General features: G+C 59.9%; 60 protein-coding genes and 1 pseudogene (1 of these 61 cut by a window edge). 38 read left to right on the top strand and 23 right to left on the bottom strand.

Annotated features, from left to right (window positions below; genetic code table 11):
* The 6 genes from LPA37_RS20985 to LPA37_RS20960 all read left to right on the top strand — a co-directional run.
* On the top strand, positions 1-401 hold the 3' portion of the coding sequence (locus tag LPA37_RS20985) for a hypothetical protein (RefSeq protein WP_229013629.1). The gene continues 169 nt to the left of window position 1, outside the view; 401 of the gene's 570 nt are visible here — the last part of the coding sequence; its start codon lies off the left edge, out of view; its stop codon occupies positions 399-401.
* Between the two features lies 1 nt (position 402).
* On the top strand, positions 403-2,613 hold the full coding sequence (locus tag LPA37_RS20980; RefSeq protein ID WP_229013628.1) for an ATPase, T2SS/T4P/T4SS family: 2,211 nt from the start codon (positions 403-405) through the stop codon (positions 2,611-2,613).
* The gene (locus LPA37_RS20975) at positions 2,610-3,749 is read left to right on the top strand and encodes a type II secretion system F family protein (RefSeq protein ID WP_229013627.1); all 1,140 of its coding nucleotides are present in this window, start codon (positions 2,610-2,612) and stop codon (positions 3,747-3,749) included. The genes LPA37_RS20980 and LPA37_RS20975 overlap by 4 nt, the downstream gene beginning before the upstream one ends.
* Positions 3,750-3,758: 9 nt before the next feature.
* Positions 3,759-4,346 (top strand): type 4 pilus major pilin, encoded by a 588-nt coding sequence (locus tag LPA37_RS20970; RefSeq protein WP_229013626.1) that lies wholly within the window; start codon positions 3,759-3,761, stop codon positions 4,344-4,346.
* Between the two features lie 12 nt (positions 4,347-4,358).
* Positions 4,359-5,585, top strand: a complete 1,227-nt coding sequence (locus LPA37_RS20965) for a hypothetical protein (protein ID WP_229013625.1) — start codon at positions 4,359-4,361, stop codon at positions 5,583-5,585.
* Between the two features lie 447 nt (positions 5,586-6,032).
* Complete coding sequence (locus LPA37_RS20960; protein ID WP_229013624.1) at positions 6,033-6,386, top strand: hypothetical protein; 354 nt, start codon at positions 6,033-6,035, stop codon at positions 6,384-6,386.
* 73 nt (positions 6,387-6,459) lie between these two features.
* Here LPA37_RS20960 and LPA37_RS20955 read toward each other — a convergent pair whose 3' ends face one another.
* The 6 genes from LPA37_RS20955 to LPA37_RS20930 form a co-directional block, all read right to left on the bottom strand.
* Positions 6,460-7,524, bottom strand: a complete 1,065-nt coding sequence (locus LPA37_RS20955; protein ID WP_229013623.1) for a CAP domain-containing protein — start codon at positions 7,522-7,524, stop codon at positions 6,460-6,462.
* A gap of 269 nt (positions 7,525-7,793) precedes the next feature.
* Positions 7,794-8,156, bottom strand: coding sequence for a hypothetical protein (locus LPA37_RS20950; RefSeq protein ID WP_229013622.1), 363 nt, complete (start codon positions 8,154-8,156; stop codon positions 7,794-7,796).
* Positions 8,157-8,167: 11 nt separating this feature from the next.
* Positions 8,168-8,344 carry a hypothetical protein gene (locus LPA37_RS20945; protein WP_229013621.1) on the bottom strand — a complete coding sequence of 59 codons (177 nt, stop codon included), beginning with the start codon at positions 8,342-8,344 and terminating at the stop codon, positions 8,168-8,170.
* Positions 8,331-9,527 (bottom strand): FlhC family transcriptional regulator, encoded by a 1,197-nt coding sequence (locus tag LPA37_RS20940; protein WP_229013620.1) that lies wholly within the window; start codon positions 9,525-9,527, stop codon positions 8,331-8,333. Before LPA37_RS20940 ends, LPA37_RS20945 begins: the two co-directional genes overlap by 14 nt.
* A gap of 44 nt (positions 9,528-9,571) precedes the next feature.
* The gene (locus tag LPA37_RS20935; protein WP_229013619.1) at positions 9,572-10,837 is read right to left on the bottom strand and encodes a hypothetical protein; all 1,266 of its coding nucleotides are present in this window, start codon (positions 10,835-10,837) and stop codon (positions 9,572-9,574) included.
* Positions 10,838-11,072: 235 nt separating this feature from the next.
* Positions 11,073-11,789, bottom strand: a complete 717-nt coding sequence (locus LPA37_RS20930) for a nuclease-related domain-containing protein (RefSeq protein WP_229013618.1) — start codon at positions 11,787-11,789, stop codon at positions 11,073-11,075.
* 506 nt (positions 11,790-12,295) lie between these two features.
* On the opposite strand from LPA37_RS20930, the gene LPA37_RS20925 reads away from it, so the two are divergent.
* The 6 genes from LPA37_RS20925 to LPA37_RS20900 all read left to right on the top strand — a co-directional run bounded on the left by LPA37_RS20925 (position 12,296) and on the right by LPA37_RS20900 (position 16,259).
* Complete coding sequence (locus LPA37_RS20925; protein ID WP_229013617.1) at positions 12,296-12,661, top strand: hypothetical protein; 366 nt, start codon at positions 12,296-12,298, stop codon at positions 12,659-12,661.
* Between the two features lie 119 nt (positions 12,662-12,780).
* Positions 12,781-13,209 (top strand): hypothetical protein, encoded by a 429-nt coding sequence (locus LPA37_RS20920; RefSeq protein ID WP_229013616.1) that lies wholly within the window; start codon positions 12,781-12,783, stop codon positions 13,207-13,209.
* A 200-nt stretch (positions 13,210-13,409) separates the two neighbouring features.
* Positions 13,410-14,066 (top strand): hypothetical protein, encoded by a 657-nt coding sequence (locus tag LPA37_RS20915; protein WP_229013615.1) that lies wholly within the window; start codon positions 13,410-13,412, stop codon positions 14,064-14,066.
* A gap of 11 nt (positions 14,067-14,077) precedes the next feature.
* A complete protein-coding gene (locus tag LPA37_RS20910) occupies positions 14,078-14,569 on the top strand; it encodes a single-stranded DNA-binding protein (RefSeq protein WP_229013614.1) in 492 nt (163 codons plus the stop codon).
* A 266-nt stretch (positions 14,570-14,835) separates the two neighbouring features.
* Positions 14,836-15,936 (top strand): primase-helicase zinc-binding domain-containing protein, encoded by a 1,101-nt coding sequence (locus LPA37_RS20905; RefSeq protein ID WP_229013613.1) that lies wholly within the window; start codon positions 14,836-14,838, stop codon positions 15,934-15,936.
* Between the two features lie 98 nt (positions 15,937-16,034).
* A complete protein-coding gene (locus LPA37_RS20900) occupies positions 16,035-16,259 on the top strand; it encodes a hypothetical protein (protein ID WP_229013612.1) in 225 nt (74 codons plus the stop codon).
* A 70-nt stretch (positions 16,260-16,329) separates the two neighbouring features.
* Here LPA37_RS20900 and LPA37_RS20895 read toward each other — a convergent pair whose 3' ends face one another.
* The 4 genes from LPA37_RS20895 to LPA37_RS20880 all read right to left on the bottom strand — a co-directional run bounded on the left by LPA37_RS20895 (position 16,330) and on the right by LPA37_RS20880 (position 18,232).
* Positions 16,330-16,584 (bottom strand): hypothetical protein, encoded by a 255-nt coding sequence (locus LPA37_RS20895; protein ID WP_229013611.1) that lies wholly within the window; start codon positions 16,582-16,584, stop codon positions 16,330-16,332.
* A complete protein-coding gene (locus tag LPA37_RS20890) occupies positions 16,584-16,757 on the bottom strand; it encodes a hypothetical protein (protein WP_229013610.1) in 174 nt (57 codons plus the stop codon). The genes LPA37_RS20895 and LPA37_RS20890 overlap by 1 nt, the downstream gene beginning before the upstream one ends.
* A 96-nt stretch (positions 16,758-16,853) precedes the next feature.
* The gene (locus LPA37_RS20885; RefSeq protein ID WP_229013609.1) at positions 16,854-17,219 is read right to left on the bottom strand and encodes a hypothetical protein; all 366 of its coding nucleotides are present in this window, start codon (positions 17,217-17,219) and stop codon (positions 16,854-16,856) included.
* A complete protein-coding gene (locus tag LPA37_RS20880) occupies positions 17,216-18,232 on the bottom strand; it encodes a PRTRC system protein D (RefSeq protein WP_229013608.1) in 1,017 nt (338 codons plus the stop codon). The genes LPA37_RS20885 and LPA37_RS20880 overlap by 4 nt, the downstream gene beginning before the upstream one ends.
* A gap of 1,105 nt (positions 18,233-19,337) precedes the next feature.
* On the opposite strand from LPA37_RS20880, the gene LPA37_RS20875 reads away from it, so the two are divergent.
* On the top strand, positions 19,338-20,471 hold the full coding sequence (locus LPA37_RS20875) for an integrase domain-containing protein (protein WP_229013607.1): 1,134 nt from the start codon (positions 19,338-19,340) through the stop codon (positions 20,469-20,471).
* Between the two features lie 198 nt (positions 20,472-20,669).
* Here LPA37_RS20875 and LPA37_RS20870 read toward each other — a convergent pair whose 3' ends face one another.
* The 3 genes from LPA37_RS20870 to LPA37_RS20860 all read right to left on the bottom strand — a co-directional run bounded on the left by LPA37_RS20870 (position 20,670) and on the right by LPA37_RS20860 (position 22,832).
* Positions 20,670-21,152, bottom strand: coding sequence for a DUF1294 domain-containing protein (locus LPA37_RS20870; RefSeq protein WP_229013606.1), 483 nt, complete (start codon positions 21,150-21,152; stop codon positions 20,670-20,672).
* Positions 21,139-21,810, bottom strand: a complete 672-nt coding sequence (locus tag LPA37_RS20865; RefSeq protein WP_229013605.1) for a Lar family restriction alleviation protein — start codon at positions 21,808-21,810, stop codon at positions 21,139-21,141. Before LPA37_RS20865 ends, LPA37_RS20870 begins: the two co-directional genes overlap by 14 nt.
* 116 nt (positions 21,811-21,926) lie before the next feature.
* Positions 21,927-22,832 carry a phage Gp37/Gp68 family protein gene (locus LPA37_RS20860; protein WP_229013604.1) on the bottom strand — a complete coding sequence of 302 codons (906 nt, stop codon included), beginning with the start codon at positions 22,830-22,832 and terminating at the stop codon, positions 21,927-21,929.
* A gap of 32 nt (positions 22,833-22,864) precedes the next feature.
* Here LPA37_RS20860 and LPA37_RS20855 point away from each other — a divergent pair, with 32 nt between their 5' ends.
* Positions 22,865-23,134 (top strand): hypothetical protein, encoded by a 270-nt coding sequence (locus LPA37_RS20855; RefSeq protein WP_229013603.1) that lies wholly within the window; start codon positions 22,865-22,867, stop codon positions 23,132-23,134.
* 70 nt (positions 23,135-23,204) lie between these two features.
* Here LPA37_RS20855 and LPA37_RS20850 read toward each other — a convergent pair whose 3' ends face one another.
* From LPA37_RS20850 to LPA37_RS20835, 4 genes are all read right to left on the bottom strand, one after another.
* Positions 23,205-24,167: an IS5 family transposase gene (locus LPA37_RS20850; RefSeq protein ID WP_229013602.1), complete on the bottom strand. Its 963-nt coding sequence runs from the start codon at positions 24,165-24,167 to the stop codon at positions 23,205-23,207.
* A 35-nt stretch (positions 24,168-24,202) separates the two neighbouring features.
* Entirely contained in the window at positions 24,203-24,520 is a 318-nt protein-coding gene (locus LPA37_RS20845; protein WP_229013601.1) for a hypothetical protein, read from the bottom strand.
* 173 nt (positions 24,521-24,693) lie between these two features.
* Positions 24,694-25,128: a PaaI family thioesterase gene (locus LPA37_RS20840; protein WP_229013600.1), complete on the bottom strand. Its 435-nt coding sequence runs from the start codon at positions 25,126-25,128 to the stop codon at positions 24,694-24,696.
* Between the two features lie 2 nt (positions 25,129-25,130).
* The gene (locus LPA37_RS20835) at positions 25,131-25,934 is read right to left on the bottom strand and encodes an IclR family transcriptional regulator (RefSeq protein ID WP_229013599.1); all 804 of its coding nucleotides are present in this window, start codon (positions 25,932-25,934) and stop codon (positions 25,131-25,133) included.
* 110 nt (positions 25,935-26,044) lie between these two features.
* Between LPA37_RS20835 and LPA37_RS20830 the strand changes: the two genes are divergently transcribed.
* The 7 genes and pseudogenes from LPA37_RS20830 to LPA37_RS20800 all read left to right on the top strand — a co-directional run bounded on the left by LPA37_RS20830 (position 26,045) and on the right by LPA37_RS20800 (position 35,434).
* On the top strand, positions 26,045-27,604 hold the full coding sequence (locus tag LPA37_RS20830) for an acyl-CoA synthetase (protein ID WP_229013598.1): 1,560 nt from the start codon (positions 26,045-26,047) through the stop codon (positions 27,602-27,604).
* 33 nt (positions 27,605-27,637) lie between these two features.
* Entirely contained in the window at positions 27,638-28,756 is a 1,119-nt protein-coding gene (locus LPA37_RS20825) for an FAS1-like dehydratase domain-containing protein (protein WP_229013597.1), read from the top strand.
* Positions 28,757-28,822: 66 nt separating this feature from the next.
* Entirely contained in the window at positions 28,823-30,061 is a 1,239-nt protein-coding gene (locus LPA37_RS20820) for a CaiB/BaiF CoA transferase family protein (protein WP_229013596.1), read from the top strand.
* Positions 30,062-30,136: 75 nt separating this feature from the next.
* Positions 30,137-31,774 (top strand): annotated as a pseudogene (locus tag LPA37_RS20815) (MFS transporter); the annotation flags it as partial.
* Positions 31,775-32,036: 262 nt separating this feature from the next.
* Positions 32,037-33,266 carry a porin gene (locus tag LPA37_RS20810; protein WP_229013594.1) on the top strand — a complete coding sequence of 410 codons (1,230 nt, stop codon included), beginning with the start codon at positions 32,037-32,039 and terminating at the stop codon, positions 33,264-33,266.
* A 641-nt stretch (positions 33,267-33,907) separates the two neighbouring features.
* Positions 33,908-34,834 carry a hydroxymethylglutaryl-CoA lyase gene (locus LPA37_RS20805; RefSeq protein WP_229013593.1) on the top strand — a complete coding sequence of 309 codons (927 nt, stop codon included), beginning with the start codon at positions 33,908-33,910 and terminating at the stop codon, positions 34,832-34,834.
* 279 nt (positions 34,835-35,113) lie between these two features.
* Complete coding sequence (locus tag LPA37_RS20800; protein ID WP_229013592.1) at positions 35,114-35,434, top strand: hypothetical protein; 321 nt, start codon at positions 35,114-35,116, stop codon at positions 35,432-35,434.
* A gap of 413 nt (positions 35,435-35,847) precedes the next feature.
* Here the strand turns inward: LPA37_RS20800 and LPA37_RS20795 are convergent, their stop codons facing one another.
* A complete protein-coding gene (locus LPA37_RS20795; protein WP_229013591.1) occupies positions 35,848-36,081 on the bottom strand; it encodes a hypothetical protein in 234 nt (77 codons plus the stop codon).
* A gap of 70 nt (positions 36,082-36,151) precedes the next feature.
* A complete protein-coding gene (locus tag LPA37_RS20790; protein WP_229013590.1) occupies positions 36,152-37,216 on the bottom strand; it encodes a DUF1173 family protein in 1,065 nt (354 codons plus the stop codon).
* Between the two features lie 109 nt (positions 37,217-37,325).
* Between LPA37_RS20790 and istA the strand changes: the two genes are divergently transcribed.
* Positions 37,326-38,849 carry an IS21 family transposase gene (gene istA, locus LPA37_RS20785; RefSeq protein WP_229013589.1) on the top strand — a complete coding sequence of 508 codons (1,524 nt, stop codon included), beginning with the start codon at positions 37,326-37,328 and terminating at the stop codon, positions 38,847-38,849.
* 12 nt (positions 38,850-38,861) lie between these two features.
* On the top strand, positions 38,862-39,629 hold the full coding sequence (gene istB, locus LPA37_RS20780) for an IS21-like element helper ATPase IstB (RefSeq protein WP_213781839.1): 768 nt from the start codon (positions 38,862-38,864) through the stop codon (positions 39,627-39,629).
* A 77-nt stretch (positions 39,630-39,706) separates the two neighbouring features.
* On the opposite strand, the gene LPA37_RS20775 is transcribed toward istB, so the two are convergent.
* The 3 genes from LPA37_RS20775 to LPA37_RS20765 form a co-directional block, all read right to left on the bottom strand.
* On the bottom strand, positions 39,707-39,958 hold the full coding sequence (locus LPA37_RS20775) for a DUF1173 family protein (RefSeq protein WP_229013588.1): 252 nt from the start codon (positions 39,956-39,958) through the stop codon (positions 39,707-39,709).
* Positions 39,959-40,042: 84 nt separating this feature from the next.
* Positions 40,043-40,264: a hypothetical protein gene (locus LPA37_RS20770; protein ID WP_229013587.1), complete on the bottom strand. Its 222-nt coding sequence runs from the start codon at positions 40,262-40,264 to the stop codon at positions 40,043-40,045.
* A 77-nt stretch (positions 40,265-40,341) separates the two neighbouring features.
* A complete protein-coding gene (locus LPA37_RS20765; RefSeq protein ID WP_229013586.1) occupies positions 40,342-40,539 on the bottom strand; it encodes a hypothetical protein in 198 nt (65 codons plus the stop codon).
* A 514-nt stretch (positions 40,540-41,053) separates the two neighbouring features.
* Here LPA37_RS20765 and LPA37_RS20760 point away from each other — a divergent pair.
* From LPA37_RS20760 to LPA37_RS20750, 3 genes are all read left to right on the top strand, one after another.
* Positions 41,054-41,845, top strand: a complete 792-nt coding sequence (locus tag LPA37_RS20760) for a hypothetical protein (protein ID WP_229013585.1) — start codon at positions 41,054-41,056, stop codon at positions 41,843-41,845.
* Positions 41,846-42,164: 319 nt separating this feature from the next.
* On the top strand, positions 42,165-45,296 hold the full coding sequence (locus LPA37_RS20755; RefSeq protein ID WP_229013584.1) for an SNF2-related protein: 3,132 nt from the start codon (positions 42,165-42,167) through the stop codon (positions 45,294-45,296).
* The gene (locus tag LPA37_RS20750; RefSeq protein ID WP_229013583.1) at positions 45,293-45,538 is read left to right on the top strand and encodes a hypothetical protein; all 246 of its coding nucleotides are present in this window, start codon (positions 45,293-45,295) and stop codon (positions 45,536-45,538) included. Before LPA37_RS20755 ends, LPA37_RS20750 begins: the two co-directional genes overlap by 4 nt.
* A 160-nt stretch (positions 45,539-45,698) precedes the next feature.
* Here LPA37_RS20750 and LPA37_RS20745 read toward each other — a convergent pair whose 3' ends face one another.
* On the bottom strand, positions 45,699-46,640 hold the full coding sequence (locus tag LPA37_RS20745) for a PD-(D/E)XK nuclease family protein (RefSeq protein WP_229013582.1): 942 nt from the start codon (positions 46,638-46,640) through the stop codon (positions 45,699-45,701).
* 375 nt (positions 46,641-47,015) lie between these two features.
* On the opposite strand from LPA37_RS20745, the gene LPA37_RS20740 reads away from it, so the two are divergent.
* From LPA37_RS20740 to LPA37_RS20690, 12 genes are all read left to right on the top strand, one after another.
* Positions 47,016-48,680, top strand: coding sequence for a PRTRC system ParB family protein (locus LPA37_RS20740; RefSeq protein ID WP_229013581.1), 1,665 nt, complete (start codon positions 47,016-47,018; stop codon positions 48,678-48,680).
* An 81-nt stretch (positions 48,681-48,761) separates the two neighbouring features.
* The gene (locus LPA37_RS20735; RefSeq protein WP_229013580.1) at positions 48,762-49,226 is read left to right on the top strand and encodes a PRTRC system protein E; all 465 of its coding nucleotides are present in this window, start codon (positions 48,762-48,764) and stop codon (positions 49,224-49,226) included.
* An 8-nt stretch (positions 49,227-49,234) separates the two neighbouring features.
* Positions 49,235-49,453, top strand: coding sequence for a PRTRC system protein C (locus LPA37_RS20730; RefSeq protein WP_229013579.1), 219 nt, complete (start codon positions 49,235-49,237; stop codon positions 49,451-49,453).
* Positions 49,446-49,664, top strand: a complete 219-nt coding sequence (locus LPA37_RS20725) for a hypothetical protein (protein WP_229013578.1) — start codon at positions 49,446-49,448, stop codon at positions 49,662-49,664. Before LPA37_RS20730 ends, LPA37_RS20725 begins: the two co-directional genes overlap by 8 nt.
* A 23-nt stretch (positions 49,665-49,687) precedes the next feature.
* Positions 49,688-50,686 (top strand): PRTRC system protein F, encoded by a 999-nt coding sequence (locus LPA37_RS20720; RefSeq protein ID WP_229013577.1) that lies wholly within the window; start codon positions 49,688-49,690, stop codon positions 50,684-50,686.
* Between the two features lie 16 nt (positions 50,687-50,702).
* The gene (locus LPA37_RS20715) at positions 50,703-51,431 is read left to right on the top strand and encodes a PRTRC system protein B (protein WP_229013576.1); all 729 of its coding nucleotides are present in this window, start codon (positions 50,703-50,705) and stop codon (positions 51,429-51,431) included.
* Positions 51,428-52,066: a PRTRC system protein A gene (locus LPA37_RS20710; RefSeq protein ID WP_229013575.1), complete on the top strand. Its 639-nt coding sequence runs from the start codon at positions 51,428-51,430 to the stop codon at positions 52,064-52,066. The genes LPA37_RS20715 and LPA37_RS20710 overlap by 4 nt, the downstream gene beginning before the upstream one ends.
* Positions 52,063-52,881: a PRTRC system ThiF family protein gene (locus LPA37_RS20705; RefSeq protein WP_229013574.1), complete on the top strand. Its 819-nt coding sequence runs from the start codon at positions 52,063-52,065 to the stop codon at positions 52,879-52,881. The genes LPA37_RS20710 and LPA37_RS20705 overlap by 4 nt, the downstream gene beginning before the upstream one ends.
* A gap of 295 nt (positions 52,882-53,176) precedes the next feature.
* The gene (locus LPA37_RS27745) at positions 53,177-53,302 is read left to right on the top strand and encodes a hypothetical protein (RefSeq protein WP_267478188.1); all 126 of its coding nucleotides are present in this window, start codon (positions 53,177-53,179) and stop codon (positions 53,300-53,302) included.
* Between the two features lie 71 nt (positions 53,303-53,373).
* Positions 53,374-53,835, top strand: a complete 462-nt coding sequence (locus LPA37_RS20700) for an outer membrane lipoprotein (protein ID WP_229013573.1) — start codon at positions 53,374-53,376, stop codon at positions 53,833-53,835.
* 91 nt (positions 53,836-53,926) lie between these two features.
* Positions 53,927-54,319: a hypothetical protein gene (locus LPA37_RS20695; protein WP_229013572.1), complete on the top strand. Its 393-nt coding sequence runs from the start codon at positions 53,927-53,929 to the stop codon at positions 54,317-54,319.
* An 8-nt stretch (positions 54,320-54,327) separates the two neighbouring features.
* The gene (locus tag LPA37_RS20690; protein ID WP_229013571.1) at positions 54,328-54,804 is read left to right on the top strand and encodes a hypothetical protein; all 477 of its coding nucleotides are present in this window, start codon (positions 54,328-54,330) and stop codon (positions 54,802-54,804) included.
* Positions 54,805-55,063 lie beyond the last annotated feature (259 nt).

Here is a 55,063-nt window from a genome sequence, read left to right as displayed (position 1 = left end):
CGTCGACCATGACGACTCCGCAATCCGCAATCGTCGCCGGTGGTCCTGCAAAATCGCTCGCCCCCCGGCCGCAGAAAGTCGACACGCGTGCGCGTAGCGAGCCCGTCACATTCGTTGGTGCGTTTTCCGATGCCAGTGGCTCGAACGTGTTGTACGAGTTCAACGGCGCGGTCTATCCCGCACACGTCGGCACGAAGCTGCTCAACGGATGGACCGCGCGCAAGGTCGATGGCTATTTCGTGACCGTCGCGGACGGCAAGCGCGTCTGGAGCGAGCCCATTCGCGGCGGCGCTGGCGCGCAGCCGCCGGCCAGTGGTTCGCTTCAGGCAATCAACGATCTCGGTAACCCGCTTCCGCCTGGTGTGAGTGGCGGCACGCAGGGCTTCTTTCTGGGGAAATGAAATGAGCATGTTCAACAACGTCGAAGCTGATGAGCCCGTCTCGCGCGGCCTGTTCAGCAAGCTGAAGGGGCTGCGTGCCGGACTGATGGAATCGGGCCCCGCAGGAGCCCTGCCGATCGCGGGAGTGGAGCCGCGCTTCGAGGCGAAGACGTCTCCGGTCAAGGCTAAGGCCGCAGCGCAGCCGTCTTCAGTCAAGGTGAAAGGCGCGCCACAGCCCATGACGCTCGGAATGCGCCTCGCTGCGGGCGACGTTACAGATGTCGAGGCACATGAACCGGGCGATGTGTGGAAGGGCTCGGCCGCCGACATTCGCGTGCCTTCGGACAAGGTCGAGGAGGCCGCGCAACCAGTCAGTGACGAGACGCCTGTCGCGCGCGAGACCGTGGCAGATCGGGTAGCAACGCCCGAGGCTGTCAATGCGGCCACGCTTTCCACGCAACCGGCTGCATCCGATATTCCTGCGCGTGAGCCACTCCCTGCGCAGTCGCAGCAAGCCGCTCCGGTCGATGAGACTGCTGCGCTGGTCGACGTGGAATCGATGCTGTCGCCGGTGGGACTCCCGCAACTGTTTTCCGTGAACGCGCTTCCCGCGTTCAAGCGGATTCTCTGTGAAAGTGCTCCAGACGCTGCTCTCAAGATTACGAACGCCGCGCGCCGTGAATTCGTTGCGGTCGATCTGCAGGCGGGCGTCGCGACTGTTGTGACTACGCAGCGGTTTCATGAAACCGCTTCGTATGCGACGTATCTGAAGGATCTCGCGCGGGCCGATATCGCTGTGCGCGAGGAAATGATCGCGACCGAAGAGGTAATTGCGGCGATCTATGGTGCCGAAAAGGCGCGGGCAGCTACCGCAGTTATCCCGGAGGCATCGCGGGCGATCGGTACTTTCCGCGACGTGATCGAGGCGGCTACCGCGTACGATGGAGGTGACATCCATTGGGAGTATCGGGATTTCAACGACGAGGTGGAGGTGCGCTTTCGCGTGAATGGCGATCTCTACACGTATCGTCGCATGCCGAAAGCCTTGGTGCGTCGCGCACTGTCCGCCGCGTATCAGGATCTCGTCCAGCGCAACACCAACTCCGGCGAGACGTTCCAGCCGAGCGCGCCGCAGTCGGCGATGATTCCGCTGGTCGCGCATATGGACATGCTCAACATCCGGTGGCAGAGCACGCCCCTCGTGGGTGGCTTTGACGTAGCCCTGCGTCTGCTCGACGGCAACTTCAAGCACTATAAGGTACGCCTGCCGCACGAAATGGGACTGGAAGAGAGCCAGCTCCAGATCATCAAGTCGCTGGGCAACGTCAGCGGTGGCGTAGTGATTCTGACTGGCGAGACGGGGAGCGCCAAGACCACGCTGCTGCGTGCACTGTCGTATCAATTCGCGGCGCGTGATCTTCGGAAGCAGTTTGCGGTGAACGAACCATCGGAATATCCGCAACCGTGGCTCTCGGACGTGTCCATTCCTCGGCGCCCGGACGAAACGGATGACGAGGCGAACCGCAAATGCGCGGAAGTGATCCGCTCACTCATGCGTATGGACCCGGACGATGTGACGGTTGGCGAAATCCGTGACCGTGTGGTGGCCGGCCTCGTCGCCGAACTGGCGCTCACGGGTCACCCGGTGCGCACGTCGCTGCATGCGGACAGCATGATTGGCGCATTCATGCGCCTGGCAGGTGGCCGTCTGCAATTGCCGATGGACGAAGTCGCGTCTGAAAAATTCGTGAACGCGATGGGCAATCAGAAGTTGATTCCGGTGCTGTGCCCCCATTGCAAGGTGCCCGCTGCGGACGTAATGCCGGCCGCGCAACTCGACCTGCTGCGCACGAAGTTTGGCCTCGACACGTCGAAAATGGCGTGCCGCGACGAAGATGGCTGTGAGCATTGCCGACTGCCGGGGCTCTTCACGCGATCGGGCAAGGTTGCCGCTGGCACGAAAGGGCAGACGCTCGCGATGGAGTTGTTTCGCCCGAGCGTGGAGTTTCTCGACCGCATTGCCGTGCGGGACTGGCGCGGCGCGGAGAAGGTGTGGCGCAGCGAGCGTACGGCTGGATTCGGCGACGCAGACATGACCGGCAAGACAATCTATGAGCACGCGCTCTACAAGGCGTCGACCGGGCTCATCGATCCGCGGTTTATCGACCAGACCATGCGTTCGTTTTCAGAGTACCGCGTGTTTGCGGACCGCGACGGAAGGATGGTCGCATGATCCGCCGTCTCGTCTATCCGTTGTTCATGATGCTGCCGCCACCGCAGCGGCTGCGCATCGCGACGTGGCGCTTTAACAAGATGCGCGAGTCGTTCTATCACGAGACGCGCCTTGACGTGGCGACCAAGGGGCTTCGCAATCGCGAGACACTGCTGGAGCGGCTCACTACCCTTGAATCGCGTCATCGAAAGCGCAGAGAACTGGTGTGGCCCGCGTTCCAGGCGATTGCCGCCAGGATGCGGGCGGGCGACGACTTCGCCCAGGCAATGAAGCGCTTCGTTCCGAACGACGAATATGCGCTGCTCGAGATCGCTGGATCGTCGACGCGGAGGGATGCGGCAATCCGCGGGCTGGAGCTCGCAGAGATGGCAGCGAATGCGAAGCGCATTCTCGCGTCAACGACGTCGCTGCAGATGGCGTATCCCGCCTTTTTGCTCATCTACATGTACTCGTTTTGCATGCTCTTCGGCGGAGCGATTTTCCCGCAGGTTCTCGATTCGAAGCCGCTCGACAAATGGCCTGGTCCGGGGCAGGTCCTGTATGCAATCGACACGTTTTGCTATCAATATTGGTGGTTGTCGGCATCGGTCGTGGGCGGACTCGTGTTCGTCTATTTCCGGACGCTGCGCCGCTGGACCGGGCATCTTCGCAACCGCTTCGATAACGCCCCGTTGATGTGGCGCAACCGGCGCGACTTGCGCGCGGCGCTCCTCATCGTTTCGCTCGCGGGTCTCTTCGATTCGAACCTGACGCTGCGTGCGGCGCTCGACAAGCTGACCGAAACGGCGGATCCGTGGCTTCGTTGGCATCTGACGCGCATGAGCCGACGGCTCACGGTCAACCCGGCCGAACCAATGCACGCGCTCGATACAGGGATCTTCTCGGTCACCGTGATCGACAAGATGACCGACGCGGCTGGGCGTGACCAGTTCATCCAGGCGATCAAGGATCTCGGCCAGACCTCGCTGTCGCGTGTGGTCGAAACCGTGCGTCGCAACGCAAAAATCACCCACTACGTGCTGCTTGGGCTCGCGGCCGCCGCTTTTCTCACGCTCGGGGTGGGCTCCTACGTGATGACGGGCGCTGCCAGCCTCGATTCGTCGTCATCTCCAGACATTCGCTCATTCTCCAACTAAGCCAACGCCATGAACCAAAAGAACAAACCGATCGCCGCACCGTCGCTGCGCCAGCTTGGACGTCTGCGCCGTCAAACAGGCGAACTGTCGATGATCGAAGCCGCCGCGGTGATGGCGGGCGCCGCGCTGCTCGCATTGGCGGCGTACGCCGGCGGCAAGTTCGTGTACGACCGCGTGCAGGCATACCGATTCAAGGAAGAGGCTCAATTCTTCCACTCCGGCGTTCTCGACGCGACAGTGAACGATACGGATTTCTCGGGCGAAACGTTGCAGAACCTGGCACTGAACAAGGCGTTCGATTCAGCAGGATCGCGAGTCGCGAGCGATCACTCGACTGTGCAAGGACTGTTCGGCGGAAGTGTCACCGCCAACATCGGCTCGGTCGACGCAACCAACGACGCGATCATCGTGAACTATCCGGTTCCGGCGTCCGTGTGCACGCTGAGCATGGCGGCCATTGTGAACGCCTACACGATGGTGGCCGTCAACGGCACGACGATCTTCGGCCCGAGCACCGCCTTTGACAGCGCAACGGTCGGTAACGCCTGTCAGGGCAACGGCCCGGTCACGGTCTCGATGTACACCACGAAAAACTAACAAGGCGGCGGCATGGGTGCCAGCATTATCGAAATGGTGATCGTTCTCGTGGCTGCGGCCGCGATGACGATTATCGGAATCCAGGAGGACATCGCCAAACGCCGGGCCGGTCTGATGGCGTCGGAAGGGCAGAACGAAGCGACCATCAATTCGAAGCTGGCCGACTGGGTCACGGATCACTACGCCACGCTGCTTGCGCAATACACGACGTCCGGATCTGCCACGCTGACGCCTCCGACGCTCGACGATCTGTTCACGGGCGGCTACCTGAAGACGGCGTACCGTAATGGTCCGTTCTGGGGCGGTCAGTACACGATCGACATGACGATGGTGCCGGCTGGATGCACGGCGACCGCCGGCGACTGCCACGTCTCTTACCGGTTCTATCCGTCGCTGCCGCTTACGCGAGGTGGTCAGCCTGACGTGCGTGGCGCATCGCAGATTGCACAGGCCGGTGGCAACGACTTCGGCTTTTCGAAAATGCAGAATCCCGCCGTCATCGCGGGGCTCAACGGCTCATGGACAGCGGCCAATCCGGTCGCGGGCGCGCCGGCCGCGGCGATCCTGGCGACGAACGGTGACGGTGTCGACGGTAATTCTGTCTATATCCGACGCGACGGCAGTCTGACGTGGACAGGTGACCAGAACGTCAATCACGTGAGCATGCACAACGTTCACGACATCGACGCCGAGGGCACGATTGCAGCGCCGATCGTGGCGGCTTCGAACGCTGACGTGAGCAACGCGATCCGCACGCCCGGGACGTTGCTTGTGCGAAACGCCGACGGTAGCCAGCCGGCGCCGATCGATTCAGGCGACGCCGCAGTGCACGGAAATGAAACTGTCGACAGCTACGTAAAGGTCGGGGATATCGGCTGGCCGCGCACGAGTTGTTCGAATCCGTCGCAGCTGGCGGGTGCCACCGACCACTCGGGACTCTTATTGGCCTGTCAATTCGTTGATGGCGTGCTCCAGTGGATGCCCGTCGGCGGAAGCAAGCTCTGGTATGGGTACACGAGGATTCCGGTCGGCACGGGTTACGTCGTCGACAATCCTGGCTGTCCGGCCGGAGGAACACCGGAGATTGTCCTGACAGGACAAAGCCTTTACGTGAATCCGAGTGCCGCGGTGAATTATCCCTACTCGGGAACCGGGCCATGGACGGTCTACATCACCGATGGCACCGGGGCGGTGATACCCAATGCCAGTGCGGTCGCCCAAATGTTCTGCGGCTATTAGAGAAAACACACAGAAGGAACAACAATGCGGCACATGCTACGAATTCTGATGCTCCTGGTTTTGCTGACAGGCGCCCGCTCAGCGTTTGCTGATGCCACCTGCGGACCGAATCGCGAACTGCGCCCGTACCCGCAATATTCGGACAAGGGGGTATTGATCGGGCAAGGGATGGGATGTGGCCCGGTTAGATGCTCCCCTGGAAACGAGGATTCGACGTGCATCACACCGATTGTGACGGCCTGGCAGGCCGCTCCTACGTGTTCTACGGGTGCGGGGTGGACGACGACCGTGCCCGCTAAATGGATCGGCTCGAAATACACTACGCCGACGTGCAACTATCAGGCACCGCCGACATGTCCGAATGGCTTTGACCAAACCTCTGCGCCGTCATGGAATGGCTCTAATTGGGTGGGCCTTGGCTGCGTAATACACCAAATCCCGCCCATCGTGCCGACCCTGCAAGAGCTTGCCGCGACGTGCGAGGGTGCGATTGGTGCGATGATGGCGCGGGCTGGATACAATGGGTCAAATGGCACCTATCGTGGGCAATGGGATGCCCTGCAAGGGCCGTGGGCTGTTTCTGCCTCCGATCCGGTCAGCTCGCAATTTTCCAATGGGGGGTTTTTGGTGGCAGGGCCAGCCGGCGGCGCAGGGGATTTCTACTATGCCAACGACCTTGGCAATCCCCCTGCCGGTGGCTCAAACGGCAGTAACGGTATTGGCATGTGTTGGTTCCAAAGCGGGACAGGCAACCTAATCGGCTATGGCTATGCCACTGACTGGGGCCATGACGGCGGTTAATGGCTGTGCAGCGGAGCCCGCAGCAATAAAAAAGCGCCCGAGGGCGCTTTTTTGACGTCCAGTCAATTCAGTCTTACGCGCCGGTGGTGAACTGCCACGTCTTGCTGACCGGCGTGCCGTCACGTTGACCCGAGAACGTAGCCGTATACGCCGTATTAGCCGCAAGCGGCGCGAGCGGAAGCAGTGCAACAATGCCCGTGAACAGTTCGTTGTTCACGTCCGCCGTTGCGCCCGTCGATCCCGTCATTGCTGCCGAAGGAACGATGATACGGGCAGGAACCGGCGAACCGTTGGCCGTCAGCGTGAAACTCGTAACCGTCAGTACGTCCCCCGCGCTCGAAGCAGTCACGCGGAACAGCACCGGGCGACCGGGCGACGCAAGATCGGGCGCAGGATTCGGCGTTTCTGCGACCATCGCACGCGCGACGTTCGTTTCGTTCGGGTAAGGCGTGACCGCGCTTGCACCGGTTGCCATTTGCTGACCACCGCTGGCCAAGAATCCGTTGTCGATCGGATTGCCGCTTACATTCGTCGTTTCACCGAAGTCCAGGACGCAACCGTATGTTCCCTGACCAGCGTTCGTCTGAAAACCGATGCCCACCGTTTCCTGAATAAATGTTGCCGCTGCCAGGTGATACAGGCTATTCATGTACTGCGCGAGACAGTCTGCCGCATTCGCGTCACCTGTCCCCTGGTTCAACCCGGCCGCCGCGTTTTCACCGACCCATTCCGTCGCGGGAACGCCAGCCTTACGGGCGCGACTCAGCGGCGTCGCTTCATAGTAGTCCGCAAACGTCGAGACTTCGTTGTGCGACAGACTGGTGATGTTGTGGTTCGCAAGATTGTCTACGAGATACAGCGCGTGCGCGGATGCGGATATATCGAGCATTGAATCCTGTTTCAACTCGCCCACGCCCATTGCCGACCGATAAGCGTTCAACTGCGAAAAGATTGACGCCTGAGCAGTGCTGCCCGCGTACGTCGGTGTCGGCACGTTCGTTTGCAGGTTGCCAGTATCCGCCGGTACGACAGGCGTCGCCGGCGTCGAACTGTCGCCACCACCACCGCCGCCACACGCAGACAGAGCGAGCGCCGCAGCGATCGAAAGGGCGGTCAAGGTGATCTTGCTGTACATCATGTTCTTCTTCCTCGGTTTTTGTTGTTGGTCGCACCTTCTGCGCAACCTTGATTTCATCTTAGCGAGCGCAGCGCGAAGTCAAGTCGCCGACCGCGAAGCACCAAAAATCTGCCGCCGTTCTAGGCAACCGTCACAGGGAGAGCCCGCTCCCGGGCGTCGGCATTTTAGATATAACGGAAAATTCTTGGCTGGACTTGAGCCTCGGGCTGTCCCGCGCGCGAAAAACCCGCCATCGGGCGGGTCAGATTCCAGCCTATTGGGAAATCTTGCTAACGACGCTTGTGCCGCCAGTGGAAGACACGCAACCCGAGAAAGACCACAACGAGCATCGCGCCGGTGGCGTAGGGCATCGTGCCTGCAAGCGATGGCACGAGCTTCGACGCCATATACACACTGAACAACGTGACCGCGACCCGCCCGACCCACGATGCGCTGATGAGCCCCAGCAATCGCGGCGACTGACGACTCGACCACTCAACGTATTCCTCGTTGAGCTTTTCGAGGTTGAACTGGTCGGCATGCAGGGCCCGCTCGCTGTGATAGAACCGCTCATACCGTTCGAACCGTCCGTCCCCGCGCCCGTCGAGCCATGCGGCATTGCTGTCGTGCGCGAGATAGTCGAAGTCTTCCATTGGGTTTCCGGTCAATGCACCTGGCTTGCGTGCCATTCGACCGCGCCGATGACGTTCGTGATGAGCTTGCCGTCTGCTTCCGCACAAAACTCGCCGGTTTCGGGGTTTTGCCAGGCGAACTGCGCGCTGCCATCGGCGCACAGAACGACCAGACCGGCCGGCAGCACTAGCGCATCAGGCATTGTCATTGGCGGTTTTTCTCTTGGCACCGCGCCGCTTCGGACCGAGTTGTTGCTGGCATGCCGGGCACGTGAACTGGTTGTGCATCTCGATTCGCGTGTCGCTATTTGACACCACGTAATGCGTCCTGCATTGCCGGCATGGTGCGATCGTCAGGCGGGCGTCGACGGCCATCCAGCGCGTCAGGTTCCAGCCGCGATCGACCGAAATCAATGGTTTGCCGCTGAAGAGCCGGCCGTAAATGTCGCTGGTTGCAATCAGCGCCTCGGGAGCATTGACGCCCGTCGCGATCGCCGAGCGGTAGAGCCATGTATAGATCGTTGCGTGCAGGCGTTGCTGGGGGGACTCCACGAACCACGTGAGCGAGGTCGGCTGGTTGCCCATGGGTGAGCTGAAGCCGTGGATTTTCGCGAACAGAAGGCGCATTGCGTTCTGGTTGAGCCGGAACAGGTTGGATGCCGTTGAAGCCCGGCAGCCGTGCGCCATCATTGCCGCCGCATAGACTTCGTTACGGCCTCGGTCGAGCCGCAGTTCGCTCCAGCCCGCGGTGCGCGGCAGTTCGCCCGTCTTGAAGGGCGTCGTGAGCATGATCTGATGCGCGATGGTCTCGTCGGTCAACGTGTTGGCCGTAAACTCATACCAGAATGTGGGGCTGTTGAAACGCCAGCGAAAGAGCGGTAGACCCTTCATGCGCGCGAGTGCGAAACGCAGTTTGTACGGCTGGACGGACGCGAGATACTGCGCGAGCTCGTTCGTGATGCCGAGCAGGGGCGCGCACAGCGCGCTCATGTGAATGACCTGTGTGACGAGGTCAAGGAACAGGCGGTTGTGTTGCTCGACGGCGTACATCGCCAGCGAATCGAGCGGCGGAATCATGCGACGCAGCGCGTCGACGGCCATCGTCGTCGGCGTCTCGTCCACGAAGCAGCGCCAGTCCTCGATGGTCTGCAAGGTCGGCTCAACCATCAAGAAGGGCGTGCTGAGCAGGCTTCGCAGCGACGCCTGATTGTGCTTCAGGTGTTCGATCTCCTTGCGCTCGACCCTGAAGATCTCGTTGAACCGCCCGTCCTGCTGTAGCAGCCACTTCATGTGGTCGACGAGATCGAAATTCGTCACCTGGATCTGTCCTGTCAACCACTCCGGCATATACAACCGGTCCACCGAGCGGTAATTTTCCTTGTTGCTGGTCATCTTCTATTTTTCTCTTTCTCAAATAGCGGGGCGGCCGGCCCCGATCAAGCGGTATGTGTCGCGGCGAGTAGTTCGACGTGGAATTTGCCAACCAGGTCCGCGAGTGCACGGAACAGCGAGACGAAGCGGGCGGGGAGGCCATCAGCGGTCGCGAGCAGCTGCGCGCTGTGATATTCCTGAACGAATGTGCCGAACATCTGTACGAGACCGCTGACCTTCTTCTCCAGCACTTCACTCGCCTCGATCTTCGCGTTCTTCTCTGCAACGCTCTGCTCAATCGCCGCAAGTTCCGCCTGCTTTTGTTCAAGCTGGCTGGTCGTCTCTTGTAGAGCGGCCCGTTCCCTTTGCATCGCTTCGGCCAGATTTTTATAGGGCGCCGGCAGCGTAGGGACTTCGACGTCACGCGTCGTTACCCTGGCCGCGGCTTCGTTGAGTTCGCGGGTCTTTGCCTCCAGTTCCTTTTCGCGGGTCGCGATTTCCTGATGCAGGACGCTGACAGCCTTGTTCACGCTCGAGAGTTCGACAAGCGTCGACTGCACGCTCTCCTTGTCGCGTGCGATCTGCTGACGTAGCCGCCCAGCCTCCTCGGCAAGCTGCTTGTTCTCAAGCTGGGCTTCATCGAGTTGCCCGACGACGTGGCTCAGTTCGTTTGTGACCAGTTCAATCTGCGACTCTTTCTCGGCGATCTGGTCACCCGCGCGCTGGAGGTTCTGGATCAGCGCCTGGACCTGGCGCTTGCTGAGTTCGGGATTCTCGGTCTTCGCATCGATGACCATGTCCACAACGTCCTGCGTGATGCCGTGGCCAACGAGAAGCGACAAGTCACTAAACGAGAGCATCTGGACAGCACCGGCGTCGTTGCTGAACCGTTCGTAAATGCGGATGTACAGGCGCACGGTCTTGCGTGAGCGTCGAAATACACGGTTCACGTAGTCGTACACCAGTTGCGCGGCGCGATTGCGCACGGCGGTCGTGTCACCCTGAGCGCTCATGTACTGGCGCTGCACGTGGGCCATGATGTTCGCAAAGTTGCCACCAATGCGCATGTGCTCCTGGAGAATCTTGCGCGTCGAGTGGGCAACTTCTTCGCTTTCGGAGGCGATCGTGCGAAGCAGAGACTCCGGCAACTCGGTGCCAAAGATCTGGTGGGTTGCGACCTTAATTTCGTCATTGCTCGGGATGTGGGCGAACGCCGGGGGCAGCGCCGGGTCCCCCTGGTCCTCAAGGTCGTCCGTCACTTCGAGCCGGGTGGGATCGAAATCGTCGCTGGACAATGGGATCAGGGCGGTCTTCTCTTTCTTGCTGGTCATTTGCTGATGAACTCCATTCTGTTTTTTCTGGGTACCCGTTGCGGTGGGTGCCGCGATGGGAGTGATACAAAAAGCGCCAGGTGCACGCGGTCCGAAGGCTATTTTCCAAGCCAGAATACGCGCCGTTTTCCTTCGCTTTCCCCGAAAAGACCTACGAAAACGTGTGCCTTTCGTGAAATTGACGGCAATAATTGCCGCATCACTCATTTACGAAACGGCAATTTTTGGATCAACTTTAGAAATTTCGACCGAAAACACCAGGGTGAATACTTACTCGACGTCGGTGTTCCTCCATTGCGGCGGCGTTCGGATCGGTTTCGGCGACCGATTGAATCGCTTTCCAAGCGGCCTTCACATCGACAGCCACCGCGCCCGATTTCTCATGACGCGTCTTCACGGCGCGCATCCACTGCGAGAGATCCGCGGTGCGAATCAGGCCGAGCGGAAGGGCCGGCGAGATCGCGCAGTGCTCATTTGCGAATACCCCGATGCCTTCGACTGTCCACATACCAGGCAGGACCGCCCGGAGAAACTGAACCTTGGAGCGGTTCTGGGCAATTGGCGAACGCCTGATCTCGTAGCTGCCGTCGGCGGCGATACGTACCACCGTGTCGGGATTCGGACCCGGTTCGATGGCGCCGCTCCAGTTCTTCGTCTCGATCACGAACAGTCCGAAGGGCGTAATCACGAGATGGTCGACTTCCGCAGTCGGAAAGGGCGAACCCGGCGCGTGGTGCAGCAGGATCGGCGTCGGATGAACATAGAAGTTATCGCCGCAAAGCCATTGCAGCGCTCGTTGCAACGCCGTGTGGACGACCGCCTCGCCAGCCTCGCCGGCCGCCTGACTCCTGGTACGGGGAGTCGGGGCGCCGATCGTGCGGGAGTGTCGGTTGCGTCGAATAGCGCGCCATGCGAGAACAGCAAGGGCGACAAAGAAAAGGAAGGTGTGCATGGCGGACACCGGTAATTGAGATGTCTTCAGTCTGCCAGGCAATTTGCAAAGTCAAGCCGCGGCGATTTCGAGAGCGATCGCAAAGAATTTAAGCGATTTCTGTCGATGTGCTTTCAGATGATCCGAGAAAGCTACCGGTTTTTGTCGAGCATTCCGGGTTAAGACGGTCAACCGGCTAACCGTCTGGTCGCGCTCGCCCTCTGCGCCGGTTGCATAAGCTGCATCGCTTTGGGGAGCATTCACGGTTTGCACGCGACGTGCGCGCGCTAACCTGTGGCTATCCCCGCGTCGTCCTGACGCATCGAACACGCGTGAGTGGTCCTTCGCGCGTTGCTTCTGTGTCATTCCCGTTCCCCTATTGATACCGGCAAGAGCATTTTCGTGTTCGCCCATCCCAGGCGCACAGGAAAGCGCTTCGCGCCGGTTTTCCCTGCTCGTCAGAGCATCGAAACCACCGGACGTTGTCCGGACATTCCCCTGTGTACGTAATTCTTCTGGAGAGAAAAATGCTGAAGCATCTTTTCAAGGACGCCATCAAATCGCCGGGCAAGCTGTTCGCTCTGTGTTTTGTGGTGTACATGGCAGCCGCTTCGTTTCTCGTTGCGGCCTTTCTCTTTCTGCTCGGCGCGCGCTGGTTACACAAGCAGATGGTGTTGAAGGCGAAGGCCCTCGACGCTGCCGAAGTGGAAGCGAGCAAAGCTGAAGCTGCGAAAGCTGCTGAAGCCGTCACCGTTGCCGCTACGCCGGCCGTCAAGGCAACCGACGTACCGACGTCAGCTAACGCGGCCAACGATGCGGCTGTCGACGTCGCATCGGCGCCGCAGTACGCCAAGTCGGCCGTTGTCATTCCCTTTAAAACGGCTTCCCGCTAGCGCGGGACAGTCTTAACCCGTTGCCGCCGTGACTCTCGCGGCGGCAACGCCTCTACCCTTGCCGGGAATCCATTCCCGGCCACGGGGTATGAGATTGCCGGCGTCACCGGAGCAATCTCATGAACACTCATGTGGCTGCCTGGCAGCTCGACATGTTCGGCGAATCCTCGCCGGTTCACATCCTCATCCCCAGGCCTGAACCGTTGCCCGATCCCCACCTGTGGAGTGAATCGGTGCGCGACAAAATGGTCGATGCACTGATATCGCTGGCACGCGATAGCCGTCGCGGCGACAAGATGCCTGAATCGCTGATGGACTGCGCGTACCTGATCTCTGATCGGCTTCGAAACAAGAAGATCGACGCGGGAGACTACGGCGCGACCCTCGGCTGGATCATGGGCTATTGGGACGGCGCGGTTCCGTACGTGCACGTGTGCGAAGTCAGCGGAACGAAAGTCCGGTTTCTTCGTGATTTCATCCTGGACACGCCGCTTCTGGCCCGCGACCTGCGCGAGCTTCAGCGCGCTGTCTTCGGCAGCTTGTTATAGGAGAGAACATGGCAAGCGCAGCAGCTTTCTTCACCCGCGTTCTCGCGGATATCTTTCCGGGCAAACCGGCCCCTTCCACTCCCGCTTCTCCCACACCTGCCGCAGCGGCGTCGGCTCCATCGGCAACCGCGACGGCCTCAAGCGCGACTTCGTCCGTGTCACCCCGTGTGATCGGGCAGGGCGCCGCAAATGAAACGCACATGACGATAGCCGGTGTTCCCACGTTGTTTGTCGACGAGGGAGAGCGCATCGTGCAGTTCGAACCCGCGTTCGATGAACAGACTCAGGAAACCAGTTTCGGCCTGAAGATCCTCCCGGATCTCGCGCCGCACTGGAGCCAGAAGGTCGTGCATCGATGTCCGCTCAAAGACGCGATCGTCGTCGCGATTCGCAGCGCCGGACAGCCAGTCTTTAAGGCTGCGTCCGAGCTTTCGACACCGGCGGCCGCAAGCCGCACGACGAGCGAGTCGAGCCGCGTACCTGACGTTGGGGCGCACGCACTTCCCGAACCGGCACACCCGCGCTCGCATTCGCAGCACGAATCGTCAGACTCGAGTGCAGTAACCGGTCGCATCCTGTCGTGGGGCGAGGAGAAATTCCCGCGCCGCAACGGAGACGGTCTGCGTTTCTACACGTCGTTCGCTATTCACATCCTCAACACGACGGGCGAGCGGACGTTGCAAGGCGAAGGTCTGAAAGACGCGATCGCCGGATCTCATTGCGAAATCGGCGACACCGTTTCGGTTCGGCGTCTGCGCAAAATCAAGGTGCAGGCGTTCGACTCAACGGGCGCTCCGAAGATGCGCGATGGCAAACCGGTCATGTGGGACAAGTGGCTCTGGTCAATTACCAAATAAGGGAGTTTTAGATGGCATCTGTGAACAAGGTCATTCTCGTCGGCAATCTCGGCGCAGACCCCGAAGTGCGTTACATGCCCAGCGGCGACGCTGTGGCCAACATCCGGCTCGCAACCACCGATCGATACAAGGACAAGGCATCGGGCGAGATGAAAGAAGCAACCGAATGGCATCGCGTGTCGTTCTTCGGTCGCCTCGCTGAGATCGTCAACGAGTATCTGAAGAAGGGCTCGTCGATCTATCTCGAAGGACGGATCCGCACACGCAAGTGGCAGGCGCAGGACGGTACTGACCGTTACTCGACTGAAATCGTTGCGGAACAGATGCAGATGCTAGGTGGCCGCAATGGTGGCGAGCGCGATGAAAGCGACGGCTCCGACCGCACTCGTTCTTCGCAATCCACTTCCGCACGTTCGAATGCTGGTCGCACCGGGCTACAGCCTGGGACCGACAGCGGCACCCGTGGTGGCTTTGACGAAATGGACGATTCGATTCCGTTCTAGGTCCGTGTCCGCGTGGCATGGTCGATAGTCTGGTCCCGAAAAGCCTCACCTACCTTCCTGTAAATCCTCACCATCGCTGATGCAACACACCTTCGGGTGTGTTGCTCGACATCTTCTACCGCGCATCCCCGTGCCAGATCCAGCCGAACCCGTCTGCTGAAAAAAGCTGCCCGCCAAATGCGCGCGGACGCCTTTTTTGAGCACGCGTCTTCACGCCTGTCTCAGGCATCGACCTAACCCACTTCCATACAAAAGGAGAGTGACCCATGAATGTGAAGGACCTGAAGCTCACACCGGCACAGTGGCTCTCGCTATTCCAGAAGTATGGAGTGCCCGAGAGTTCGCTGACCGGTCGAGCTGCTCCGTGTCCGATGTGCGGCGGCTCCGACCGCTTCACCTATGACAACAAGAACGGCCGCGGCGACTGGATTTGCCGTCGTTGCAATGACGGGGACCCCAAAGCCGGTGATGGACTCGAAATGATCTGTCGTGTGAGCGGCATGACGTTTCGTGAATTGATGTGCGAACTCAACGGTGGATCGTTGAGTGATGCACGTGCCAACGCGAAGTCCTCCTCGCGCGCGGCGCCTGCGCCAGCGCGTAAGCGCAAGCCCGATCCCGCATACGTCGAGAAGCGGCTCACCTCGATGCTAAAACAGTCGAAGCCGCTGAGTGCCGGGGATCTGGCGATGCAATACCTTGACGCGCGGATTCCGGGCCTGAAGGTGGCGCCGTCCAGAGCGCTGCGTCTGGGAATGCTGGAGTACCGGCACGATCATCGCGTGATCGGCACGTGGCCCGGCATCCTCGCGCGTTACGAATTGCCCGATGGCCGACTGGGTACGCTGCATCGAACCTTCCTGGATCGTTCGAAGCCTGCAAAGGCGACGATCGTGTCCAGCGACGGCGAAATTCTCGACGCCAAGCTAAACGACATGACGCTCAACCCGCTCGCGGGCGGGGCGGTGCGGCTGATGGAACCGGTGAACGGCGAGATCGGTGTCGGTGAAGGACTGGAAACGGTCTACGCCGCGCACATGATCTTTGGCGTGCCGGTCTGGAACTGCCTGAATTGCGGTCTGCTCAAGCAATTCGTGGTGCCGGAAGGTCTCGGCATTCACACCGTTCACATCTTCGTTGATTTTGACGAGGTGGACCCGAAGACGCGTAAGTCGGTGGGTGTCGCAGCGGGAGTTGATCTCGCGAAACGTCTGCGCGCGCAAGGCTACACGGCAATCATTCATCGACCTAAGAAGCGCGGTACCGACTTCGTTGACGAGTGGTGCGAGCGTATTCAGCCGAAAGGTAGCGCGGGATCTGTAAAGCGTCTGTCGCAATGGGCCGTGCAGTCGGCAGTCGCCGTCTGAAAACGTCCGGCTTCGGCCGGTAACTCTTTAATTTGCCCGGTGGGGATATTTCCCCATCGGGAATATCGCGTCGGGCCTTTTTTCTTTTGGAGAAGAAAGTGAGCTCTTTTCGCGTGCTGGTTGGCAGGTTCGAAATTACCGGTACGACGGGCGCTGCTGGTGGCCGTCAGCCCGCGCAGAAGTCCGATGCGGTCGCGTTCGACGTCATCGACCGCAAAGGCGAGGGCAGTGCGCAATTCGTATGTCGGGACCAGCCGTTCGACGCGGCGTGGGATTTTTGTACACGTCGCATTGCGATAGTGAGCGCCGCGAGGCCTCACTGATACCCCTGAAACGAACGCGGCACCCCACACAAATGGGGTGCCGCTTTTTTTTCGTCCATCGGTTTTGGTCCTAATAGTTCATCCGCAGCCAGATCGCCAGAATGATCGCAAGGGGCTTCCATAGCCGCCACAATCCCGTGGACCACACGAGGCCGAACCACGCGATCATGAGAAACATCAAGCCAAGATTTTCGAAATGAGGGAACAGCTTCACACCCACCACGAAGCTGCCGAGGAACGTCATAACCAGCAGGATGCGGCGCACGACGAACGGCAGGCGGTTAAACGCGCGGTAGTACGGAACCAGCCGGTCGAGCGCATCCATCACTCCTTCTCCTTCAGCTTCTCGGTAAAAGCGAACGCCACGTCACCCGCGTACCAGCCCGCGACGCAAACCGCAATGAACGTCGTCAGACCCAGCCAGTTGCGAGGGTCATGCACAACCTCCGACAGATGACCGTGCAATGCGGCCTGAATGACTCCCCACACTTCGAGCATACAACCCCCTTGTTTTGTGCACCGGTGCATAACGCCTCGCGTCCTGAACACCGGTATGACTAATCTTCGCATCTACAACGCGAAGTCAAGCTCGCGTCAATAGAACGCTGCGAACTGATCTCCGATGGCGTCAGGATCGAACGCATCGATCGTTGCCTCGCTGGAAACTGCCGGACGGTCTACAGCCACGACATCTGCCGAAGCGATGTGCGCGGGTGCTCTCGCACCGTCCCGGTCTTCAACTCCCGGAGGGGCCGCATGCCACGGTGTGTCGGGTTGCGACGCAGACGTGAAACGGGCGCCTGTGGTTCGATAGTCTTCGGATGCCCGTAGCGTCGATTCGGCCAGCGAGCGTAGAAGCGCCGCGCGCTCGCGGGCGGAACCCGCAGCAGTGAGCCGCGCATGCAGAAGTGGCGTGGTCACCGAATCGATGACCAGCTTCATGTCGAATTTATCGCTCATGCTTTCGCGGTCGCACGCTCCCGTGCGAGGCCAGCTTCGCCCACAACCAGGAAGCCCTTCGCGTTGGCAAGACACGGCGCGTCGATCACTTCGAGCGTCACACGTGGGAACGCCTTGCGGATTGCCGACGCGTAGAGCGCGGCGCCGCCACCCGAGATAATGATCGAGCGCACGTTCGTGAGCTGGCCGACGTTGTTCTGCATTTCTTTCACCACGCCCGCGATCAGCGGCTGCGACTTTTCCAGATACGGATCGAGGTCGATGTCCGATCCATAGAAGAAAAATGGCGAGCGCTCGCGCAGTGCCTTGTCGATCCGCTCCAGGTCGTCAATCTGTTCATCCTGGTCGCGGGCGAGAAGCGCTGCGATGCGCTGGTAGACCTGCGATGCGCCGCCCGGGATGCCGCCGCTGCGCTTGTCGTCCATCGTGAAGCCGTTGGCGTATACCCAGTCGGTCGTGAAGTAGCCGACGTCGACCACCAGATGCGCACTGTCACGGCCGAATTCTTTCTGCCGGTTGCCGGACGCGGATACGAGAGAGCCGAGCGGTTGCGGAATCACGACCACCTTGTCGACCGTCACGCGCGCCACGCCGAAATCCAGGGTGCCCGTGAAGCGGCTCTTCAGTTCCTCGGAGTACTTCTGCATGTTGTGAACCGGCAAGCCAAGCACCAGGCGTTCGATATGCGTGACGCCCGCGAAGTGCATCGCGCCGGCCAGCAGTGCGGCGTAGTTCTCGGACAGGACAAAGTCGTTGGACAGCGCGCGACCGGTGTTGCCATATGCAGCAGTCAATGAGACATCGGGGCCGACCTCGTACTCGATCTCGTCGATCACGATGAGCGCCACCTTGCGCGCGGCCAGCACGCTGTCGCCGTGGCCCGACAGGGAACGGCTCGCGGCGAGTGGCGCGAGTGAAGGGAACATGCCGGTGGCGACGGTGCCGCTCGCTGCGCGGTATGCATACTTGGTGTTGCCGTAACCGACATCGACAGCAAAGACGGAAGTTTTCAAGGTGGCTCCAGACTGGTGGTTTGAACTGCGCGCCGAAGTAACAGAAAACTGACAGTAAAGTGTCAGTTCGGTCGCGGCGGGAAGTTTCGAAATCAGCGAACTGACACTTATCTGTCAGTTATGCCTGGTTTCAAGTCTATCGAGCACACCGCAAAGTCAAGTCAACGAAAGCCAGCAGGTTCCGCCCAGCTTTTGCCCATAATCGCTGGACGGTTCGCCCGTATCGTGTCTTTACCTACCGCGTCCCTGACGCATCGAAACGGAGTGCAAGGCACTGTCACGTCTATTCCCCAGGTCCGCAACGGGGCAGAAATTCCGAAGTGACCGGGCTGCACACTGATGCGGCCTTTTTCTGAATCAGATCAAGTCCACGCTGGTCCACCATGAGGACCACCGGACACCGCGATATCCATAGGATTGGCGGCGGTTTGCCGCGATGTGACGCAATGAGGACATGTGGACAGCCGGACACCGGACAGTTCAAGTGGCCTTGTCTGCGTCTGTACGCGCCCTTACAGCACACGACGCTGGGTGCACTCAGGAAGCCCGATACACGGCGGCGGACATGAGTGTGCTTTGGGGCGGGGGAACTCCTGCGGACCGGAAGAGACCGGACACCGCGATTCCCTGTACGTAAGACAGAACGGTAGGCGCAGCCGTAAAAGCAAATGCGCAACAGGAATTACCCGGCACTTAGCCCGGAGTCGCCAACGCCGCAAGGCGGGTGACCCGAGACGCGCAAGCGTCAGGCTGGCAGGGTAGCCACGAAGCTGCACCGCGCGGAGGTTTCGCGCAGCGCGACGGCAGGACGCGTCGCACGCCAGCAGGAGGCTTTCGCGAAGCGCGGATTCCTCAGGCACAGCAGCAGGATGGACAGTCGGACTGCATGCTCTTTCCATGCAACGGGCTGATCGGATGGAATCGCTAAAGGACAGGAAGGCAGGACCCAAGCGCCGGGGGAAATCGGCGAAGCCGCGGTGAATGCGGTGCAACGGAACATGGCGACGGTCGAAGGCGGCATCAGGTAGGGGTGCTGGATCGGTCGCCGGGGCAAACAACGGGAAGGGCCGGGCGGATTCGCGAAGCGAAACGTAGGGGTGAATCGATGGCTGCGATTTTGAATGTGCGCGCGATAGTGAAAGGGTATGCGCTATCGCCTGAGTTTCGTGACGCGATGCTGCGACTGTTCGACGAACACGTCGCGCAAATCCATAGCGGCACGCGTATCAGCAACAAGGCGTTGTCGATCAAAACGCAGGAGCGACGCGCGACAGCGCTGTGCAAATCGTTCGTCGAATTGAAAGCGGGTGGATTCGCGTTGCAGTCGCCGTGGTCGTTGAAAGCCAAGCACGTCGAGTATCTGGTAAAGCACTGGGTCGGTTCGGGGCAGGGCGGCGGGACAATCGAGAACAAGCTGACGTACCTGCGTGCGATCGCGCAGTGGATGGGCAAGAGCAACCTCGTCGGAACGCTGGCCGACTATGTTGACCGGCGGGAGCATGGCCTTGTGCGGAGCTACGTGGCGACGGAAGACAAGTCATGGGACGCGCACGACATTGATGCGACGGCCAAGATCGACGAGATTGCGGCCACCTGTCCGTATACGGCGGTCCAGCTGAAACTCCAGGCGGCGTTCGGCCTGCGCGTCGAGGAAAGTTTCATGCTGCGGCCAGCGCAAGCGGTGAAGAATCCGCAGACCCTCGCGGTCACGCGCGGCACAAAGGGTGGGCGACCTCGTGAGGTGCCGATTGACGCGAAAGTAGCAATCCTCGTGGAAGCGGCGGGTCTCGCGAACGGGCTGACCGGATCCACGGTTCCAGCGGAGCGCACATTGAAGCAGTGGCGTGACTGGTATTACTACGTGCTGGCCAAACACGGCGTGACGAAAAGCGGACTGGGCGTGACGAGCCACGGACTGCGGCACGCCTATCTGCAAGTGCTCTACGAGAAAGAGAGCGGAGTGCCGGCACCGATCAAGCGTGCGGGTGTAAAGCCCGACCCGGAATTGCACAAACAGGCGATGCGCCGCGTGGTGGAGGCTGGTGGGCACAGTCGAGTGACGAAGGCGAATGCCTATCTGTCGACGTTTGCAACGCAGGAGCGTCTACAAAAGGTGCAGCCGGGCGCGGACGCGGTACGTGAAGCGTTGCTAAGTGCGCAAGGAAACAAATCCCATGCGGCGAAGGCGCTGGGCATCTCCCGGCAAGCGCTGTACCGCATCATGGGCGCGGATGCATAGTGAGCCGCATCGCAACGCGCCGAAATGATGTCGCATTTAGGGGTTGTTTGCGCACAGACGGAGAGAACGCGGCCTTCATAATGAAATCGGTCTCTCAGGTTCTGGCGGCGGCCCTCGGAAAACGCTAGAACATTTCAAGCCGGCGAAAGCCGGCTTTTTTTTGATTCCGTTCGTTAGGGCGAGTTACGCGCGGGCGCCCTACGACAATGAATTGACGGGGGTTCGGCTTGACGCGATGTGACGGGTAGGGCTGGCGTGGTTCGGCGCAGGAAGCTTCGCCTGCTTCAGGCCTGATGCTGCGACGATGCCCAATACGACCAGCCCGATGGAGATCACCAACGTAAAACTCCATTTTCTGATCTTATGGCGGCACAGTCGGCGCCCGAGCTCCGCGCCGATCGCGCCTCCCGCGAGACTCAATACGTACAGATGCAGTTCGGGGATGCGCCACTCGTCTCTGATCGCGCGGTGCTTGTCGTACGCGTAGACGCAGAACGTGACCGCATTGATGACGAGGAGGTACGCTTTCGCAAGCCACGGCAGTTCACTTGCATACAGCGCGAGTGCCGCGCACAACGCCATGACTGGCAAAAACGTCTTGAGGCAAAACACAAGAATTGCGGCATCCTGCGTCGCGTAGGACCGGGACATCTGGGTTCCCGGATTTTTACCAACGGTCACGGTCTGGCATTGCGTCAACCGCAAACGCGATGCGGTCCTCGAACAGTGCGTCCTGATGTTCCTTCGGCGTAGGGATGCGCGGAAACTGGACGTGCCGTTCGCCGTCGATATCTACCCACTTGGCGAGCTGGACGAGTTTGCGATAGCGCGCCGCGTCCTCGAGCACCGGTGAGATTGGCCAGGTCTCAAGCGTGACAACTGCTGCGTCTACGATCCGCTTCGCCAGTATCGAGAGAAGCGGACCGCATTCCTCCCAGTTTCCGTCAATGCGAGCCATCAGATCGATGACAACCTGCGCATCGCAAGCGCCGAGCTCCTTTTCGACCAGATCGCGCAGTTCGCCGGTCGTGGTCTTTGGTCGGTTAAGGCGGTGATTCCATACCACTGCGGCCCTGCCCATCGCGGCTTTTTCACTATCGCCCGAGGCCTCCCACGGCGTCATCATTCCGCAGCCAGCGCAATAGATACAGACGATCTTCTCGGTTTGCGGGGCGCTCAGCGGGCGGCGCAACACGTCGCCGATGACTGGCGGTCCCGCCTGCCGACCAAAGCGGCCATAGTCAAACTCGTTATCGCCAATCTGCGCGACGACCCGCTGTGAATAGCCTAGTGTGGGTCGGCCGCCGCAATGGTCACACGGGTAGAGTTGCTCAATCATTATTTGGGATAAGGCGATCTGATGAGATCGAATTATTGCTGTTCGGGGCGAATTAGAAAAGTGCCCCATTAAGCTTTCAGTTAATACGTCGATTTATCTGACGAATCACTTTCCGATTATCGACTCTGAGCGAATTCATTATGGAGACAGCCATCGAGCACCCGTCCAGCCGCCTTTTTGCCGACCCGGCGCATCAGCGCGTCGCCGCGGCGGAAATGTCCGTCGTTCTCGCCTGTCGGCCTGACGATCTTCACAAGCCCGCGGTCCATGTCGCTGTCGAGGTCGCCGCCCGGGACGGCATCAGTCTGTACCCATTCGCCGTGCTGTTTGAAAAGAAAGGGAACGCCGGCGCGCGCACCTTCGTCGCGGATCGACCGGAACCAGTCTGGATGCGCGGGACGTGCGCCGGCACCGCTCTCACCGCCGGTAATGATCCAATCAACCCGCTGTCCGGCTTCGGCGCGCTCACTCAGGCGGAGATTCACCGGGCCGAGCAGTGGCTCGATGCTGAGAAAGTTCGGGCAGGCAAGCGCGGTTAGCCGGTCAATGTCACGATCCGCTTCGAGCTGGCTGGTTACGGTTGCGCCGATTCGCACGTGCGCAGGCCAGCCGTCGTTCGCCAGCCAGGCGATGGGGACCATGCCCGATACATTGGATATCCGCTTGGTGAGCAGTAACCATTCGAGGTTCGGTGTGGAAGCCACGAGTTCCCACAAGTCGGTGCGCCATTGCGGATCGATTGCGTTGTCGAACACGTCCGCGAGCGACGCGCAAAAGACTCTCTGGCGCCGCCCGTGCTTCGCGAAGAAATCATCATGCGTGGCGTTCCACTGAACCGGTTTGCGCCAGTTCGCGGGCGACGTGCGCACGCGCGCTCCGTGTGAGCCCCACACGACCCTGTGCAGTCGCGTGTCCATCAGGTGTTCGGCGTAGCAGTTGTCGCAGCCCGGCGACACCTTCGTGCATCCGACAAACGGATTGAACGTGTGGTCGCACCATTCGATGCTCGAGTTCTCGCTCATACGGCCTCGACAATAAAATTGCTCTGCACGACATGAACGTGCCCACGAGCGCGGGTTTCAACCCGATCAAGGAACGCGAGAAACAGGGTGGGATCGGACCGGTCGATGGCGCCCGCGTCGATGATCTGGCCATTCAGGCGCTCATCGTTGTTGCCCCGAATCGCACGGAGGTCCCGCTCGGAACTGCCGATCCAGAAATTCCAGCGGCGCGCGAAATACCACTAGGGATGGTGTTCAAAACAGTCAAATTGGTCGCCCACTGCCAGCGTAAAGGCCGTCAGGCGAATTGGATGAAAACGTAGCATGCAGATTCGAGGTGGTTTCCGGGATGTGCGCAGCGCAGTAGCGCATATTCCAGCCATTCCGGGTTGCTCATCCCCGCGCCTGCAGAATCCGGTGGCGCGTCATCCAAAGGTTGCTCAACGCGAACAGCGTGTGCAACTGCTGCGTGTTCTTCATCAGCCCACGGTAGCGCACCTTCACATGACCGAACTGCCGCTTGATGACGCGAAACGGGTGTTCGACCTTCGCACGGATGCCTGCCTTGAGTCGCTCGCACTCGTCGAGCAGCCTGCCAACCGGTGTGTTCTTGTCCAGGGCCCGACGTTTGCCCGGACGCATCGCAATGTTCCATCGGGCTTTAATGCCTTGCATTTCCTCGCGCTTTTCTGCGCCTTGATAACCCGCATCGCCGAACACCTGCGTTTCCCTGCCGTGCAGCAGCGCACGAGCCTGCGTGACATCGTGGACGTTGGCCGCCGTGCCGACCACCGTGTGAACCAGGCCCGAGTCGGCATCCACGCCAATATGACACTTCATGCCGAAGTGCCACTCATTGCCCTTCTTCGTCTGGTGCATTTCCGGGTCGCGCTTGCCATCCTGGTTCTTCGTCGAACTGGGCGCGGCAATCAGCGTGGCATCGACGGCCGTACCTTCCTTGAGCAAGTAACCTTTCGCGCCCAACTGTGCATTCACCGTTTGCAGAAATTGCCCGGCCAGTTGGTGCTGCTCCAGCAAGTGCCGGAATCTCAGGATGCTGACCCGGTCGGGCAAGCGACTCATCCCACCCAGTCCCGCGAACTCGCGGTAAAGGGGGACGTCGTAAAGCGCCTCTTCCATCGCCACGTCGCTCAAGCCAAACCATTGCTGAAGGAAGTGAACGCGCAGCATCGCTTCGGCAGGAAACGGCTTGCGCCCTGTCGCCTTGCGCGGGGCATGCGGCGTAATCAGCGCCACGAAATCCTTCCACGGCACTACGTGTTCCATTTCGTCGAGGAACGCTCGCTTGCGCGTGCGCCGGTCACTCAGGTCAAGGGGCAGGTTGGCTTGTTTCATGCGCTCATTCTGCCAGGCAATGTTCCCTTTGAACATCAGAACTCAACTGTTTTGAACACCATCCCAAGGTCATTCAGGTAATTCTCAATCCAGTTGGTGAGCTTGCGCTCATCGCGCGCTTTCTGAAGCTCCTCTCCAAGTCTCGCAAGCACTTCGTTCCGGCTCTTGACCGTGTGGTCCACGTAAAGAATCCAGTGCAGCAGCAGCCGGTCCGAGTTCAGCGAATTCGAATGTGCCCGCACATCGAGTTCGCGATAAAGCTGGTCGTACTGACGGGTGATGAAGTGATCAAGCGCGTTGCGTTCCCGCGCGTTGGGTGCTAGAGCCGCCCACTCAATCAGCTTATTCTTCACCAGATCGAACTGGCCTACCCTTTTGCCCCGCAAATTAACTCGTTCGAAAAGACGCGTCGCGCCGCTTATGGATGGAGAGACATACCGAACGCTCGCTTACCGCTGATGCATGTACTTGCGGCGAGTAAGTAGTTTTGATTTGGTCAGGCGCTCGGTAGATGAGGGAGCGCCTTTCACTTCGTATCGGCTGAACGCAGAATCTTTAATAAAGCACTGCCGGTCAATACACGGGCTGTGGAAACGACCAGCTCGCCACGTGCAAACACGATATCCCGGGTTTTCCTCATGATTTCCCCGCGCGCTTCCACAAACACTCCGGCTCTCACAGATGAGTGAAACTGCGCATCCAGCTGGACCGTTACACATGGCAAACGTCCGGTTGCTTGCCATGCAGCGGTACTGAGTACGTGGTCGAGTAGTGTGGTCAGCGTGCCTCCGTGCACCAAACCTGCCGGATTCAGATGCTGTTCTCCAGTAACCAGGCCGAACGTAAGCAAATCCTGGTCGGCTCGGCTCCATAGGGGACCCACCAGGCCGGTAAAGCCCCGTGGCTCGTGCTGGCGCCAACCCTGCTGTTCCAGCCGCGCGTTCATCTCGAAGAGCGTCATGATTAGCGCACCGCAACCACAGTCGATGCAAGCTCGCTCGCCGCTTTCACCAGGTCGGCAGCAATGGCGCTCACCTGGGTCGCGTTGAGTTGATTCGCGAGACCGACTGCGACAAGACCGAACGCCATCCTTTGTCTGGAGTCCAGTACCGGCACCGCGACCACCGTCACACCGGCAATGTAATTACCGCGATCGACCGCGTAGCCGCGCTTGCGGGTGAGGTCGACCTCTTTCAGCCAGGCATCAAAATCGGGAGGGTTCTGCCACCGCAACGCCTCGAATCCGCTCTGAAGATCTGCCGGCGTGTAGTCGCCGTACGCGGCGACGCAACGACCGGTTGCACTGATCAGTGCGGGAAAGCGGCTGCCCAGTTCGACGCGCAAGCTGACTGTTAGCTCCAGCGTGGACATTGCTTTCACCACCATGTGTTTCAGACCGCTTGGTTCGACGCCCAGTGTCGTGACGCCATACCGCGAAGCCAGATCGTCGAGGAGCGGTTGCACGAGATCGCTGAAACCACCGCTCTTCAGTGCACTGCGCGCGAGTGACAACATGCCCGGGCCCACGGAATAACGCTTGGTCGACGGGTCGATCTTGACAAGTTCCTCTTCGACAAGCACTCGCAAGATGTGCAAACAGGTACTGGGCACGAGGCCGAGTTCGTCCGCGATTGCCTTGACCCCTAGTGGCGCCGCACTCGTGCCAAGCAATCGCAGAATCGCAATGGAACGCGTAACTGCAGGCACCGGGCGGACCCGATGTCCAGCCTTTTTTTCTTTTACATCTGGTTGATCAAGAACCGTCATTCTTCCTCCGATTGTATATAGACAAACATACATTCTATTTGACAAACATGCAAGAGCTGCCTAAAGTGAGTTCAGCAAGATGACTCAGCAAAAACAGGAGACACATCCACATGACCAAACTCACGGCATACACGTCCTATGCCGATGCTCAGCAGCACTTTAGCGCGCAGAAGTTATGGGAGCTCGTCGACGGCGAGGTTCCTCTTCTGAACATCGCCCACGAGTGTATCGACAGACACGTCGATCAGGACCGAACTGCGGTCATCATCGCGCACGCTGAAGGGCACGACGAAGTGCTGAGCTTTCGTGAGATATCAGAAACGTCCTCGCAGGTCGCGCACTACTTGCACGCCCAAGGCATACGTCTTGGGGACCGAATCGGAATCATGCTCGAACCATCGCTCGCTTTTTATGCGTCGCTGTTTGGCGTACTGAAGCTCGGCGCAATCGCGGTACCGCTATTCACGCTCTTCGGTCCCGATGGGCTTCGGCTTCGCGTTCAGGACTGCGAACCGAGAATCCTGATCACCAACGAAACGAAAGCAGCCGTCGCGGCGACGATGGACAACGTCAAAACAGTCATCGCCGACATCGACTGGTTAAATGAGCTGGCAATGTTTCCGCGTCGGTTCACCGCCGTTACGCATAGCGACGACCTGGCGATATTTCAGTACACATCTGGCACGACGCGAGAATTGCCCGACGCCGTGCGTCACACGCATCGTGCACTGGTCATGGTCTTGCGAGCGGCCCTATATGGAACCGGGGTGCGCCCTGGCGAGCGATTCTTTTGTCCTTCTTCGCCGGCGTGGGGGCATGGGCTTTGGCACGGCACGCTGGCGCCGCTTGCGCTGGGCGCGACCATCGGCGTGTATTCGGGGCGATTCTCCGCAGAGCGGCTGCTGAAGGCGCTGCATGAACATCGTTTCGTGAATATTTCTGCGGCCGCGACCCACTACCGGATGATCAGAAACTCAGGCATTGCTCACCGCTATAGCTATGTGATTGAAAAGTTGTCATTTACCGGCGAGCCGATCGATAGCGAGACGATGGAGTTCGTACAGCACACTTTTGGGCGCCCGGTGTGCAGTATGTACGGCACAACCGAGATTGGTGTGGTTCTCGTCAGCTATCCGGGCGCTAACGATTTTCCGGTGAAGGCGGGGTCCCTCGGCAAGGCGGTCCCGGGCGTGCGCGTCGAGGTCCACGATACAAGCGGCCACCCGTGTGGTCCCAATGTCACGGGCGAACTTGCTGTCTGGCGAGGCGGAGAATGGGTCTCGACGAAAGACCTCGGACGGATCGACGAAGACGGTTATTTCTATCATCGCGGCCGCGCCGACGACGTGATCATCTCAGCAGGTTGGACCATTAGCGCGGTGGAAATCGAGGACGCCGTCCTGAAGCATCCGGACGTCCGGGAGACAGCGGCGATTGGAGTGGCCGATCCGTTGCGTGGCCAGGTCGTCAAAGCATTTGTGGTTGCCGAGCGCCCCGGCGACGAAATTTTTACAAAGGAAATTCAGGATTCCGTAAGGGAGCGTCTGAGTCAGCACGAGTACCCGCGCGTCATTGAGTATGTGACCGAGCTTCCAAAGAATCCGGCAGGTAAGGTCAATCGCAAGATGCTCCGTGACCGGGAACGGGTCACGTCGGAAATTACCAGTTAATCACCAGGAGAAATGATGGCAGAAGATCAGACAATGTTCCCCAAGATCACTGAAAAGGGTCTGGAAGAGTTGAGCAAAAGAATTGGTGTCGAGGTTGGCGCTACCGCAGAGCCATGGTGCTATGAAGCGACACGCGACAACATTCGCCATTACGCGCACGGTATCGGGGACGACAATCCCCTCTGGTGCGATCCGAACTACGCGGCGCAGAGCCGGCACGAAGGAATCGTTGCATTGCCGAGCTTCCTGTTTACGACGAGTCGTATCGTCTCCGGTTATGTCGGCGGATTGCCGGGCGTGCACGCCATGTGGTCCGGCGCTGACTGGAACTGGCACAAGACGGTGAAGCGCAATGACGTGATCAGTACCGAGGCGCGGCTCAAGGACCTGATCGAGCACGAGACGCGCTTTGCCGGCCGTGCGATACAGCAGATTTACCACGTCGATTTCTACAACCAGGAAGGCGACCTTGTCGCAGATGCGGATAGCTGGTGCTTCCGCACGGAGCGCGATCACGCGCGGGAGCAGGGTACGAAATACAGCGACGTGAAGTCGCGGCCGCAACGCATTTACACAGAGGAAGAGCTCGCCGCTGCCTACGACCTCTACCGTAAAGAGGAAGTGCGGGGTTCCCGAACCCGATATTGGGAAGACGTCACGGAAGGCGAAGAACTGCCGGTGATGTTCAAGGGACCGATGACTATCACGGGTTTCATTGCCTACGCTCAGGGTTGGGGTGGCCTGTATATCCGTGCAAACAAGCTCGCGTGGCAGTTGATCGACGCCCATCCCGGCGTCGGCATCAAAAACCGCTTTGGCATTCCGGACTGCCCCGAGCGCGTGCACTGGGAAGAGGACTTCGCGCTTCGCGTCGGTGCTCCTGGCGCATACGACTACGGTCCTGAACGCTGTTCGTGGCTCACGCACCACTTGACGAACTGGATGGGCGATGACGGGTTTCTGCGCCGCGCAACGTGTAAGATTCGCCGCCATAATCCGCAAGGGGACATGCTGTTCATCAAGGGCAAGGTGAAGCGCAAGTTCGTTGAAGACGGCCGTCACCTGATTGAGATCGAGCAGGAAGGGCGGAATCAGGACGATGAACTGTCGGTGCTGGGAGGTGGCGTCGTGGAATTGCCGAGTCGAGGTTGATGCGGCAAATTCAGGGCCGAACATAACGGCCCGTCACGTCAATATTCCATCAAAACGGAGACATGGATGACCGAGACGCGAGAGAATCCGCCGAACCAACGAAGCGACGCCCGCGGTGCATTGCATGGCTTAAAAGTACTCGATCTGTCGCGAGTCCTGGCGGGTCCTTTCGCAGCCCAGATTCTCGCCGATCATGGCGCTGCGGTTACCAAGATTGAACCGCCGCAGGGTGACGAAACGCGTGAACTCGGGCCGCCCTTCGTAGGAGACAGCGCCGCGTATTTTCAGGGGTTGAATCGTAACAAGCGTGCGATCTCGCTAGATCTGTCTGAGCCGGGCGGACGTGAGGTACTCCTCACGCTTCTCGCCGACGCCGACGTGCTGGTGGAAAATTTTCTTCCCGGCACGATGAAGAGATGGGGGCTGGATTACAGCAGCGCGCTACAGCAACGTTTTCCGCGTCTTATCTACTGTCGCATATCCGGTTTTGGCGGCAGTGGTCCACTTTCCGCGATGCCTGGCTACGACGCGGTGCTGCAGGCTTTCTGCGGGCTGATGAGCATCAACGGCCATCGCGAGTCAGGCCCGACCCGCATTGGCATACCAATTGTCGACACTGCGGTCGGGCTGTCTTCGGTAGTTGGAATCCTGCTGGCAGTAGCTGAGCGGGCGCACTCGGGACTGGGGCAGCTTGTCGATACATCATTATTCGACACTGCGCTGGGTCTTCTGCATCCACACTCTGCCAACTGGTTCGCGTCGGCCAACACGCCGGTTCTCACGGGCAATGCGCATCCCAACATCTCGCCGTATGACACGTTCGCAGCCGCGCGGGGCGACGTCTTTATCGGCGTGGTCAACGATGGGCAGTTCAAGAGATTTTGCAACGTCATTGGCCGCGTGAATCTGGTTACTGATGCTCGCTTTGTGACTAACCGTGCCCGGGTCGAGAATCGCGCGACGTTGCGCGCGGAAATCGAGCCGGTTCTACGCGACATCGATGCGACGGAGCTGTGCCGTCGATTGACAGAGGCGGGCGTGTCGGCGTCGCGAATTAATTCGGTAGCGGATGTATTTCAGCATCCCCACACTCTCGCGCGGGAGATGATCGCTGAGCTTCCCGGCTATTTGGGTGTTGGTATTCCCGTCAAGCTGTCACGTACGCCAGGCTCTGTTCGCACAGCTCCCCCCGGCTTCGCTGCCGATACCGAATCAGTCTTGCGAGAGGCGGGCTACGACACGGATGCAACCCGCGCGCTGATCGCATCTGGCATCGCACCGAAGCAAAGACGCAAGAAAACATGACGTGCTGCGTGCGCACATGCTCACGTACCGTTAAATAACAAGGCTGCCCGCAGCGGCTGCCGGAAGGAGACAGGAATGACTAGCAACGTTATCCGGGACACGCGCATTTCGCGTGACGACCGGCTTGTCCTCGTGGCATCGTCTCTCGGCGCGGTCTTCGAGGCCTACGATTTTTATCTCGCCGGTTCTCTCGCAGTCATCATCAGCAGACATTTTTTCTCGGGCGTCAATCCGGGCGCCGCGTTCGTTTTTACCCTTCTGAGTTTCGCCGCGGGCTTTGCGGTGCGCCCATTTGGGTCAATTGTGTTCGGCCGTATCGGCGACAAGGTCGGCCGCAAATATACATTCCTGTTTACGATTTCAGTGATGGGGATTTCAACGTTTCTAATTGGCCTGCTACCGGGCTTCGATCAAATCGGCATCGCGGCGCCGATTCTTTTTATCGGTCTGCGCCTGCTGCAGGGTTTATCGCTTGGAGGGGAGTACAGCGGTGCGGCGACATATGTCGCAGAACATGCGCCCAACGCCAAACGGGGCGCATGGACTGCGTGGATTCAAACTCCCGCCACGCTTAGCCTGCTGCTATCACTCGTCGTAATCATCGCAGTGCGCTACAGCGTGGGAGAGGCAGCCTTCGCCGCGTGGGGATGGCGCGTGCCTTTCCTCTTGTCGGCCCTCCTGCTGGCCGCCTCGGTGTGGATTCGGCTGAAGCTCCATGAGTCGCCCGTGTACAGCCGCATGAAAGCGAAGGGCGGAGCATCGAAGGCTCCTCTCAAGGAAGCCTTCGGACAATGGCGGAATCTACGGCTCTCGTTGATTGCGTTATTCGGGCTGGTAGCCGGGCAAGCTGTTGTTCTTTATACGGGGCAGTTCTACGCCCTGTTTTTTCTGACCCAGACGCTCAAGCTCGACATCATGACGGCGAATATACTCATTGGCGTTGCCTTGATCGTATGCACGCCGCTTTTCATCGTGTTCGGAGCGCTGTCAGATCGAGTAGGCCGCAAGCCGGTGATTATGATCGGATTGCTGATCGCCGCGTTCGCCTATTTCCCCCTGTTCAAAGGGCTTACGCACTACGTCAATCCTGCGCTCGAGCGCGCGCTGAGACGCTCTCCGATTGAACTCGTCGCTAATCCAGCAGAGTGCTCATTCCAGTTCAATCCGACCGGAACTGCCCGCTTTACGAGCTCCTGCGATATAGCGAAACAGGCGCTTGCGCGAGCGGGTCTCAGCTACCGCAACGTCAAGTCGGATGGTTTGTCGCCAGCGCTGATCCACATCGGGGACATCATTGTTCCGGCGTATGCCGCAACCAGTCCGCAAGCGAAGACGGAGCAGGCGCGCTTTACCGCAGCGCTGACTGGCGCGCTGGCCGAAGCGGGCTACCCGACTCGCGCCGATCCCGCACAGATCAACTGGGGCATGGCGATCCTGATCCTGATCACGCTCGGGTTGCTCATCACAGCGACCTATGGACCCGTAGCGGCCGTGCTGGCGGAGATGTTCCCCACCCGCATCCGATATACCGCGGTCTCCTTGCCGTACAACATTGGCAACGGCTGGTTCGGCGGCTTTCTTCCGGCCACTGCATTCGCGATTGTGGCGGCCAGTGGTGATATCTACGCTGGGCTATGGTATCCGGTCGGAATCATCGCGATTACATTTGTGGTGGGCGTTATCTGGCTGCCCGAAACGCGGGGTACCGATCTGGAAATTGAACGCGCGCTTCCGCCAGCAGAAGCTGGCAGTGAGTCTTGCAACGCTGCTCAATTCAGTGCTGGCGAGTAAGGATACGACGCAGGTCGAATGTCGTGTTGTAGATCAAACCTTGGTTTTAAGTGTTAACTTAGCTTTACTAATTAAAAATAATTACCGAGTGGTATTCCCGTCAACCAAAGACATCGCCAATCACCACGTGTGATCACGGCAGGGGACCGTCGTGTTGGTGAAATACCATAACAGGAGACAAGTGATGAAACTCAGAGTTCTATTGATACCAATTACGGCTGCTATCCTTGTATCGACCGATGCGGTCGCGCAGTCTTCGGTGACCATTTACGGGATCATCGACCAGGGCCTTAATTACACTAACAACGCTCAGTCCATCGATTCTTCGGGGAAGCGTGTGGGACGCGCGCTATATTCCACAAGCAGCACCGTGATGGCGGGTAACCAGTTTGGGCTGCGCGGTCTTGAGGACCTGGGCGGAGGGTACAAGGCGATATTCACGCTTGAATCTGGCATGGATGTTGGCACCGGCAAGCTGCAGGAAGGGGGTACGTTTTTTGGGCGGCAGGCTTTCGTTGGATTGAGCGCTCCATATGGCACTCTGACACTCGGACGCCAGTATGACTCGGTAGTTGACTTTCTCCGGCCATTGACGGCCGCCGCGTCGGGCGGCGGCGGTACTTATACGTCTCATGGTAACGATATCGACAATTTCGCCAACACCTATCGGACCAACAACGCCGTGAAGTTGACGAGTGCGCCATACCATGGCTTCGTCGTGAGTGGCATGTACAGTTTTGGTGGTGTAGCGGGGTCGACGTCGAGAAACAGCATTTACTCATTTGGCGCGTCATTCGCGCAAGGTCCGATCAAGGTCGGGGCTGCCTATTTGAAAGTACACAATCCGAATCAGTCCTTCTTCGGCAATAATCAGCTCAGTTCGACGACCGCCAACAATCTTGGCGCCACCACTGGCGTGCAGGGCAATCCGGTGTATGGTGGCTTTGCGTCTGCCAGCACGTACCAGGTAATTGGAGCGGGCGCTCAGTATGGAAACTCGACGTTTGCAGTCGGCGCCAATTACTCGAATATCCGTTTTGGCGGGCTTGGCGATCCGGCGTCGGGGACGCTGTCGCTGACCAACCCGTTCGGATATAGCGGGACCGCCGTGTTCAACAGCTATGCGACTTATGCTCGCTACTATGTGACGCCGGCGATCGCGGTGACAGGCGCCTACGATTTTCTGACCGGTGGTGCGGTCAATGGCAAGCCGCCCGCGCACTATAACCAGTTCAACGCTGCGGTCCACTATCTATTGTCCAAGCGCACCGACATTTACTGCCTGGGAACCTACGTGATGGCGGGTGGAACCGACTCGACAGGGCAGCAGGCGGTTGCCTCCGTGCTTACGGTGACCCCGTCGGATAGTGCGCGGCAGCTCATTTTGCGCGTGGGGATCATGCACTTCTTCTGAGCCAGCTGGCAGGCATGTTAAAGCCCGACCCCACTGCAAGCCGCCGCACGACAAAAGTCCTCAACCATCGGAGTCCTGACGCATGCAGAATCTTGACGCTCTCGATCGGTACGATGCTCCTCTCCCGGTCTTGGGGCACAAGCGCGAACGGATCGAGCTGGAGAAGAGTTGCCACACCGTGCAGATTGGCCGTGACCGCAGCATGAGGGAGTCCGGAGTTCAAAGCGTACGGCGTATCACTCGTGATGTCTTGACTGCCCGCGACTTCTCCCTAGGCTCCCGTTGGAAGGCTAAATTGGGAGCCCCCGCTAACATGATCAAGATGGCGACGAGTGCCGGGCTCGGCGACGGTGTGACCAGGACCCGTGGTCCTGAGTGCCACATGTCACGCGTCACGCACGTAAGACCGGATCACGAGCCTGGCCAGATCAGCGTAACCGGACGCCTGAATGGAAATATTACGGCACGGGGCATGCGGTCCCCGGAGGCGGTCCAGTGCGGCAGTATGGCGCTGCATGCACACAACGTCCCGACGGTCACGAGTGCACCCGATGCCGACGTCTACCGGACGGCGACCGGGAAGATTGAGCTCGAGCCAGATCGCATCGGTTTGTTTGGGGCTCAGGCTGGAGGACAGTACGATGTCTGATCAACAGCTTCCCCCCAACATCAAGATTGTCGAAGTTGGTCCTCGTGACGGCTTGCAGAACGAGGTCGCCTTTGTGCCGACCTCGACGAAAATCGAGTTGATTCGAAGACTCTTGAACGCCGGTGTGACCCATATCGAGGCCGCTGCTTTTGTTTCCCCCAAATGGGTGCCGCAGATGGCCGACGGGGCCCAGGTTCTTCGCGAAATCGGGCGTCGGGATGGAGTGTCTTTTTCAGCGCTGGTTCCGAACCTGAAGGGGCTCGACGCCGCCCTGGAGGCCGGGTGCGACGAGGTTGCTGTTTTTGCTGCCGCCTCGGAAACCTTCTCGCAAAGAAACATTAATTGTTCGATCGTCGAGAGCATTGACCGGTTTGCGCCGGTCATCGAAAAGGCACGACGGGAAGGTGTGCGCGTGCGTGGCTACGTTTCGTGCGTCTTGGGTTGCCCATTCGAAGGGGAGATTGATCCGCTGCGCGTCGCTTCGGTGACGGCGCATCTATATCGCATGGGATGCTACGAAATTAGTCTGGGCGACACAATAGGCACCGGTACGCCTCTAAAGGCCCGGCGCATGATCGAGGCGTGCACGAAGCATGTCCCTGTGTCGGCTCTTGCCGGACATTTTCACGATACTTGGGGAATGGCTACCGCCAACGTATACGCAGCCCTTCAGTCGGGCGTTGCGACTTTCGATAGTTCTGTGTCGGGTATCGGAGGGTGTCCCTATTCGCCCGGAGCAACCGGCAATGTCGCTACCGAAGACGTCGTTTATCTGTGTCATGAGCTTGGACTTCACACAGGTGTCGATCTGTCGGCCCTCATGGAAGCAGGTGAGTTTATTTCAACGTCTCTCATGAGGAGCAGCTCGTCGCGCGTTGCACGGGCGATGGCAGCGCGGCATGCTCGGCGTGTCTCCTGAACTGTGCTTGTGTATTTTGCCCGAGTGTATATCCCTCGTACGCTCGAACAAAAAGCGGAAGGGGGAGTCCCCTTCGCGAAATCAGGAAAAAAGCGCCTTAAAGCCAGGTGCGCGAGCTTTTCAGCGTTATGCCGTATCACCTCCTCGCGGTTAACCCTTGTATCCCATTGATTATGGTTCGAGCGTTCCAATGCGAAGAGCCCCGCTTTTTCCACTGAACTTATCCAAATCGTTCGTGAGCAGTCTCACGTCGCTTGGCGCATCCACACGGAGATACATATGACCTTCAAACAACTGTCAGTTTTTGCTGTTTCAGCGGGTGTGGCTTTGAGCCTGCTCTCATCTTCGATGTTGCAAGCTCAGGCTGCCACAACCGATGTCGGCGCGTCCAATAGTGCTATGTCGAAGCAAGAGATGAAGGCGCAAAAGAAGGCCGACCGCAAAGCGCACCGCGCGAAGAAAAACGCTGAGCTTGGCAAGCTGGAAAAGAACGGGTACAGCCCTGTAGGAAACCAAACGAACTATCCGCAGAATCTGCAGAACGCGCAAGAGAAAGCGGCCGGGCAAAAGCCGACCAACGCGCCTGCCGTTGCGCCTTGACACTCTACGCATACCGAGTCGCTCGCGCGGTAAAGTCGGTGGTCGTTCGAGCCGCGCGGACGATAGAGGAGCGCCTGCGGAGCTGACCAAAAAGGCGGCAGAGTTCAATTCGAATAGTGCGGCGAGGTGCCCATCGTGTATCAGAATACGCAATGCGCCAGCCTGTTCGCGAATACGAATGAAGATGCATCTTGGTCGCAACACTCTCTGACGTCGCGGTTCTTCGATGACTCTTCGGTTCACGACTAGGCGTGCAAACGCGGTTATGGTGCATGGACACGCCGTCTTGGGTCAGACGCCGGAACGTAGCGGGTTCGGATGTGCAATCGCCTCAGCGTTCCATCACGATCAGCAGTCATAGCCTGCCGGGTTCCTTGCGCTTTTGTCTATGTCATTTGTTTTGAACACCATCCCTAGGTATTGGCAGCTTCGAGCTCGCCCCACGTCGCGCTGAAGTCCAGTATCGAGTCGTGATTGCTGAAGAAGGCGCAGCGCATGCCGGCGTCGTCGGTCACCGCGGCGACGATTTGCCGGCCAGCGGAAATCGATCCGGGTTCATGGCTCGAAGCAATGAGCGCCGGGAACCGACATTGCCACTCACGCGAGCGGGAAATGACACGATCAAGGAAGAAGGATTTGCCTTGCATGGAGAACCTCGGTGAAATCGCGCGGAAAAGGCCGCGCTCGTGAGGCCAGCTTGCCGCAAGCGTCTGGAAGTCAAGTCGTCGCGGCGGCGTCGACGACCGGCGGTAAACGCAGACTGTCCAGTGCCTCGCGATCGATATTCCATTCGAGCGCCGGAATTCCCCGCGCAAGCCGCAACGCGCGCTTTTCCTTCTTCTTGCGGGCTTCATAGGCCGGAACAAGGTTCATGCCGTACACCTCGACGTGGGTGCGCGGCGACGTGTCGCGCAGGATGAAGTCGGGCAGCATGTCGTCGTCCGGCGCCATGCGGATCGGCTTCACGAAATCGCGGCGCTCGCTGACCAGGCGGTTGGTCATCGCAACCTCGTGGATCGAGTCGCATGGAATGAATGCCGACGAACAGAGCATCGCCGCGAGATCGATCAGCTTCAGGTGTCCCTTGGCTGTGCGTTCAACGAGGAGAATCGCCACCACGCGGGAACCTGTGGAACCGAGCGCGCGCCAGGCGTGCGCATGCGACCGGGATATCTGCTCAATCTGCGTCGTGCTCGCATAGTATTTGCGGGCGCTTTGACGAAGAGTCAGGGCATGGCCGTACTGGGTGGCGGCGACTTCGCCGATTTCGCCGATGACGAGGCCGCGCTGCGTGACAGTCTTCGTTGTGACGAGCCCGTCAAGGAACCAATCGAACTCGGCATTGATCGCGCTCCGATCGGCCTCCTCGTAACGACGCATGATGTGAAGAACCTTCTGCGCATCTGCTCCGTTGATTCGCGCGGTGCCTGCCTCGGCAAGCAGCATTGCATTGCACTGGCCCCAGTGACGTGACGCGCTCGCGCCAGTCCACTGGTTGAGCCCGGCCTCCGACCATAAAGTCTGCAGGAAGGCGAGCAGGCTGGCTGCGCGCCGGCTGGTCGACGGATTTACTCGGGGCTTCGTGTTGCCGCGCGACCCGGATTGTGCCTCGCGAACCGCAAGTGACGCATCGAGCCTCACGTTCAGGCCAGTGGGCGTTGCCATGATCGCTGCCGTGCTATCGCCACCAGTTGCGAGTTTCTTCGCGTCGGGGTCCTTGTAGTGCGTATTTCGGATGAAGGTGACCAGCCGTTTCGGGATCGTGACCGGAGATTTCGGCAACGTGACCGGTCGTTTCGGCAACGTGACCGAGCGGACCGGACAGCAGGATTGGCGTTGCGCATGACATCAACCACGCGGGTTATGCTCGCCGGCTTTGGCCGGAGAGACGATGCCCGCGCACCGGATGAACATGCGCATGATCAAGGACGTTATACGACTTAAATTTGACGCAGGCTTCTCGCACGATCGAATCGCCGCGTCGCTGGGTATTTCCAAGGGCGTGGTCACGAAGTACGTCGGGCTGGCGGGTGCCGCCGGGCTGGACTGGGCGAGCGCTTGCGACATGGACGAAGGCGAGCTCGAGCGACGGCTGCTCGGCAAGCCCAGCGGGCCCACCGCCTACGCTCAACCCGATTACGGGCGCATCCATCAGGAGCTACGCCGCAAAGGTATGACCCTGACGTTGTTGTGGGAGGAGTACCAGGCGGAGTTTGCGAATCGGCAGACCTACCGCTACACGCAGTTCTGTGAGCACTACAAGGCATTCGCTAAACGCCTGAAGCGCTCGATGCGACAGATTCACCGAGCTGGCGAGAAGCGGTTCGTCGACTTCGCCGGCCCCACACTGGCGCTGACCACGGGGCGTCGCGCGCACATCTTTGTGGCTGCCATGGGCGCATCGAGTTACACGTTCGCATGCGCCACGCCAGCCGAGACGATGGAGGACTGGCTGAACGGTATTGGCCGCGCGCTGACGTTCTACGGCGGCGTTCCGCAGCTGATCGTGCCGGACAACCCGCGTGCGATGATCGCTGACCCTGACCGTTACGAGCCGCGCGCAGGCGACACCGTGTTGGACTTTGCGCGTCACTACGGAACCTCCTTCCTGCCGGCACGCGTCTATCGCCCCCAGGACAAGCCGAAGGTTGAAGTAGCAGTTCAAATCGTCGAGCGCTGGATCATGGCGCGCCTGCGTCATCATCGATTCGAAACTATTGAGTCGGTCAACGACGCGATCCGCCCACTACTAAAGAACCTGAACGGGCGTCCGTTTCAGAAGCTGCCGGGATGCCGCGCCACTGCATTTGCCGAACTGGACGCGCCGGCTTTACAACCGCTGCCGGTGCAGCCGTATGAGCTGGCGCGATTCAAGTCGGTCACGGTCCACATTGACTATCACGTCGAGATCGACAAACACCGCTACAGCGTTCCACAGGCGCTAGTCGGACTCAAGCTCGACGCACGCATCACGCCGGGCGCCGTCGAGCTGCTGCATCGCGGCCGCCGCGTGGCCAGCCACGCCCGCAACGATCGCGTGGGAGGCTACACGACAGTCGTAGAGCACATGCCGGCAGCGCACCGTGCCCATCTCGAATGGACGCCGCAGCGCCTTATTCACTGGGGCCAGCAGATTGGCGGAGCAACCGGCGCGCTAGTTACTCGGCTTCTCCAGGAGCAACGTCATCCCGAGCACGGTTATCGGGCGTGCCTTGGACTGCTCTCGCTCTCTCGTCGGTATGGCCCCGAGCGTCTGGAAGCGGCGTGCGCATTGGCACTCGAGCTGGGCGTACACCGTTACCGCCACGTGCGCGACATCCTGATCAACAACCGTGACCGAGCCGCAGCAACAACCCCGGTTGAATGGATCAGCCCAAGCCACGCGCATGTGCGCGGCCCCAGCTACTACCAATAAAGAGAACCCACCATGATGATGCAACAGACCTTGACGCAACTGCGCACCCTGAAGCTGGATGGCTTTGCCGACGGCTTGGAACAGCAATTGACGCAGCCCGGCACGGCGACTCTCAGTTTCGAGGAACGCTTGTCATTGTTGGTCGACCGGGAAGCAAGCTGGCGCGATGATCGCCGCCGCACCCGACTGCTTAAGCAAGCGCGCCTGAAGTATCCGCAGGCCGCCATTGAAGATCTGGACACTCGCGCAGGCCGAGGGATCGACCCGCGTTCGCTCACAAGCCTGGCTCTGGGCGACTGGGTTGAGGCCGGATACAGCCTGCTCATTAGCGGCGCGACCGGCGCGGGTAAGTCATGGCTAGCTTGTGCCTTGGCGCAGTATGCCTGCCGACGCGGACACTCTGCGTTGTATCTGCGCGTGCCGCGGTTGGGCGAGGAACTACGCGTTCTGCACGGCAACGGCGGCTTCACCAAATGGCTACTGCAGGTTGCTCGCACTGATGTTCTCTTACTGGACGATTGGGGAATGGCTCCGCTGGACGCAATGGTTCGAAATGATTTACTCGAGATGATCGACGACCGTTCTGCCGGCAAGGCCACGATCGTAACGAGCCAGCTACCGATCGAACACTGGCATGGCTGGATAGGCGACGAGACCATCGCTGACGCAATGCTTGATCGCCTCATGCACCGTCACCACCGCATCAAACTTACAGGCGAATCCCTAAGAAAGCCGCCTCCGAATTCCAGCAAATTGGAACCAGAACTCGACCAAAACTAGGGAGGAACTCTACAATCGAAACCGCGCAACGCCCAACCTCGCCGAATCGGTCACGTTCCCGAAATCAGCGGTCACGTTCACCGAAATACGCACTTGTAGAAATCGCAGCTGCGCGCATGCCGGCTTCCGTCTCCTGGCCAACCGGCCAGATGCAGAAGGCTGCCGTAGCGGCGGATCACAAGTTGCAGCGGTGTAGCGTGTGCGCTGCACATGCACAGCGCGAAGCCGGGATCGATCTTCGCGCGTTCAAGGCATTTTACGTACCTCGCTGGGTTTTCCTGTACGTCTTCCAGAAGGAAGGTGCCGCCATCGAATGAAATTTGAGACATGTTGTGCTCCGGAAAAGAAAATGGCCGCTGTTCGTCGCGACCATGAGCAATGGTGGAAGACAGCGTCCGCGTTCGTGCTCCGCTTCAACTGTTTTCGGCGTGAACCCTCGCGGCCGGGCGGCTGAGCTTTGCAGTGCGCATTGCCCGGTAGATAACGGCGACCGCACCTGTCAGGACGGCCATCAGAACGAGTCCGCCCCAATCGGGGCCACCAGCGAGGTCGACAACACGCTGCAAAAGTTTCCAGACGAGCAGCAGCGCCAGTGCGATCAGCGTCGCGTAGGTCGTCAGGTCTTCGGTTCTCATCGGCGTGATCTCCGTTCGATCATGGAAGGGTGTAGCAGGCTCGCGGTAGTGGGGCGGGTGCGACATGGCGCGAGCGCTCAGACGATCACCTCGACGTGCTCATCGGACCCACGCCAGAAGGAACCGTCCTCGACGTCCATTAGCACGACCATTCCGGCGACGACATCGTGTTCGCAGACGACGCCTTCGCCCTGCCGTTGCGGCTCGGGTGGGTAAGAGACGCGTCGCCGCAAGAGAGACGCGGTCGGGGGTGAATCTTCTTTTCTATTGGGCATGGAAAGTCGCTGGACGTGACGCACGCGCGCGCGTGCTTGTAGCGATTGTTACCCGTTCACACGAATGTCAAGGCACCGAATGCGTGGTTAAAAATGCGTGCTTTTCACCGTAGTCGGATGGACGGGAATGGGCGCGTTTCCGGCGAAAGCTATACGTTTTTCTGGAGCATTTCACCCCCGGACGGTCAACCGGTTGACCGTCCGGGCGGGTGCCTGAATTTTCTTCAGACCGGTCTGTCCCTTGCTGGGCGGGCAGGGCGTCAAGATATCCACAGGGTTATTAGACTTTTCGGTGGATAAGATCCCGCGACGTGGTGCGATGGCGATAAAACCAAAAGCGGTATGGTTTGGTCGGCCATTTCGCTGATCGTCGCCCGATGCGCGCGCTACGATCGTTCTACCAACCGCGTCTTCGACGCATCGATCTGCCGCTTGCAATCCGCGAGCGCGTTATTTACCCGACGGGACCACTCCCGTTGGGCGTGCTTCCCTGTCTTTCCTGGAGGGAAGCACCATGTACACCACGCTCGTCCAAAACTTTAAAGACGCTCAGGTCGCAGCCGCCGTCGCATATCTCAACGTGTGCGCAGCGGAAGCGACGGTATTCCCGGCCGCTTCGCAGCACTATCGTGCGACGCAGGTTCGCTCCGAGTATTCGTCGAAGCGCGAACTGGCGGACTTCTGCGCACGCCTCTCACACGTTCTCGTGCAGGAAGCGACTCGCCGCTTCTCGCCTCCGGGCGGAAGGATGGAGATCGATGAAGCCCGCGAACTGAAAAACGCCTCAGTCGATATTCACGGCGCACTCGACGCCGGCAAGTGCCCGGACTTCGATGCGTTCTGGGCCCATCTGGAACGCACGTTCAGCGGCGACGCCGGTCAGCGCGTCGCCTACGTTCAGGCTGCCAAGGCGCTGATTAACGGGTTCGGCCTCAAGCCTGATTCGGATATCAAGCGCACCAGCAGCGCGATCGTGCTCGATGCGCGGATCTGGAGCGAGCCTGTTTTCAGGTCGAGTTCCAGGAAGGCGACATATCACTCGCAACAAACCGCTGCCGGCGTGATTACCGGCCTGGCTACCTTCGCGAGTCAAGCCGGATATGGAGCGCTCGGTTCCGAGTTGAGTCACGGTCGCCTTGTCGACTATGAGTTCACCACTCGCGAGAAGGTATCTTTGCACGGTCTCGATATCGTGATGTTCAACGAAAAGTGGCAATTCAAGTTCGCTCACGAGGTGGGCGATGCACTCTCGTTGTTCATTAGCGAATACGGCGCGGAATATCTCGCCACCCGTGACCGCTACTGAGGGGTGACGCGATGAATCGCCAACGCACCATTCGCTTCGCCTTCATGGTGTACGACACCCACCGCTGTTCGCACGAAGCGCTCATCGCGATTGTGCGGGCACGCGGGCGGTACTCACCACAGTACAGGACCGCGGCTCTTCGTCATCTAGTGATGGATGCACCGCTCGAAGTAACGGGCGGTCGCCCGTTCGCGGAACGACGTCGCCGTGTCAGACAGCACTACGGCATCTGAACCACCGTCGACTCCGGCTTTGCCTGTTTTTCCGCCTTTTCCTTCATTGGCCCGCTTCCGCGGGCCTTTTTCTTTCTGGAGTATCCATGGATGATCTGTTTTCAATGGCGGCCGACTGGTACGCCCCACTGCGCAATATCGTGAGCCTCGGCTCGCAGGACAAGGGGGTCGCGCATCAGGGCGAGCTGCACGAAGCCCGTCAGCGACACCTCGGTCAGTTCTTCACGCCGGACGCGATCGCAGCGTTCATGTGGCAGTTCTTGAGCGCCTTCGCACCTGAGCGTCGCGTCAGCGTACTGGATAACTCGGTTGGATCCGCCCGGCTGCTGCAGTTCGCCGACCCTGCGCGCCACACGCTGTTCGGTGTGGACGTGCACGGTGAGGTGGTCGAATCCGTACAGGCCGCAGTTGAGACCGCCGGATTCGATTGCACGTTCCGTCGAGCGGGCATGGAGGCCATTGATCCGCGATCGTTCGATGTCGCGCTGATCAATCCGCCTTTCTCCGTTCACCTCGAATCGCCGCATCTTCGGGCGTTTCCGTGCACGACGTGGGGCCGGTATGGACCCAATTCGTCGGCGCTTAGCCACGAATATGCGGTGCATCAGGCCCTCGAGGCTGCGGGGATTGTTGTCGCACTGCTGCCTCTGACTACTGCGGAAGCGATTGCAGGCGCGCTGCACGACAACGCCTCGCCGTTCTGCGGTGCCGCGCGGCGTCTCGCAGGCATCTTCGAGATGCCGGCCGACGCGTTCAAGGATGAGGGCGCGAACGTGCGAACGGCAGTGTTGGTGTTCGATCGGTATCGCAACAAGCCTGCGGACCGCGTTCGCGTGGTGGTTGACGACCTGTCTACACCGGTCGTTGATCTCGGATTGCACTTCGATCAGCAGGCGTACGGCAAGCCGCGACTGAATCTGCAGACGCTGGACGATTCGGTACCGGTGATTACCCATCCGGTAACGGGCGACAGAACCGTGAAGATCTGTCACGACGGCCGGCGCATCAAGCTCGGCTTTAATTGCGGCTTCACTGAAGCAATGGTTCTGAACAACGTGCTCGACCATCGGATCTTTTCCCGTGACGGGCACCGGCTGCCGCGAGGAATGCGGTATGCGGGGCAAGGTCTGCTCGATCTGGAAACCTATCTGGTGCAGGACAGTCCGCTCGAAGCGTTGAACACGCTGCTCGGTCGCATCGAGGCCGCAGGCGGTGTTCCGGAGTTTGCGCCGGGATTCGTTCAGCACTTCGCGCGGCGCGCTCGCCGGTCGCAACGGCAGGCGGTCCCGCTTCGTCACGAGGTGTGGACAACCGGTGCACGTTCGGCGCAAGCCGTGGTGGGCGCCGCTCGGGCGACGCACAAGGTCGATGCGACAAAGTGGACCAGTCCGCTGATCAAGGCGAGCGACGAGGTCTCGTTTTCGCGCGAAGATGATGGCCGGTATCGCTACACCGTGAAGGGTTGCGATTACTGGCTTTCCGTCGACGAGCTCAACGCGCGCTTTGCCGTTGAAAACGTCTCGGAAGGGTGGGAAGTGGTGCACGAGGGGTTAGCGGCGCAATACCCGGAGCATGCGGCGTGGCTTCGCGGTCGCGTGAAAGACCTGGGCATCGATCAGTGGCTCGATTGGGACTTCCAGCAGGACGACCTGATCGAAACTTTGATGAAGCCGCAGGGTTGTGTCGTTGCGTGGGAACAGGCATGCGGCAAGTCCCGGCTCGCGGTTGCACTGATTCTGCTCTCTGGCGTCAAGAATGGTCTCATCGTTGTTGAGGCTCGCCTGATTGCAGAGATGTTGAAGGAGATGGCGCAGTTGCCTATCGATCAACAGCAGATCAAAGTGGTAGACAGCGTCGCGGATCTCGACGACCTTCGCCAGTTCAACCTCGTGTCGTATGAACGGTTGCGCATGCCGGTCGAGCGGGCAAAGTCGGTGCGTGTGACGTACGCACATCGCCTGCGCCGCCGGATCAGTTTGCTCGTTGCCGACGAGGGCGAACGTCTTGCCAATCCGACCAGCGACCAGAGCCGTGCGCTCTGGCAGCTTTCGGGCAAGCGCCGTTATGTGCTCACCGGCAGCCCGATCCCCAACTATCCGCGTGACGCCTTCGGGCTCATTGCGTTCACTGGTGGAGACGGTACGGCCGCACAGCCATACGGGTACAGGCGTGGCTACATCGAGCCGAACTGGATCCATTCCGTTGAGTACGCAATGCGGGGGGTTGATCGCTTCCGCGATGACTTCGTGGTGCTGGAGTGGGTGACCTGGCAATTCGCGGAGAGCCTGCAGGATGGGGCGAAGCGCGAAGTGCCGAAGATCGGCAATCTGCATCTTTACCGCTCAATGCTGGCGCCGCACGTCAAACGTCGTCTGGTCTGTGAGCCGGATGTCTCCCGTTACATCAAGATCGATCCACCGGCAGTCACGATGCACTCGGTCGAGTGGGACGGGGAACACCTTGCAACCTACCTGCAGGCAGCTGACGAGTTCGCAGACTGGTACCGGGAATCACGCGGCGAGGGTAAGGCCTGCAATCTGGTGACGGTCCTCGCCCGCATCCGGGCTGTTCACTTCGCAGCCAACTATCCGCAGTACGGAATGGAAGGTGTCGCGAAGCTGTCCGGGCTGACGAGCAAGCAGCGGGTCGTGATCGAACGCATGCGGGAAATCGCGGCGGAAGGCAAACAGGCAATCCTGTTCGCTGAAAACCCCGGTGTGCTCAACCTGATCGCGCGCGAGCTGAAAGCCGATGGCGTCGACACCGTTCTGTTTCATGGTGAGATTCCCATCAAGAAACGCGTTGCCGAGAAGGATCGGCGCTTTCTGACCGGTCTGTCGACCGGCCTTCTGGCCACCAAGTCGTCGGGTCGAGCGGGGTACAACCTGCCCAATGCGGACTATGTCCTGTTTTATGACCGGTCGTGGACGTGGCGCATCGAGTATCAGGCGATGCGACGCGCGCTGCGCTGGAACCGCAAGGGCATCTTGAACGTGGAGTACTTCCATCTTCCGGGCAGTGTCGATGAGTATCAGGCCCAGATGGTCGCGCACAAACGCGATTCCATGCAGGCGGGACTGGACTGGGCGACGCCGGAGCTGGAAGACGAGACGTTCCTGCACATGGATTCGCTGCTTGATCGCTTCGTTGAGAATCTGGCGAGCCTGCACGATCAATCCACCGCAGACATGCGGAAACTTCTGAAGGAAGCAGCATGAAAGAGTCGAACGTCACCGTGACGGTAGGCGAGGGCGTCGTGACCGTAAAGCGCGAAGGAACGCGTAAAGCGGTCGTGGCGAGGGTGCTCGGCCAGGTCGAGCGCGATGGCATCGAGTTGCTGTGTCTCGATCGCCTCGTGCACGACAGTCACGAAAGCAGTTTTGTGGGCTGGCAAGTGTCGGGTGCGGTCACGACGATTCTGTCGCGACCAGTCACGCGGGGCACGCAGCAATCTGTCTGATGGATCTGGCCGCTTCGGCGGCCAGAGAGTTCTGTTCAAAGCCCTGCTAACCACCGGGCATTTTTATTCTGCAATCGTCCGTTTGACAGCCGCGCCCATAGGTGGAGCAGGAGTCCGGCCCCGTGCCGTCCGCGTGCGAAGCGTACTCATTCAGCAGCGGCTATGTTTTAAATGCAGTGGCGAAGGGCAATAGTCGATAGACCGCATCCAACGCCACCTCCACGGCGTGGCGTTGCGCGTCGTACGCTGCCTCCATGTCGATAGGAGGGACGGCGATAGCGAGAACTGCAGACTTCGGCTTTGATACCAACTGGATATCCTCGGGCCAATCCGGGCGTGTCGCCTTTACCTCGTCGACCGTGCGCCCGAAAAGACTCAGCCGCACGATTCCATCCCGCAACAGGTGATCGATCTGGACGTTGTTTTTATCGGAGTCTCGCCCCTTCAATACGATCCAGTTGGAGTTCTTGCCGCGAACACTCGGCTGTCTCATAACGATTCGGGGATGGTTCGAGTGGATGTTTTGCCAGTAAGCGTAATGAAAGGCCGTGTTTCCCGGATGAGGAACTACCTGATAGCCGCGGCGCGACTGTTCGATAGCGTCTTGCATGACCTGACGCCGCCAGGCTGACCGCCGATCAGGTTGGATACCGAACCATTCGGCAATTTCCTCGTAGGACACGCGGAACTGGTATTCGCTCGACTCGCGCAATGAAGACAGGTATCGCTGCGGCGCGCACATCACGGTCACGTACGTGTCGATCTGCCCGCGTTCCTGAGAGCGAACCGCCCGCAGGTGGTATCTGGCCGCTTGATTGAATTGTTCCGGTGCTGCGATCTTGTTTTCGATGAACACACCGATACGCCGGCCATCGGCGAGTACGCGCACGATAAGGTCGGATTCACCGTCCGCGTCAGAAACGCTGTGCCACGCTCCGTCTGCGCGCACCTGGGTCAGTTGCAGTTTCGAGCAGAACCACGAGACGAAGTCATCGTTTGCATGGAATTCCTCCATTAAAAGCAGGTCGACATCGCGCTCCGCGACGCTCGCCAGGAAATTCCCGAATTGATCTGCAGGCAGTGTCTGAGGACCTTCGCTCATTGGCCATGCTCTCCTTGTTTTTGGGACCTTCGGCGCGGGTGCGACGTAGCGGGCCGCAGGAAATCGACGACAAAGCATAGCCGAGACGCGCGCGGGCGATTGCGGGCTGGCACACGAATAGCGAGCGCCGACTAGCAACAAGTCGCGCGCGATTTTGGGCTCACAGGTTGTCCCGTTGCATAGGTGTCTAATAGCCGAAAGCGGGGCAGTTTTTTCCATCTTTCCCGGCTTCGCCATTGATCGAGCGACGGTATCGTTGCTCTACCTACCGCGTCTCTAACGCATCGAACCGCCGGCTCGCCCGGCAGCCAGCTGTAAAACCCCATCGGGAACCACTCCCGATCGGGAGCAGGTTCCCTCTTCGGAGAACCTGCCATGCAACAACCTACTCTTCCCCTGAAACACATCAAGCTCGGCCGCAACCCGCGCACGTATTTTGATCCCGCCAAAATGGCGGAAATGATCGAATCGGTGCGTGTTCAGGGTGTACTGCAGCCGATCATCGTCCGTCCACTCGACGGTGATGAATACGAAGTCGTCGCCGGCGGCCGGCGCTATCGTGCTGCGATGGAGGCACACGGCGAAGACTATGCGATGCCAGTCGTCGTGAAGGAACTGGACGAAGTCGAGGCGCGATCCACTGCGCTCATCGAAAACGTTCAGCGTGCCGACATGGCGCCGTCTGAGGAAGCCATTGCCGCAGCCGAGATTGTCGGTCTGTGCCAGGGCGATCGCGATGAGGCGGCCCGGATCTTCGGGTGGTCTCGCCAGACGCTCGACAAGCGCCTCGCGCTCATGAACTGCAGCACTTCGGTCCTCGAAGCGCTCAATGTCCGCCAGATCCAGCTGGGTCACGCGGAGCTGCTCGCGGCCCTCTCGAAAGAGAATCAGGACCGTGTGCTGCCGGTGATCGTCGCTGAAAAGCGGTCGGTCCCGGACGTGAAGAAGCTGATCGAGAGCGCAGCATGTTCGCTTTCGACAGCCATTTTCGACAAGACGGATTGCGCGGCGTGTCCGCACAACTCGTCGACCCAGTCGGAGATGTTCGGCGAGTCGATTGCAACAGGCAACTGCACCAACCGCGCCTGTTTCAACGAGAAAACCGAGGTCGCTCTGGAAGCGACGGCCACCGCACTCCGTGAGGACGTGCCGGTCGTTCGCATCGTGCGCGCGGGGGATAACCACACGCGCATCCAGCTTGCGATCGACGGCCCGTCCGGCGTTGGTCTCGAACAGGCCAAGGCGTGCCACGGCTGTCAGAACTATGGCGCGGCGGTAAGCGGTCTTCCCGATTCGTTGGGAAAGGTTTATCGCGGCCAGTGTTTCGACACCGTGTGCAACATGAAAAAGGTCGCGGCCCGTATCGCTGCCGAAAAGGCAGCGAATGCGCCGGCGAAATCTGTTGGTGCTGGCCAGACCGCATCGAAGACTGGCGACAAGCCATCGACGAACGCGGCGAGCAAGCCTGCGGAGACGGTAGCTACCGTCGTCGCCGAGTCGGACCGGGTGAAGGCGTTTCGCGTCGCTTTGTGGCGCAAGGCGCTTCGCAAGGACATCGGCGGCAATCACGATCTCGCGCGCCAGTATCTGATCGCAATCGTGCTCGCAGGCCACGCGCGGCAAATTAGCGAAACGACGTTCCGCGCGATGTGGGAGCGCCTGACCGATGAAAAGCCGCCTGTGACCGACGTGGCGAAAGCCGCGGCCGCCGTGTCGCAGACAAGTGCCGAGGTGCAGTCGAACCTGATGCTCGCGATGCTGTTCTCCGCGATCGAAGGGCTCGAAGTGTCGTACCTCACGCAACTGTGCAAGTTCCACAAGCTCGACCTGACGAAGCACTGGAAACTCAGTGCCGATTTTCTCGAGCTGATCACGAAGTCCGAAATGATGGTGATCGCCGACGAGCTGGGCCTGCGGGCCGCGCTGGGCGATAACTTCAAGAAGGTTTTTGGCAAATCGAAGCCGGAGGTAATCGAAGCCTTGCTCAAGGTCGAAGGATTCGACTACGAGGGCAAGGTTCCGAAGGTTCTCAAATTCTGATGTACGACAGGGCTTCGGCCCTGTCGCTTTCCCCTATTGCGCCGCCGTCGTGCGGCGCTTTTCCTTTTCTGAGGAGTTTCCATGTTCCAGGCTATTGAGGCGCTCGTTCGCTCAACCGGCAAGCTCGTCCTGTCACTTGCAATGGATGGCGACAAGATGGTGGTCTTTCTGACGCCGCAAGGCGACACGAAAGACGCCGTCCTGCGTCAACCGATGATCCTGACCGCAACGCCCGCAGAACTGGACGAAGGCTTCGCTGCTGCCGTTCAGTCCTATTCCACTGCGCACAAGTCGCTCGATGAACAGGTGGCCGCGACAACGGCGATCCTGCAGTCGGCGGAAAAGTCGCAGGCCGGAAAGGCACAGAAGGCGCTGGCCAAAGGCGTAAAGCCCGCTTCGACGTCTGCGGCTTCATCCGCCTCTTCGGAGGGCGATGAGGACGAAGACGAAAGCGTCGACGGCGTTACGCCGCAGGCGACTGTGGCTGCGGCTTCCGCAGCTGCTCCGGCGCAGTCGGGCACGGACCTTTCCCAACTCCTTCTTTGAGGTGACCTATGAGTATCAGTATCGCAGCGGTCATCCGCGAGTTTGTCTACAACGGTGTGAATCTGCTCGACCCCGGTCCAGCGTTTTCGCCCGATCAGGTGCGTGATCTCTACACCGCGCAGTATCCGGAACTGACGACCGCAGCGGTCGACGGCCCGGCCCTCACCGGTGAGATCGCACGCTACACGTTCGTTCGCGCAGCCGGTGCCAAAGGCGCCCATGCGTAAGGACGCCCTGCTCAAAGCCCTGTCCGATCCGGACGCGGGCTTCAACCAGACCGAACCGCCCGAAAGGGCGGTTTTTTTATTCGATGACGAGGTGAAAGCATGCTGTTCGATCCTGGACAGACTGATTCAGGGGTCGATGTCAGCGCCGGTGGAAGCCGGCAACCGCCACGCCTTACCCCTGCCCGACGTGGACCTGCCGCTGGTTTTCTGAGCCTGCCTGACGTGTCGGCTGAAGTGCCGTCCAGCGCGCAGTTGCGCTGGCGAACGGAAGCTGAATTTGGCGACCTCGTGCGCGCGCAGTTCATGCACGGGCCGTTGCGGGCCGCCGACGTGAGCGCGCCGATGGATGCCGGAGACGCATTCTCGCAGGCGTTCTTCGCGTGGATGCGACGGCAGCTGCCGCGTTGCAGCCGTCTGAATTTCCGGCCGCAGTTGCTCGATACAAATGCTGTGCTGGACACGATCGCCTATCAGTACTCGCGTGCTGATTTCGAACCGAAATCGCCGCTGCATCTGGGCTTCGAGCTACCTGAGGAGAACGTGTATCGCTTCCGGGACGCGGGCGCCTTTCAGGCCCGCCACTCGCTGTTCGTTCCGACCATGCTCTCGCTCATCGAGCGTGCCTCGTACAAGACGGTCTTTGTCCGTACACCAGGCTGGTTCCTCGCGGAATTCGCCTGCTGGCACTGGCAGGGAGAAGAAAACTGCGATGACACGTACGCGCGGGAACTCATGGAGGAATATTTTGGTGAGTCCGGCGAGGAAATTGAGCGGAATCTGCCGTCAGCGGTTCGCCCGGAGATTTACCCGGACGAGTTGCGCTCGCCCGTCCGCATTCCGGGGCGACGCAGGCGCGCGTCCACGCTCAGTGAACACGAACTGCTCCAGCTTCGTCGACGCTGCAGTGGCGTACAACGCCGGGTCTGCACTGAACTGATCGCGTTGACCCGTCTGCTTCGGCGGGCGGGCCGCCGCAATGTGCTTCACGAGACCTACGACGCTGACTCACTGTGCTCGGCATGCGCGGTGACATTGACCGACAGCGACCGGACGTCGGAAATTCTCGACGACCACTTTGAAAACAAATCGCAGGAAGGCGAGGCCACGTACTACACGGGCTTTAGCCCCTTCGCTTCTACACCGGGCGCCATTCGCAGGCAGTACGCGGACTGGACGCTTGCTTTTGAAATCATTGCTCACCTGGACCGCCTGCTGGCGATGGTGACCATTTAATCGAAGGAAACACACCATGACTGGAATAGCGAAGGGCGGCACCGCGCGCTCGGTCGAACTGTCCTCGGCAATCCTGCTGTACTCGGGCGAAAACGGCGCGCAGTTTGCAACGGTTCACCCGGTGAAGCATGAAAGCAGGACATCCCGGCCGCTGATTGGTGCGGGACGGCCGCTGGATCGCGAGACGTTGACTGACACCCTCAAGCAGCTGGAAAAGAACGCCGCCCCTCAGGTGGAGTTTCTTCCGCCGACGGTGCTGTCTGTTTCGTCACGGGCAGTGACGTGGTGGAGCGCGCCGGCCCTGCGCCGCGTGTTTTTCGACTGCGAGGAACTCGGCAAGCGTTCCGCCGTTGTTCCCCATCCGGGCCTGATCTTTCATGCGTCGAACAGGGGATTCAGTGTGTTCGCGGTGAAAGACGCGGGCCGTCCGCTGGCCGATTCAGCGCTCTTCGAGCCTCCGTACTTCAATACGTGGGACTTCGGAAAGATCTGCATCGGCTCGGCTCACGTTCCGAAACGGGTTGACGTCGCCTCGATCGACGGATGGGAAGCCGGGTTTTTTAACTCGGCGTTCACGCATCCGAACCACGGTGGCAAGCGCGTTGATTATCCGGACGGCGCGTATGCATTCTGGCGCGACATGCTCGACGGCAAGATGGGCGAGACGTTTCCGCTGGGCGCGCTGGTGCCGACCAAAGGTACGGTTGGCACATTCATCGCGGGGAAATTCGGGGGTGCAGCATGAACCCGATCGACCTCGTGTTGCAGCAGTCGTTTCCGTCCGTGATGGTGCCTGCGCGTGAACCGGTGGCCGCCATGATGGGGCCCGGTGAGCGTCTGCTGGTTGCGTCCGACGGCGTGTATCTGGAAGTGCTTCGTCCGTGGATCCGGCTCGTCAGGCGGATCGCGCGGTACGACGTGCAGACGGCGATTCCGTACGGCCCGGCGAGTGCCGTGACTGAGCTGCTCTGTGGGCCGGTGCCACCGGCGCTGATTTCGCAGTTTTTGCGGATGACGCGTCAGTCGCTTCCCAACGAGGCGGGAGGCTGGATCGTGTGGAGTGCGGTAAGTGGCGAGTTTCGACTCGTTCCGCTTGTCCCGCTTTCGCATAGTCCGGGGCATCTCGTCTATGAACGGCCGGTGCTGGCCGACGGCGAATCGCTCGTTGTCGACTGTCATTCGCATGGGGCGGGCGCTGCCTTCTTCTCGCGGACTGACAACAAGGACGACTTGCACGACGTGAAGTTTGCGCTCGTGTTGGGTCACTGCGATCGCGAGCCGTCGGCGGTGCTGCGTCTGTGTGCGAAAGGGATTTTCGAGACGGTTGCGGTACTTCCTGAGTCATGGATGCATGCACTGGGTGTGGAGGGGGTGTGGTGAACGAAATCGTCAAACATGCCATTCCGCCAGAGATGGTGCAGCGTGCCTGGAAAGTGGCGGTGGTTGGCGCGGGTGGTACGGGAAGCGCATTTCTTCCCAGCCTCGCGCGCCTGCATCACGCGATGATCGAGCTCGGTCATCCCGGCGGGATCGAATGCACCGTGTTCGATGACGACACTGTCAGCGAAACAAATGTCGGTCGGCAGGGCTTCTATCCGAACGATGTTGGCCAGCACAAGGCCTTGCTGATGGTGAACCGTCTGAACAACCTCATGGGCACCGAGTGGCTCGCAGAGCCGCGCCGGATTGATGCCCGCGAGACCTTGTACGCCGACATCGTGGTTGGGTGCGTTGATTCGCGTCACGCTCGGCACGCCATCGTGCGTGCGGCGGAACGCGGTCGCTGCGCCTACTACCTGGATTGCGGCAATGAGACGGACCGTGGTCAGGTCATTCTGGGCGAATTCGGCAAGGCCCGGCACGACAGGCTGCCCCACGTGGGCGACCTGTTTCCGGATCTGCTGGACGCGAAGAAGGACCGCGGCGACGACACACCGTCCTGCAGCATGGCGGACGCACTGCGCAAGCAGTCGCTCGTCATCAACCAGGCGATATCGGTGCAGGCGTTCAATCTTCTGTGGACGCTCTTTCGCACCGGGTCGCTCAGTTTCTCGGGCGTGTTCGTGAACCTCGCAACGGGCCGCACGAATCCGATTCCGATTGACCCGGCGGCATGGGTGCGCTTCGGTTATGAAGCGCCTCCAGCGCCGGAGAAGAAGGGCCGCAAGAGCCGGAAATCCAAAGCGATATTTTGATCCACGCCGCTTCCCTCGGGGGGCGGCATTTTTTTAGCCGTTTGCTCAGCGACATGCGCCAGATTGGCGAAAGAGTGATGCTTTTCTCGACGTTTCCGATGCGCCGACGATCCTTGCGGTTCTAGACTTGCGCTATCACCCGCGCTTTTGCGCATCGAACGAACACTCAGGCCCAGCCCGAGTGCTCAGTCTTTTGGCCGACGAATGTCGGTCGTCTTCAACGGGTCTCCGCCCGTTTTAACCCTCGTGGGAGCCAATCCCAAAGGGAGACAGCTCCATTTTCCTGGAGTCTGTCATGTTTGCTCATGCTTATCGCTGTCTGGTCTGGTACACGAACATCGGTGCCAGCCGCGCAGCGTCTGTTGCAACGATTGTCGGCCTCGCGCTGAGTGTCGCCTTTGTTGCAACGCTTGCGCACTGATCCATCTTTCATCTACCCGCTGGGACAACCTTTCCAACGGGGACGGTTGTCCCTGAATTTCAGAGGCAACCATGTTCAAAATCATCATCAGCGTCGCCCTTCTCTCGCTTCTGAGCGCATGCGCCGGTACCGACTTCGGCTCGCCGAACACGTATCAGCGCTATGACGTTCAGCACGCGGGCACGATGGAAGCCGCTACTGTCGTTCGCACACGCAACATCACGATTGAAGCCAGTTCGGATAACTCCGGTCTGGTGTCGCTCGTGAGCGCGGGGGTGGGCGCGTTCCTCGGAACCCGCACGATTGGCAACGGTAACGGCCGCTACATTGCGGGCGCAATCACCGGCGCCACGTCGGGCTTCGTTTCGCAGAAGGTTTCGCAGGTCCTGTCGCATCACTCAGGCCTCGAAATCATCGTGCACACGGCCGCCGGCCGCGATGTGGTCGTCGCTCAACCCGACGATCAACAGTTCTTCCCCGGCGAGCGGGTCTTGCTGATTTCGACCAACTCCGGTCTTCGCGTCACGCGCTGACGCGCTTCTCCCTGTCGGCTCCCGCCGACCATTCCCTGCACAGCGAGGCTTCCCGAAAGGGAGCCTCGCTTTTCTTTTCCCCGAGGTATTCATGTTCAAAATCCCCAAGGTGTTCTACGCCGATCGCCGCAGTGCCGGTGCGGCGGTAGACGCCGCTATCACCGACCACGCGACCCGCATGCTGCGTCGCGTCGCGCGCGATCTGCGCCTGAGTGCCGATGAACACGAAATTGTGTCCGAGCCCGCACGTCGCGGCTGCGGTTGCCGCGTCACCCTCAAAACTCCCGCTGTCATGCTCGAAGTGGTCGATTCGCCTTCCAGGCAATCGGTCGCGATGTCGTTTCGCACCCGGCGCGGTCGTTCTGACGGCTCTGGAGGGGGTGACAACGCTGTCGCGCTCGATCAGCTCGCCTCGCGCGACGGATACAACGCGCTGCTCGGTGGTCTGCGACTTGCCGCTGGCCTCGATGCTGAACGCCGCTAGGAGGTGCGATGGAAGTCATCGATATCTTCGTTGAGTTCGCATCAGGCATCACGATCACCGACCGGGCGATGTTTGTGCCGGATTTGCGGGAGGTGTGTGTATCTGAACGGCTGGCCGCGGTCATTCGTGAGTTTGCGATGACAGAGGCCCCGCCCAGAATCACTGCAACAATCGCAGGACACACGATAGCGCTTGATCAGGGCGCCAGTGGCAATTTCTTCGCACCGGAAGGTTCGGAGCATCCGGCTGGCAAGTCCGCGTGGTGGCTGAGACTTCTGCAGGCGTTGGTGCCTCAGACGAAAGATCAGCGTCAGCAGTTCGGCCGCCTGATGCACACGTTGTCGGCAGCGTCCCTAATCGGCGCGATCGGCTTCTGGCACTCCACGTCCGTCTGGACGGCGGGCAACATCCTTAGTGAGGTCAATCTGGTATTGGCCTTTGTGATAACTTACTACGAGGGCATGGTTTCCATGAAAGGAGAATGAGCATGGGTTTCAGCTTTTTCGCTCTTGGCATCGCGATCGCTTTTCTCGGACTCGGGATGCTTGCTGATCACAACAACCGCAAGCAGTCGAACGACCGCCGCCATCCGCGGGTTCCGCGCTAGTTAGCGCCGGCTGCACGTCGGCCTATCTCATAAAGCCGCACCCCTTCGGGTGCGGCTTTTTTATTTGTGCGCCCAGCATGGGCGCACTCTTGTGGGTGCAAGTCCCACCGTAAGTTGATCACAGCGAGCGAAGCGAA

This window comes from Paraburkholderia gardini, assembly GCF_907164545.1.
In the GTDB taxonomy this organism is placed as follows: domain Bacteria; phylum Pseudomonadota; class Gammaproteobacteria; order Burkholderiales; family Burkholderiaceae; genus Paraburkholderia; species Paraburkholderia gardini.
This window is presented reverse-complemented; position numbering and strand designations above follow the sequence as displayed.

Bases quoted from the DNA above. Each gene is read 5' to 3' on its own strand.
- LPA37_RS20980 (WP_229013628.1), top strand. From the start codon at position 403: ATGAGCATGTTCAACAACGTCGAAGCTGATGAGCCCGTCTCGCGCGGC.
- LPA37_RS20975 (WP_229013627.1), top strand. From the start codon at position 2,610: ATGATCCGCCGTCTCGTCTATCCGTTGTTCATGATGCTGCCGCCACCG.
- LPA37_RS20970 (WP_229013626.1), top strand. From the start codon at position 3,759: ATGAACCAAAAGAACAAACCGATCGCCGCACCGTCGCTGCGCCAGCTT.
- LPA37_RS20965 (WP_229013625.1), top strand. From the start codon at position 4,359: ATGGGTGCCAGCATTATCGAAATGGTGATCGTTCTCGTGGCTGCGGCC.
- LPA37_RS20955 (WP_229013623.1), bottom strand. From the start codon at position 7,524: ATGATGTACAGCAAGATCACCTTGACCGCCCTTTCGATCGCTGCGGCG.
- LPA37_RS20950 (WP_229013622.1), bottom strand. From the start codon at position 8,156: ATGGAAGACTTCGACTATCTCGCGCACGACAGCAATGCCGCATGGCTC.
- LPA37_RS20945 (WP_229013621.1), bottom strand. From the start codon at position 8,344: ATGACAATGCCTGATGCGCTAGTGCTGCCGGCCGGTCTGGTCGTTCTG.
- LPA37_RS20940 (WP_229013620.1), bottom strand. From the start codon at position 9,527: ATGACCAGCAACAAGGAAAATTACCGCTCGGTGGACCGGTTGTATATG.
- LPA37_RS20935 (WP_229013619.1), bottom strand. From the start codon at position 10,837: ATGACCAGCAAGAAAGAGAAGACCGCCCTGATCCCATTGTCCAGCGAC.
- LPA37_RS20930 (WP_229013618.1), bottom strand. From the start codon at position 11,789: ATGCACACCTTCCTTTTCTTTGTCGCCCTTGCTGTTCTCGCATGGCGC.
- LPA37_RS20925 (WP_229013617.1), top strand. From the start codon at position 12,296: ATGCTGAAGCATCTTTTCAAGGACGCCATCAAATCGCCGGGCAAGCTG.
- LPA37_RS20920 (WP_229013616.1), top strand. From the start codon at position 12,781: ATGAACACTCATGTGGCTGCCTGGCAGCTCGACATGTTCGGCGAATCC.
- LPA37_RS20915 (WP_229013615.1), top strand. From the start codon at position 13,410: ATGACGATAGCCGGTGTTCCCACGTTGTTTGTCGACGAGGGAGAGCGC.
- LPA37_RS20910 (WP_229013614.1), top strand. From the start codon at position 14,078: ATGGCATCTGTGAACAAGGTCATTCTCGTCGGCAATCTCGGCGCAGAC.
- LPA37_RS20905 (WP_229013613.1), top strand. From the start codon at position 14,836: ATGAATGTGAAGGACCTGAAGCTCACACCGGCACAGTGGCTCTCGCTA.
- LPA37_RS20895 (WP_229013611.1), bottom strand. From the start codon at position 16,584: ATGGATGCGCTCGACCGGCTGGTTCCGTACTACCGCGCGTTTAACCGC.
- LPA37_RS20890 (WP_229013610.1), bottom strand. From the start codon at position 16,757: ATGCTCGAAGTGTGGGGAGTCATTCAGGCCGCATTGCACGGTCATCTG.
- LPA37_RS20885 (WP_229013609.1), bottom strand. From the start codon at position 17,219: ATGAGCGATAAATTCGACATGAAGCTGGTCATCGATTCGGTGACCACG.
- LPA37_RS20875 (WP_229013607.1), top strand. From the start codon at position 19,338: ATGGCTGCGATTTTGAATGTGCGCGCGATAGTGAAAGGGTATGCGCTA.
- LPA37_RS20865 (WP_229013605.1), bottom strand. From the start codon at position 21,810: ATGATTGAGCAACTCTACCCGTGTGACCATTGCGGCGGCCGACCCACA.
- LPA37_RS20860 (WP_229013604.1), bottom strand. From the start codon at position 22,832: ATGAGCGAGAACTCGAGCATCGAATGGTGCGACCACACGTTCAATCCG.
- LPA37_RS20855 (WP_229013603.1), top strand. From the start codon at position 22,865: ATGAACGTGCCCACGAGCGCGGGTTTCAACCCGATCAAGGAACGCGAG.
- LPA37_RS20850 (WP_229013602.1), bottom strand. From the start codon at position 24,167: ATGAAACAAGCCAACCTGCCCCTTGACCTGAGTGACCGGCGCACGCGC.
- LPA37_RS20840 (WP_229013600.1), bottom strand. From the start codon at position 25,128: ATGACGCTCTTCGAGATGAACGCGCGGCTGGAACAGCAGGGTTGGCGC.
- LPA37_RS20835 (WP_229013599.1), bottom strand. From the start codon at position 25,934: ATGACGGTTCTTGATCAACCAGATGTAAAAGAAAAAAAGGCTGGACAT.
- LPA37_RS20830 (WP_229013598.1), top strand. From the start codon at position 26,045: ATGACCAAACTCACGGCATACACGTCCTATGCCGATGCTCAGCAGCAC.
- LPA37_RS20825 (WP_229013597.1), top strand. From the start codon at position 27,638: ATGTTCCCCAAGATCACTGAAAAGGGTCTGGAAGAGTTGAGCAAAAGA.
- LPA37_RS20820 (WP_229013596.1), top strand. From the start codon at position 28,823: ATGACCGAGACGCGAGAGAATCCGCCGAACCAACGAAGCGACGCCCGC.
- LPA37_RS20810 (WP_229013594.1), top strand. From the start codon at position 32,037: ATGAAACTCAGAGTTCTATTGATACCAATTACGGCTGCTATCCTTGTA.
- LPA37_RS20805 (WP_229013593.1), top strand. From the start codon at position 33,908: ATGTCTGATCAACAGCTTCCCCCCAACATCAAGATTGTCGAAGTTGGT.
- LPA37_RS20800 (WP_229013592.1), top strand. From the start codon at position 35,114: ATGACCTTCAAACAACTGTCAGTTTTTGCTGTTTCAGCGGGTGTGGCT.
- LPA37_RS20795 (WP_229013591.1), bottom strand. From the start codon at position 36,081: ATGCAAGGCAAATCCTTCTTCCTTGATCGTGTCATTTCCCGCTCGCGT.
- istA (WP_229013589.1), top strand. From the start codon at position 37,326: ATGCCCGCGCACCGGATGAACATGCGCATGATCAAGGACGTTATACGA.
- istB (WP_213781839.1), top strand. From the start codon at position 38,862: ATGATGATGCAACAGACCTTGACGCAACTGCGCACCCTGAAGCTGGAT.
- LPA37_RS20775 (WP_229013588.1), bottom strand. From the start codon at position 39,958: ATGTCTCAAATTTCATTCGATGGCGGCACCTTCCTTCTGGAAGACGTA.
- LPA37_RS20770 (WP_229013587.1), bottom strand. From the start codon at position 40,264: ATGAGAACCGAAGACCTGACGACCTACGCGACGCTGATCGCACTGGCG.
- LPA37_RS20765 (WP_229013586.1), bottom strand. From the start codon at position 40,539: ATGCCCAATAGAAAAGAAGATTCACCCCCGACCGCGTCTCTCTTGCGG.
- LPA37_RS20760 (WP_229013585.1), top strand. From the start codon at position 41,054: ATGTACACCACGCTCGTCCAAAACTTTAAAGACGCTCAGGTCGCAGCC.
- LPA37_RS20755 (WP_229013584.1), top strand. From the start codon at position 42,165: ATGGATGATCTGTTTTCAATGGCGGCCGACTGGTACGCCCCACTGCGC.
- LPA37_RS20750 (WP_229013583.1), top strand. From the start codon at position 45,293: ATGAAAGAGTCGAACGTCACCGTGACGGTAGGCGAGGGCGTCGTGACC.
- LPA37_RS20745 (WP_229013582.1), bottom strand. From the start codon at position 46,640: ATGAGCGAAGGTCCTCAGACACTGCCTGCAGATCAATTCGGGAATTTC.
- LPA37_RS20740 (WP_229013581.1), top strand. From the start codon at position 47,016: ATGCAACAACCTACTCTTCCCCTGAAACACATCAAGCTCGGCCGCAAC.
- LPA37_RS20735 (WP_229013580.1), top strand. From the start codon at position 48,762: ATGTTCCAGGCTATTGAGGCGCTCGTTCGCTCAACCGGCAAGCTCGTC.
- LPA37_RS20730 (WP_229013579.1), top strand. From the start codon at position 49,235: ATGAGTATCAGTATCGCAGCGGTCATCCGCGAGTTTGTCTACAACGGT.
- LPA37_RS20725 (WP_229013578.1), top strand. From the start codon at position 49,446: ATGCGTAAGGACGCCCTGCTCAAAGCCCTGTCCGATCCGGACGCGGGC.
- LPA37_RS20715 (WP_229013576.1), top strand. From the start codon at position 50,703: ATGACTGGAATAGCGAAGGGCGGCACCGCGCGCTCGGTCGAACTGTCC.
- LPA37_RS20710 (WP_229013575.1), top strand. From the start codon at position 51,428: ATGAACCCGATCGACCTCGTGTTGCAGCAGTCGTTTCCGTCCGTGATG.
- LPA37_RS27745 (WP_267478188.1), top strand. From the start codon at position 53,177: ATGTTTGCTCATGCTTATCGCTGTCTGGTCTGGTACACGAACATCGGT.
- LPA37_RS20700 (WP_229013573.1), top strand. From the start codon at position 53,374: ATGTTCAAAATCATCATCAGCGTCGCCCTTCTCTCGCTTCTGAGCGCA.
- LPA37_RS20695 (WP_229013572.1), top strand. From the start codon at position 53,927: ATGTTCAAAATCCCCAAGGTGTTCTACGCCGATCGCCGCAGTGCCGGT.
- LPA37_RS20690 (WP_229013571.1), top strand. From the start codon at position 54,328: ATGGAAGTCATCGATATCTTCGTTGAGTTCGCATCAGGCATCACGATC.